Annotated in this window: 39 protein-coding genes and 3 tRNA genes; 32 read left to right on the forward strand and 10 right to left on the reverse strand. The window is 61.9% G+C overall.

From position 1 onward, the window contains the following. Positions 1 to 266 precede the first annotated feature (266 nt). Entirely contained in the window at positions 267 to 1,349 is a 1,083-nt protein-coding gene (prfA, locus tag EGJ86_RS16970; RefSeq protein ID WP_125835898.1) for a peptide chain release factor 1, read from the reverse strand. Next, positions 1,346 to 2,626, reverse strand: a complete 1,281-nt coding sequence (gene hemA / locus EGJ86_RS16975; protein WP_125835899.1) for a glutamyl-tRNA reductase — start codon at positions 2,624 to 2,626, stop codon at positions 1,346 to 1,348. The genes prfA and hemA overlap by 4 nt, the downstream gene beginning before the upstream one ends. Before the next feature lie 209 nt (positions 2,627 to 2,835). On the opposite strand from hemA, the gene EGJ86_RS16980 reads away from it, so the two are divergent. The 15 genes from EGJ86_RS16980 (at position 2,836) to EGJ86_RS17060 (ending at position 14,559) form a co-directional block, all read left to right on the forward strand. Continuing rightward, positions 2,836 to 4,563: a tetratricopeptide repeat protein gene (locus EGJ86_RS16980; RefSeq protein WP_125835900.1), complete on the forward strand. Its 1,728-nt coding sequence runs from the start codon at positions 2,836 to 2,838 to the stop codon at positions 4,561 to 4,563. Continuing rightward, positions 4,560 to 5,177 (forward strand): lipoprotein insertase outer membrane protein LolB, encoded by a 618-nt coding sequence (gene lolB, locus EGJ86_RS16985; RefSeq protein ID WP_099522356.1) that lies wholly within the window; start codon positions 4,560 to 4,562, stop codon positions 5,175 to 5,177. The genes EGJ86_RS16980 and lolB overlap by 4 nt, the downstream gene beginning before the upstream one ends. A 310-nt stretch (positions 5,178 to 5,487) precedes the next feature. After that, the gene (gene ispE, locus EGJ86_RS16990) at positions 5,488 to 6,357 is read left to right on the forward strand and encodes a 4-(cytidine 5'-diphospho)-2-C-methyl-D-erythritol kinase (RefSeq protein ID WP_125835901.1); all 870 of its coding nucleotides are present in this window, start codon (positions 5,488 to 5,490) and stop codon (positions 6,355 to 6,357) included. Positions 6,358 to 6,383: 26 nt separating this feature from the next. After that, positions 6,384 to 6,458: transfer RNA gene (locus EGJ86_RS16995), tRNA-Gln, on the forward strand. A gap of 56 nt (positions 6,459 to 6,514) precedes the next feature. After that, positions 6,515 to 6,589: transfer RNA gene (locus EGJ86_RS17000), tRNA-Gln, on the forward strand. A gap of 46 nt (positions 6,590 to 6,635) precedes the next feature. After that, complete coding sequence (locus EGJ86_RS17005; protein WP_106732851.1) at positions 6,636 to 7,577, forward strand: ribose-phosphate pyrophosphokinase; 942 nt, start codon at positions 6,636 to 6,638, stop codon at positions 7,575 to 7,577. A 105-nt stretch (positions 7,578 to 7,682) separates the two neighbouring features. Next, positions 7,683 to 8,297 (forward strand): 50S ribosomal protein L25/general stress protein Ctc, encoded by a 615-nt coding sequence (locus EGJ86_RS17010; protein WP_099522359.1) that lies wholly within the window; start codon positions 7,683 to 7,685, stop codon positions 8,295 to 8,297. A gap of 60 nt (positions 8,298 to 8,357) precedes the next feature. Then, positions 8,358 to 8,948 (forward strand): aminoacyl-tRNA hydrolase, encoded by a 591-nt coding sequence (pth, locus tag EGJ86_RS17015; RefSeq protein ID WP_099522360.1) that lies wholly within the window; start codon positions 8,358 to 8,360, stop codon positions 8,946 to 8,948. 25 nt (positions 8,949 to 8,973) lie between these two features. Further along, positions 8,974 to 10,074, forward strand: coding sequence for a redox-regulated ATPase YchF (gene ychF / locus EGJ86_RS17020; RefSeq protein ID WP_125835902.1), 1,101 nt, complete (start codon positions 8,974 to 8,976; stop codon positions 10,072 to 10,074). Positions 10,075 to 10,356: 282 nt separating this feature from the next. Continuing rightward, positions 10,357 to 10,785 (forward strand): glutaredoxin family protein, encoded by a 429-nt coding sequence (locus EGJ86_RS17025; RefSeq protein ID WP_125835903.1) that lies wholly within the window; start codon positions 10,357 to 10,359, stop codon positions 10,783 to 10,785. A gap of 49 nt (positions 10,786 to 10,834) precedes the next feature. Continuing rightward, a complete protein-coding gene (locus EGJ86_RS17030) occupies positions 10,835 to 12,064 on the forward strand; it encodes a DUF6161 domain-containing protein (RefSeq protein ID WP_125835904.1) in 1,230 nt (409 codons plus the stop codon). 727 nt (positions 12,065 to 12,791) lie between these two features. Beyond that, on the forward strand, positions 12,792 to 12,965 hold the full coding sequence (locus EGJ86_RS25005) for a hypothetical protein (protein WP_158620905.1): 174 nt from the start codon (positions 12,792 to 12,794) through the stop codon (positions 12,963 to 12,965). Positions 12,966 to 13,172: 207 nt separating this feature from the next. Further along, a complete protein-coding gene (locus tag EGJ86_RS17040) occupies positions 13,173 to 13,475 on the forward strand; it encodes a type II toxin-antitoxin system HigB family toxin (RefSeq protein WP_125835936.1) in 303 nt (100 codons plus the stop codon). Continuing rightward, a complete protein-coding gene (locus EGJ86_RS17045) occupies positions 13,475 to 13,834 on the forward strand; it encodes a type II toxin-antitoxin system HigA family antitoxin (RefSeq protein WP_125835906.1) in 360 nt (119 codons plus the stop codon). Before EGJ86_RS17040 ends, EGJ86_RS17045 begins: the two co-directional genes overlap by 1 nt. A gap of 356 nt (positions 13,835 to 14,190) precedes the next feature. Continuing rightward, complete coding sequence (locus EGJ86_RS17060; RefSeq protein ID WP_125835907.1) at positions 14,191 to 14,559, forward strand: hypothetical protein; 369 nt, start codon at positions 14,191 to 14,193, stop codon at positions 14,557 to 14,559. Between the two features lie 78 nt (positions 14,560 to 14,637). Here the strand turns inward: EGJ86_RS17060 and EGJ86_RS17065 are convergent. Then, positions 14,638 to 14,714 (reverse strand) — tRNA-Met (locus tag EGJ86_RS17065). Positions 14,715 to 14,937: 223 nt separating this feature from the next. Between EGJ86_RS17065 and EGJ86_RS17070 the strand changes: the two genes are divergently transcribed. Beyond that, a complete protein-coding gene (locus EGJ86_RS17070; RefSeq protein ID WP_125835908.1) occupies positions 14,938 to 15,165 on the forward strand; it encodes a hypothetical protein in 228 nt (75 codons plus the stop codon). Positions 15,166 to 15,305: 140 nt separating this feature from the next. Here EGJ86_RS17070 and EGJ86_RS17075 read toward each other — a convergent pair whose 3' ends face one another. Beyond that, a complete protein-coding gene (locus tag EGJ86_RS17075; protein WP_125835909.1) occupies positions 15,306 to 15,662 on the reverse strand; it encodes an excalibur calcium-binding domain-containing protein in 357 nt (118 codons plus the stop codon). Between EGJ86_RS17075 and EGJ86_RS25660 the strand changes: the two genes are divergently transcribed. Together EGJ86_RS25660 and EGJ86_RS17085 are read left to right on the forward strand one after the other, a co-directional pair. Next, entirely contained in the window at positions 15,646 to 15,963 is a 318-nt protein-coding gene (locus tag EGJ86_RS25660) for a hypothetical protein (protein ID WP_125835910.1), read from the forward strand. The genes EGJ86_RS17075 and EGJ86_RS25660 overlap by 17 nt on opposite strands. Positions 15,964 to 15,988: 25 nt before the next feature. Beyond that, on the forward strand, positions 15,989 to 16,435 hold the full coding sequence (locus tag EGJ86_RS17085) for a hypothetical protein (protein ID WP_125835911.1): 447 nt from the start codon (positions 15,989 to 15,991) through the stop codon (positions 16,433 to 16,435). 200 nt (positions 16,436 to 16,635) lie between these two features. Here the strand turns inward: EGJ86_RS17085 and EGJ86_RS17090 are convergent, their stop codons facing one another. Further along, positions 16,636 to 17,550: a DMT family transporter gene (locus EGJ86_RS17090; protein ID WP_125835912.1), complete on the reverse strand. Its 915-nt coding sequence runs from the start codon at positions 17,548 to 17,550 to the stop codon at positions 16,636 to 16,638. 298 nt (positions 17,551 to 17,848) lie between these two features. After that, entirely contained in the window at positions 17,849 to 19,771 is a 1,923-nt protein-coding gene (locus EGJ86_RS17095) for a bifunctional UDP-sugar hydrolase/5'-nucleotidase (protein ID WP_125835913.1), read from the reverse strand. Positions 19,772 to 19,945: 174 nt separating this feature from the next. Between EGJ86_RS17095 and EGJ86_RS25115 the strand changes: the two genes are divergently transcribed. Next, the gene (locus EGJ86_RS25115; protein WP_177432864.1) at positions 19,946 to 20,116 is read left to right on the forward strand and encodes a hypothetical protein; all 171 of its coding nucleotides are present in this window, start codon (positions 19,946 to 19,948) and stop codon (positions 20,114 to 20,116) included. 115 nt (positions 20,117 to 20,231) lie between these two features. Here the strand turns inward: EGJ86_RS25115 and moaE are convergent, their stop codons facing one another. The 4 genes from moaE to EGJ86_RS17115 form a co-directional block, all read right to left on the reverse strand. Continuing rightward, positions 20,232 to 20,687, reverse strand: coding sequence for a molybdopterin synthase catalytic subunit MoaE (gene moaE, locus EGJ86_RS17100; RefSeq protein WP_099522376.1), 456 nt, complete (start codon positions 20,685 to 20,687; stop codon positions 20,232 to 20,234). A gap of 81 nt (positions 20,688 to 20,768) precedes the next feature. Then, positions 20,769 to 21,011, reverse strand: coding sequence for a MoaD/ThiS family protein (locus EGJ86_RS17105; RefSeq protein WP_099522377.1), 243 nt, complete (start codon positions 21,009 to 21,011; stop codon positions 20,769 to 20,771). Continuing rightward, entirely contained in the window at positions 21,008 to 21,484 is a 477-nt protein-coding gene (moaC, locus tag EGJ86_RS17110; RefSeq protein WP_125835914.1) for a cyclic pyranopterin monophosphate synthase MoaC, read from the reverse strand. Before moaC ends, EGJ86_RS17105 begins: the two co-directional genes overlap by 4 nt. Positions 21,485 to 21,749: 265 nt before the next feature. Next, positions 21,750 to 23,141: a PhoH family protein gene (locus tag EGJ86_RS17115; protein WP_125835915.1), complete on the reverse strand. Its 1,392-nt coding sequence runs from the start codon at positions 23,139 to 23,141 to the stop codon at positions 21,750 to 21,752. Positions 23,142 to 23,639: 498 nt separating this feature from the next. Here EGJ86_RS17115 and yaaA point away from each other — a divergent pair, with 498 nt between their 5' ends. The 13 genes from yaaA (at position 23,640) to EGJ86_RS17180 (ending at position 41,148) form a co-directional block, all read left to right on the forward strand. Then, positions 23,640 to 24,419, forward strand: coding sequence for a peroxide stress protein YaaA (gene yaaA / locus EGJ86_RS17120; protein ID WP_125835916.1), 780 nt, complete (start codon positions 23,640 to 23,642; stop codon positions 24,417 to 24,419). A gap of 707 nt (positions 24,420 to 25,126) precedes the next feature. Next, positions 25,127 to 26,437, forward strand: coding sequence for a GDP-mannose 6-dehydrogenase (gene algD / locus EGJ86_RS17125; RefSeq protein WP_125835917.1), 1,311 nt, complete (start codon positions 25,127 to 25,129; stop codon positions 26,435 to 26,437). A gap of 51 nt (positions 26,438 to 26,488) precedes the next feature. Next, entirely contained in the window at positions 26,489 to 27,970 is a 1,482-nt protein-coding gene (gene alg8, locus EGJ86_RS17130; protein WP_125835918.1) for a mannuronan synthase, read from the forward strand. A 26-nt stretch (positions 27,971 to 27,996) separates the two neighbouring features. Next, positions 27,997 to 29,160 carry an alginate biosynthesis protein Alg44 gene (locus EGJ86_RS17135; protein WP_125835919.1) on the forward strand — a complete coding sequence of 388 codons (1,164 nt, stop codon included), beginning with the start codon at positions 27,997 to 27,999 and terminating at the stop codon, positions 29,158 to 29,160. A gap of 10 nt (positions 29,161 to 29,170) precedes the next feature. Then, positions 29,171 to 30,547, forward strand: a complete 1,377-nt coding sequence (gene algK / locus EGJ86_RS17140) for an alginate biosynthesis TPR repeat lipoprotein AlgK (protein ID WP_125835920.1) — start codon at positions 29,171 to 29,173, stop codon at positions 30,545 to 30,547. 185 nt (positions 30,548 to 30,732) lie between these two features. After that, entirely contained in the window at positions 30,733 to 32,145 is a 1,413-nt protein-coding gene (locus EGJ86_RS17145) for an alginate export family protein (protein ID WP_256672467.1), read from the forward strand. A gap of 11 nt (positions 32,146 to 32,156) precedes the next feature. Further along, entirely contained in the window at positions 32,157 to 33,692 is a 1,536-nt protein-coding gene (gene algG / locus EGJ86_RS17150) for a mannuronan 5-epimerase AlgG (RefSeq protein ID WP_125835921.1), read from the forward strand. Between the two features lie 11 nt (positions 33,693 to 33,703). After that, the gene (locus EGJ86_RS17155) at positions 33,704 to 35,125 is read left to right on the forward strand and encodes an alginate O-acetyltransferase (RefSeq protein WP_125835922.1); all 1,422 of its coding nucleotides are present in this window, start codon (positions 33,704 to 33,706) and stop codon (positions 35,123 to 35,125) included. 10 nt (positions 35,126 to 35,135) lie between these two features. Then, positions 35,136 to 36,209 carry a mannuronate-specific alginate lyase gene (locus EGJ86_RS17160; protein ID WP_125835923.1) on the forward strand — a complete coding sequence of 358 codons (1,074 nt, stop codon included), beginning with the start codon at positions 35,136 to 35,138 and terminating at the stop codon, positions 36,207 to 36,209. Between the two features lie 132 nt (positions 36,210 to 36,341). Beyond that, on the forward strand, positions 36,342 to 37,793 hold the full coding sequence (locus tag EGJ86_RS17165) for an MBOAT family protein (RefSeq protein WP_125835924.1): 1,452 nt from the start codon (positions 36,342 to 36,344) through the stop codon (positions 37,791 to 37,793). Between the two features lie 13 nt (positions 37,794 to 37,806). Beyond that, positions 37,807 to 38,940, forward strand: a complete 1,134-nt coding sequence (locus EGJ86_RS17170; protein WP_125835925.1) for an alginate O-acetyltransferase — start codon at positions 37,807 to 37,809, stop codon at positions 38,938 to 38,940. 26 nt (positions 38,941 to 38,966) lie between these two features. After that, positions 38,967 to 39,614, forward strand: a complete 648-nt coding sequence (locus EGJ86_RS17175; protein ID WP_125835926.1) for an alginate O-acetyltransferase AlgF — start codon at positions 38,967 to 38,969, stop codon at positions 39,612 to 39,614. A gap of 97 nt (positions 39,615 to 39,711) precedes the next feature. Next, a complete protein-coding gene (locus EGJ86_RS17180; protein WP_125835927.1) occupies positions 39,712 to 41,148 on the forward strand; it encodes a mannose-1-phosphate guanylyltransferase/mannose-6-phosphate isomerase in 1,437 nt (478 codons plus the stop codon). The last annotated feature ends 126 nt before the right edge of the window (positions 41,149 to 41,274 follow it).

The raw sequence follows: 41,274 nt of genomic DNA on the forward strand, positions 1-41,274 counted from the left end.
CCCCCCCCTCGCCGTCGCCCTCCCCAACCCACCATAATCTTCTGGCGGGCGGCTCTTTTGGGGCCCCCCCCCCCCCCCCCCCCCCCCCCCCCCGCGGCCCCCCCCCCCCCCCCCCCCCCCCCCCCACCATTGCGCCCCCTCTCCCTAACCCTCTCCCCGTGGGGAGAGGGGACTGTTCGGCGCTAAGTTAGCGCTTGCTGTCAGCTCCTCCCGGATTGCTCCGGGCTACGGTGCGCACGGCGCACCGCAACGAGATCAAGCGAAACTCAATCGCCCAGTGCCGCCAACTGATCAGCCTGGTATTCGGCAAGCAAAGGTTCGATCACCGCTTCCACGCCACCGGCAATCACTTCATTGAGCGAATACAGGGTCAGGTTGATGCGGTGGTCGGTCACCCGGCCCTGCGGAAAGTTGTAGGTGCGGATGCGCTCGGAGCGGTCGCCCGAGCCCACCAGCAGCTTGCGCGTTTCGGAGATTTCCTTGTGCGCCGCCGCTTCCTGTTGGTCCTGCAGCTTGGCCGCCAGCCAGGCCATGGCCTTGGCGCGGTTCTTGTGCTGCGAGCGCTCTTCCTGACATTCCACCACGGTGCCGGTGGGAATGTGGGTAATGCGGATCGCCGAGTCGGTGGTGTTGACGTGCTGACCGCCGGCGCCGGAGCTGCGATAGGTATCGACGCGCAGATCGGCCGGGTTGATCTCGATGGCGGCCTGTTCGTCCGGCTCCGGCAACACCGCTACGGTGCAGGCAGAGGTATGGATACGGCCTTGGGATTCGGTCTCCGGCACGCGCTGCACGCGATGTGCGCCGGACTCGAACTTGAGCTTGGCGTAGACGTTGTCGCCCTCGACGCGGGCGATCACTTCCTTGAAGCCGCCGTGCTCGCCCTCGTTGGCCGACAGCACCTCGACCCGCCAGCCCTGCCTCTCGGCATAGCGCGAGTACATGCGGAACAGGTCGCCGGAGAAGATCGCCGCCTCGTCGCCGCCGGTGCCGGCGCGCACTTCCAGATAGACGTTGCGGCCGTCATTGGGGTCTTTCGGCAGCAGCATGCGCTGCAGTTTGTCTTCCAGACCGACCAGCACCTCCTTGGCCTGATCCACTTCCAGCTCGGCCATCTCACGCAGATCTGGGTCGCTGTCCTTGAGCAGTGCCTGGGCACCCTCGAGGTCACTCTGTACCTTGCGCAGCTCGCGGAAGGTGGCGATCACCGGCTCGATTTCGGCGTATTCCTTGGAATAGGCGCGGAACTGCGTCTGCTTGGAAATCACCTCGGCATCGCCGAGCAGCGCCGTGAGTTCCTCGAAGCGGTCGCTGAGGTTGTCCAGCTTGTTCAACAGTGAAGCTTTCATTGCAGACCTTTGTCCTGCGGCGCGCTCTCGTCGAGGGCGAACAATTCCTGGGCCAGGCTGAGCGCGTCGACGCGCCCCTCGGCGGTGAGTTTCTTCATGCGTACGCTGGGCGCGTGCAGCAGCTTGTTGGTCAGGCCTCGCGCCAGTTGCGCCAGCACGTCCTCGGGATTGCTGCCATTGACCAGCATGCGCTGGGCCTTGGCCAGTTCCTCGTCGCGCAGGCGTTCGGCCTGCTGGCGGTAGGCCTTGAGCACATCGACCGCAGCCAGCTCGCGCAGGCGCTGCATGAAGTCGTCGGTGCCGGCAGCCACCAGTTCCTCGGCAGCCTGCGCTGCGCCCTGGCGGCTCTTGAGGTTTTCCTCGATGACTTCGTGCAGGTCATCGACGGTATAGAGGTAGACGTCATCCAGCTCGCCCACCTGCGGCTCGATATCGCGTGGCACGGCGATGTCGACCATGAAGATCGGCTTGTGCTTGCGCTTTTTCAGCGCGCTTTCCACCGCACCCTTGCCGAGAATCGGCAACTGGCTGGCGGTGGAGCTGATGACGATGTCGCTGTGCGCCAACTCGTCGGGAATGTCCGAGAGCAGCACGGCATGGGCACCGAATTGCTCAGCCAGCTGGCTGGCACGCTCCAGGGTGCGGTTGGCGACAACGATGCGCTTGATGCCCTGATCGTGCAGATGGCGCGCTACCAGGCTGATGGTCTCGCCAGCACCGATCAGCAACGCCTGGCTGCGGTGCAGGTCGGCGAAGATCTGCTTGGCCAGGCTCACCGCAGCAAAGGCCACGGATACCGGGTTCTCACCAATGGCGGTATCGGTGCGTACGGTCTTGGCGGTACTGAAGGTGGCCTGGAACAGACGCCCGAGCAGCGGGCCGACGGTGCCGGCCTCACGCGCCACGGCATAGGCGGACTTGAGCTGGCCGAGAATCTGCGGCTCGCCCAGCACCATCGAATCCAGCCCGCACGCCACACGCATCATGTGCCGAACCGCATCGTCCTCGCTGTGCACGTAGGCGCAGGCACGCAGTTCGTCGACGCTCAGTCGGTGATAATCGGCCAGCCACTGCAGCACTTCGTCGCTGCTCAGCTGATCCTGCTCCAGGTACAGCTCGCTGCGGTTGCAGGTGGAGAGGATCGCTGCCTCACGGCTGGGCGTCAGCCGACACAGCTGCTGCAACGCCTCGACCAGTTGCTCAGGAGTAAAGGCAACGCGCTCGCGCACCTCTACCGAGGCGGTCTTGTGGTTGATACCGAGGGCGATAAAGGCCATGCAGGGTCGCTGAGGGGCAATACGGGAGCCGGCAATTGTCCTACTTCGCCCCCGAGAGAACAACTCCCGCGACCTATTGTCCCAATAGACAGTTCGCCGCATCGTCCTGGCCAGTGGGCTTGCTCCAAGGCTTGTGTCATGATGCCGCGAACGTCGCAGGGCACGCGCCAGCACGGCCCCCGCCCCGGAATAACGCACGACAAGGCACTATGAACAGACCCCTCGCGTTGCTCACTGCATTCGCCTTCCTCAGCGGCTGCCAAACCTTCGCCCCCAGCGAGCCGGACGGTACGCCGCCGGTACAGGAAGCCGACCAGACCACCCAGCTGGAGCCGAGCGAATACGGCTCGTTCAGCCAGGAAACCCTGTTCGCCCTGCTCACTGCGGAGCTGGCCGGGCAGCGCAATCGCTTCGATATTGCCCTCGGCAACTATGTGCAGCAAGCCAACGCCACTGGCGATGCCGGCGTTGCCGAACGCGCCTTCCGCATTGCCGAGTACCTCGGCGCTGAACAGCCTGCGCTCGATAGCGCACTGATCTGGGCCCGTAACGCGCCGAGCAACATCGATGCGCAACGCGCCGCCGCCGTGCAGTTGGCCCGCGCCGGCCGTTACGACGAATCCATGACCTTTATGGAGCAGGTGCTGCAGCGCCAGGGCGACACCCACTTCGATTTCCTCGCCCTGTCCGCCGCAGAAACCGACCCGGACACCCGCGCAGGGCTGCTGCAAGGCTTCGACCGCCTGCTAAGCAAGAACCCGGACAACAGCCAGTTGCTGTTCGGCAAGGCCATCCTGCTGCAACAGGACGGCCGCGCCGAAGAGGCCCTGGAACTGCTCGAAGACAGCGCTGCGAGCACCAACGAGGTGTCGCCGATCCTGCTGCGCGCTCGCCTGCTGCAGAGCCTCGACCGCGGCAAAGAGGCCATGCCACTGCTGCAGAAAGGCATCCGCAACAACCCCGAAGACAAGCGCCTGCGCCTGACCTACGCGCGCCTGCTGGTCGAGCAGGATCGCCTCGACGACGCCAAAGGCGAATTCTCCAAGCTGGTGCAGGAAAACCCCAACGACGACGACCTGCGTTTCTCCCTGGCCCTGGTGTGCCTGGAAGCCGAAGCCTGGGAAGAAGCCATCGTTTATCTGGAAGAGCTGGTCGAACGCCGCAGCCATGTCGATGCCGCGCACTACAACCTTGGCCGCGCTTATGAGGCGCTGAACGACAACGACAGCGCCCTGCAGGAATACGCCCAGGTCGGTCCGAGCAACGACTATCTGCCGGCCCAGCAACGCCAGGCCGAACTGCTGTTCGCCCAACAGCGCATCGACGAAGCCAGCGCGCGCCTGGCCCAGGCACGCGCCGCGCAGCCCGATTACGCCATCCAGCTGTACCTGATCGAAGCCGAAGGCCTGAGCAATCGCCGCCAGGTCGAGCCGGCCTGGAAAGTGATCAACGAGGGCCTGGAGCAGTATCCCAACGACCTCAATCTGCTCTACACCCGCGCCATGCTCGCGGAAAAGCGCGACGACCTGGCCCAGCTAGAAACCGACCTGCGCTACATCATCCAGCGCGAGCCGGAACACGCCATGGCACTCAATGCCCTCGGCTACACCTTGGCCGACCGCACCACGCGCTATGAAGAAGCGCGCGAGCTGATCGAGAAAGCGCACCAGCTCAACCCGGACGATCCGGCGATTCTCGACAGCCTTGGCTGGGTCAACTACCGCCTGGGCAACCTCGACGAGGCCGAGCGCCTGCTGCGCCAGGCCCTGGAGAAATTCCCCGACCACGAAGTCGCCGCGCACCTCGGCGAAGTGCTCTGGACCCAGGGCAAACAGCGCGAAGCCAAACGCGTTTGGCGCGACGCGTTCGCCGATGCGCCAGACAGCCCCATTCTGCGTGACACGCTGTTGCGCCTAACCGGTTCCGAGACTCTTTGATGCTTCGTCACCTACTCGTATTCAGCCTTATCGCCCTGCTTGCCGGTTGCGCCGGCCTTACCTCGCACGAAGCGCTGGAAGGCCAGGGCGACCCGGCCAAATGGAAGGCTCACAAGCAGCAGATCACCCAGCTCGATGGCTGGCAGATCAACGGCAAGATCGGCATTCGCGCCCCGCAAGACTCCGGCAGCGCCACGCTGTTCTGGCTGCAGCGCCAGGATTACTACGACATTCGCCTGTCCGGCCCGCTCGGTGGCGGCGCCGCCCGCCTGACCGGCCGCCCGGGTGACATCCTGCTGGAAGTGTCCAACCGTGGCCGCTACCGCGCCGAATCACCGGAAGACCTGCTGCGCGAGCAACTGCGCCTGGACCTGCCGGTGTCCAACCTGCTCTGGTGGATTCGCGGCCTGCCCGCCCCGGAAAGCCGCAGCCGCATCACCCTCGATGGCGAAAGCCACCTGGCGCAGCTGGAACAGGACGGCTGGAAGGTCGAGTACCAACGCTACACCGAGCAAAACGGCTACGCCCTGCCCGAACGCCTGAAGCTTTACGGCCAGGACCTGGAAGTGACCCTGGTGATCAAGGACTGGCAGCCGCGACAGTTGGGGCAGTAACGCCCCATCGCCCTCTCCCCCGGCCCCTCTCCCATAAATGGGAGAGGGGAGCTCAACGCATCACGCTAGTTCTCTTGCAGCACCGTAGCCCGGATGAAATCCGGGAAACCCGGCGCCCCTCTCCCCGGATTGCATCCATGCTACGAACTGAGCATTTCGCGGCTAAAGCCGCTCCTACAGGGGGAGGCTGCGCTTTTGTAGGAGCGGCTGGGCGGCATTCCGTTTTAGCCGCGATGCTCCTCTGACGCACCTGCCGATGCATTTCCCGAATACAATCGCCCCCATCTCGCGACGACGCCCAGCCCTGACCATGACCGCCATCCCCACCCACGCCGAACTGATCCTCCCCGCCCCTGCCAAGCTCAACCTGATGCTGCATATCCTCGGCCGTCGCGCCGATGGCTATCACGAGCTGCAGACCCTGTTTCAGTTTCTCGACCACGGCGATGAGCTTGGCTTCAGCGTCCGCCAGGATGGCGAAATCCACCTGCATACGCCCATCGACGGCGTGCCACATGACAGCAACCTGATCGTGCGCGCCGCCAGGCGTTTGCAGGAAGTTTCAGGCACCGCGCTGGGCGCCGATATCTGGCTGGACAAACGCCTGCCCATGGGCGGCGGCATCGGCGGTGGCAGTTCGGACGCTGCCACCACTCTGCTCGGCCTCGACCACCTGTGGCATACCCAATTGGGCGAAGATCGCCTGGCCGAACTGGGTCTGGCCCTGGGCGCCGATGTGCCGGTATTCGTGCGCGGTCGCGCGGCCTTTGCCGAGGGCGTTGGCGAGCGTCTGACGCCCGTCGAACTGGAGGAACCCTGGTTCCTCGTCGCCGCGCCGCAAGTCTTTGTAAGCACAGCAGAAGTTTTCGGCTCGCCCGAGTTGACACGGGATACGCCGCCCATTAAAGTTCGCAGCCTTCTTGCGGGGGGTGGTCGAAACGACTGCCAGCCGGTCGTAGAGAAGCGTTACCCTGAAGTTCGTAACGCTTTGATCTTGTTGAACAAATTTGTTCAGGCTAGATTGACCGGCACTGGAGCTTGCATATTTGGGAGCTTCCCAAATAGGGACGATGCTGATAAAGTCGCCCGCCAACTTCCAGGCACTCTGCCGAGTTTTGTCGCTCAAGGTCGCAACATTTCGATGCTGCACCGCAGGCTCCAAGCATTGGCCAAGAAGTGAATGCTCAGCATTCGGTTATACGATACAGGGGCGTCGCCAAGCGGTAAGGCACCAGGTTTTGATCCTGGCATGCGTTGGTTCGAATCCAGCCGCCCCTGCCATAACCTCCTCCGGGAGGCATCGCAAACCGAGTCAAGCAGCATTCGATACTGAATATAGGGGCGTCGCCAAGCGGTAAGGCACCAGGTTTTGATCCTGGCATGCGTTGGTTCGAATCCAGCCGCCCCTGCCATTTTCCATACCCATCCAGGTATACCCCCAGCCGGCAGGTACTGCGCGTGTCCAAGATGATGGTCTTCACGGGGAACGCAAACCCCGATCTGGCGCGACGGATCGTTCGTCAGCTGCACATTCCCCTCGGCGATGCGTCGGTCGGTAAGTTCTCCGACGGCGAAATCATGATCGAAATCAACGAAAACGTCCGCGGTAAGGACGTCTTCCTGATTCAGCCGACCTGTGCACCCACCAACGACAACCTGATGGAACTGGTCGTGATGGCTGATGCCTTCCGCCGTTCCTCGGCGACTCGCATCACCGCAGTCATTCCCTACTTCGGCTACGCCCGTCAGGATCGCCGCCCGCGTTCTGCACGTGTGGCGATCAGCGCCAAGGTAGTGGCCGACATGCTCACCGTGGTCGGTATCGACCGCGTGCTGACCGTCGACCTGCACGCTGACCAGATCCAGGGCTTCTTCGACATTCCGGTGGACAACATCTACGGCTCCCCGGTCCTGGTCGATGACATCGAAGACCAGCGCTTCGACAACCTGATGATCGTCTCCCCCGATATCGGCGGCGTCGTTCGTGCCCGCGCCGTGGCCAAGAGCCTGGGCGTCGACCTGGCGATCATCGACAAGCGTCGTGAGAAAGCCAACCAGTCCGAAGTGATGCACATCATCGGTGACGTCGAAGGCCGTACCTGCATCCTGGTCGACGACATGGTCGACACCGCCGGTACCCTGTGCCACGCCGCCAAAGCGCTGAAAGAGCGCGGTGCCGCCAAGGTCTACGCCTACTGCACCCACCCGGTGCTGTCCGGCCGCGCCATCGAGAACATTGAAAATTCGTCGCTGGACGAGCTGGTGGTCACCAACACCATCCCGCTGTCCGCAGCAGCGCAGTCTTGCTCGCGTATTCGCCAGCTCGACATCGCCCCGGTCGTCGCCGAAGCGGTTCGCCGCATCAGCAATGAAGAATCGATCAGCGCGATGTTCCGTTAAGGAACCCGCTGACGTTAAGCGCCCCGCCTCGTGCGGGGCTTTTTGCCCTACCGCCCGAGGCTGGTCGCAAGCCAGAAGGCGGTTTGGTTATTTTGGAGAAGTGAAATGACTGTTGAATTTGCCCTGAATGCCGAAGTGCGTTCCGACCTGGGGAAAGGTGCGAGCCGCCGCCTGCGTCGTAACGTGTCCATGGTCCCTGCCGTGATCTACGGTGGCGACAAAGCCCCGCAATCCATCAGCCTGCTGGCCAAAGACCTGGCCAAGCTGCTGGAAAACGAAGCTGCCTTCAGCCACGTCCTGAGCCTGGACGTTGCCGGCACCAAAGAAAACGTACTGATCAAAGCCCTGCAGCGCCACCCGGCCAAAGGCTTCGTTCTGCACGCTGACTTCGTTCGCGTCGTTGCCGGCCAGAAACTGACCGCCCACGTACCGCTGCACTTCATCAACGAAGCCAGCTCCGTTGGCGTCAAGCAAGGCGGCGGCGAAGTTCTGCACGCCCTGAACGAAGTCGAAGTTTCCTGCCTGCCGAAAGACCTGCCGGAATTCATCGAAGTCGACATGGCTGCGGTCGCTGTTGACCAGACCGTTCACCTGTCCGACATCAAGCTGCCGAAAGGCGTTGAGCTGGTTGCTCTGGCCCACGGCAGTGACCTGCCGGTAGCCAGCATCCACCTGCCGCGCGTTCGTGAAGAAGCTGCCGGCGAAGGCGCTGCCGAGTAATCGTCAGTAGCTGGCCCGGCATGCGATCACGCCGGGCCATGTTCACGAAAGGGCTCCTGTATGACTGCCGTACAACTGATCGTTGGCCTGGGTAACCCCGGCCCCGAATACGACCAGACCCGGCACAATGCAGGGGCCCTTTTCGTTGAGCGCGTGGCCGCCAGCCAGCGCGCCAACCTCTCCGTAGATCGCAAATATTTCGGCCTGGTGGGCAAGTTCGTCCATCAGGGGCGCGAAGTTCGTCTACTCATCCCCACCACCTACATGAACCGCAGCGGCCAGTCCGTGGCGGCCTTGGCCAATTTCTTCAAGCTCAAGCCTGAAGAGATCCTGGTGGCCCACGACGAACTCGACATGCCACCCGGCGTCGCCAAGCTCAAACAGGGCGGCGGCCACGGTGGGCACAACGGCCTGCGCGACATCATCGCCCAGCTCGGTAACCAGAATAACTTCCATCGCCTGCGGCTCGGCATCGGCCACCCGGGGCACGCCAGCCTGGTCTCCGGCTACGTACTCGGACGCGCCCCACGCAGCGAACAGGAACTGCTCGAGCAGAGCATCGACTTCGCCTTGGACGTCCTGCCGGAAATACTCGCCGGCGACTGGACCGTGGCCATGCGCAAACTGCATAGCCAGAAGGCCACCAAGTAACCACCTTTCCCCCGAGGGACACATCATGGGATTCAACTGCGGCATCGTCGGCCTGCCCAACGTCGGCAAGTCCACCCTGTTCAACGCCCTCACCAAGTCCGGCATCGCCGCAGAAAACTTCCCCTTCTGCACCATCGAGCCGAACAGCGGCATCGTGCCCATGCCCGACCCGCGCCTGGATGCCCTGGCCGAGATCGTCAAACCCGAGAAGGTCATCCCCACCACCATGGAATTCGTCGACATCGCCGGCCTGGTAGCAGGCGCGTCGAAAGGTGAAGGCCTGGGCAACAAGTTCCTCGCCAACATCCGCGAGACCGACGCCATCGCCCATGTGGTGCGCTGCTTCGAAGACGAGAACGTCATCCACGTGGCCAACAGCGTCGACCCCAAGCGCGACATCGAGATCATCGACCTCGAACTGATCATGGCCGACCTCGACAGCTGCGAGAAGCAGCTGCAGCGCGTGGCTCGTACCGCCAAAGGTGGCGACAAGGAATCCGTGGCGCAAAAGGCCCTGCTGGAAAAGCTCATCCCCCACCTCACCGAAGGCAAGCCGGCACGCAGCCTGCTCAAAGACCTGGGTGACGACGAGAAGCGCCTGGCCAAGACCTTCCACCTGCTCACCACCAAGCCGGTGATGTACATCGCCAACGTCGCCGAAGACGGCTTCGAGAACAACCCGCTGCTCGACGTGGTGCAAGCCATCGCCGACGCAGAAGGCGCCATCGTCGTACCGGTGTGCAACAAGATCGAAGCCGAGATCGCCGAACTGGACGATCTCGAAGAGATGCAGATGTTCCTCGAAACCATGGGCATGGAAGAGCCTGGCCTGAACCGCGTGATCCGTGCCGGTTACTCCCTGCTCAACCTGCAGACCTACTTCACCGCAGGCGTGAAGGAAGTACGCGCCTGGACCGTCAAAGTCGGCGCCACCGCCCCGCAGTCGGCTGCCGCCATCCACACCGACTTCGAAAAAGGCTTCATCCGCGCCGAAGTCATCGCCTACGACGACTTCATCCAGTACAAGGGCGAAGCCGGCGCCAAGGAAGCCGGAAAATGGCGCCTGGAAGGCAAGGACTACATCGTCAAAGACGGCGACGTGATGCACTTCCGCTTTAACGTTTGATCGTTGTAAGCAGTGCGTGAACAGAACCCCGCCTTGGCGGGGTTTTGTTGTTTTTGGGGTGGGGAATTGATGGATTAGGGCTGGCGGGAGCTGGGCATTATGAAAAAGCGCCACCTCCCTCGGTAGAAGCTGGAAGCCTGTAAAAACGGGGCTTTCGCCAGTGCCGGCTATTGGCTAGTATCCATTGCATGGTGTTTTGAGGCAGAAAGGGGACACCCCTTTGCCTGATCCGTGGCGCTCCTGGGTCAGCCAGCACGCCCTCCCCTGCATGGAAGCTGCCGCATGACTCGACTCCTCCTTGCCCTGTTCGCCATCCTACCGCTGATCTGCTCTGCGGAAATCTACAAGTGGACGGATGAGAGCGGGCGCGTTCACTTCGGTGACAAGCCAAAGGACAAGGATCAAGCCGAGCAGCTCTCGCCCAAGATCAACTCCTACGAAAGCGTCAGCTACGAATCCTTCACGCCAGCCCAAGGCGCGACATCGCAGCGCGTCATCATGTATTCAGCTGCTTGGTGTGGCTACTGCAAGCAGGCCCGCCAGTATTTCCGGCGTAACGGCATCAGCTTCGTCGAATACGACATCGAGAAAAACCAGAATGCTCGCAGAGCCTATAACGCTATTGGCGGTAATGGTGTGCCCGTCATATTAGTCGGGAGCAAGCGACTGAATGGATTTACTACTGTAGATTTTCAGAGTATTTACCCGTGACACTCTACAAGAGAAACATATTTCTCCCGACTTTCACCTAGGACTTCTTGTGACTATAAAAATAGCAATAACCCTTATTGACGCAACGAAAAGAGAGTGGGAATTCACAAACATAAAAGAACTAAGGGCCTTCATCCAGAAAGAGTTAGGTTTCTGGACAAATAGCAGTTCATCCTCGTCATTAAACCAGGGCAACACTAGAAAACACCCTTACTTTGACTGTATAAACTTTTTTCAAACTGCATTAGATACAACATCAACATGGGAAGAAAAGCTTGACTCATGGGATGACCAAGCTTATAGAGCTGCATACCAAGAACTGTATAGAAATTCCTTGCAGCATCTATCTCCAAGATGGATATGGAGCGGGCATCCATTCACAGCTCAATTTATTGACTGCCAAGCAACCTATGGATTACAGGCCGCATCAGCATTCTCTAGCTTTGTAATCGAGAAGAAGATAGTAGACACAACTACTCAAGCAGGTTTCATAGGAACAGTTATAGCATATGAATTTCTTCTTCAAGGCTCAGAAATAGCAAAGCGTCGAACTGGCGAGAAGAAATCTATATCTCAGCTCAGGAACAATCTAGATTCAGCAACTTCCAGCGTAATACGTGAGACAGACGAACTAAAGACAGGATTCAAAGACTGGCTTGAAAACAAAAAAACGGAACTAGAAGCCGTATTAGAAGAAGAAAAAACAGCTCACACAACGCAACTCGGTGATCAGAGAGATAAATTCTCCGACTACATGGACACATGCAGCTCTAGAATTCAAGAACTAGAGAACTTATACCAAGAAAAACTCAGACTAGAAAAGCCAGCCCAATACTGGCGAGATTCAGCAAAAAAATATGGCCTACATGGAGCACTATGGGCTCTAGCACTAATTGCAGCGATTTTACTGGGCCTAGTTTACTTTCATGACTTCTTCACCACTTGGCTACAGGGAAAAGAGGTCAATTTAAAACTAAACACCCTTCAAGGCGTTGTAATTTTCGGCTCAATAGTAGCGGTATATGCATTTCTTGCTAGAACTTTAGCAAAGCTCACGTTTAGCTCATTCCACCTAATGCGAGACGCCGAGGAACGCGAGCAATTGACTTACTTATATTTATCTCTAAGTGAGAGCGGAAAAATCGATGAATCTTCTAGAGACATTATTCTTCAGGCTCTATTTAGCAGGTCTGACACTGGGCTATTGTCATCGGATTCAGGCCCAACGATGCCAGGAATCGTCGAGGCAATCCGTTCAGGCGAGCGACCCAATCGGTAGACTGTTTTTTATTTAATCAGCAGGACTGACCGCTTAAAGGGAAAAAGGGGCGGGTTTATTCTCTGCCCCCATTAGTTAGCGCTTTGATGAACAATAGGGGACAAACAATAGGGGACAGACCACGATTAACTGTATGCGCCACCAAGCAACCACCACTCAAGTTACTAATCCCTCACCCGCTTTCTACGGGCCGACACCACTGGGGCGGTCATACATACCGCCGTCCACACAGCTACTAATAGCTTGTTACCAAGCACCACCACGCTATTGGTCATAAACCCAGCTATAAGCGCTACAACCACCCAATCGTACAGATAGGGCTGCCTTAGTCCTAGAAGCGGATTCCAGCGTTTTGACAAGAGGCTTAGCCAGATAATGGATGCGAAACACGTGAGGCAGTAGAAACCTGTGTAGAGGCTTCCGTAAAAGCTGAACCCGATATAAAGCAAGCCGCTTACAGCGCTGCCTGCCACGATTGAAAAGCCTAGGTTGTTACGCCTTTCGAGAGCTTCGAGTGTGATCATTGCTTGCCGTCCTTGACCTGCTTGTGGGCGTCGCACCGCTTAGCGAAATCCTGCGTAATCATTGCCCGGCGTTTGGATTGGTGAGATACCGGCTTGTCTGTTGAGAAGAAAAGGGGACAGATTTATTTATCCCACTGTCAACCATGCTCAGATATCACGTCACCATAAGGCGACGTGATCATGCTCTGACCCAGATTCATCGGATGATAGCGCTCGGCCAGCCCCAAAACCAACACGCACTCACCGCTCAACGCATCAGCCTGCTGGAATGGCAAGGCGATCTGTGGATCGCCCTGCGTGACATGCCGCGCTTCGCCCCGCCCTCCCCACCCGGCGAGCGCTCGTTGTGCGCCCTGCTCAATCGCTGGTGGCGCTGATGGCGAACCTGACCATCCGCATCGACGAAGAGCTCAAACAACGCTTGCGTCCCGCAATGGGCGCTCGATGGCGGAGGAGGTGCGGCAGATGCTGCGTGAAGCACTCATGCACCAGCAACCAAGCCCACCGGCCGTCGCGCCTGAGTTTTACGGGACTTGCCCTTGCAGCGCGAACAACCTAATATCTCCCAAAATGGGAGAAAGCTAGTGCATGTCATTTCGAGAGGGACACTCAGAACATTCTGGGAGAGCAGCCCTGCTTATGCCGATGCTCAGTCACCCATGGTCGAGTGGTACAGGCATATGGAAAAGGCTACATACCGCACGCCACAGGAGCTGAAGGCCGAATTGCGCACAGCCAGCATTCTCAAGGGGAGTCGAGTGGTGTTCAACATTGCGGGAAACAAGTACCGGATAATTCTTGCCATCGACTATCAACGACAATTGGCCAAGGTGCGCTTCGTTGGCACTCATGCCCAATACGACCAAATTGACGCGGAGACTGTCTGATGAACATCAAGCCCATTCGCACCGAGCAAGACTACACAGCGTCGATGGCGCGCATTGACGAGCTGTGGGGCGCAGAGATCGGTACGCCTGAAGGTGATGAACTCGAAGTGCTGGCTCTACTTGTGAGCAAATACGAAGACGAGCACGCCCCGATGCCGCCGTCCGACCCTATCGAAGCCATCAAATTTCGTATGGATCAGCAAGGCTTGACGCCGCGCGACCTCGAGCCGTTCATTGGCTCCAGCGGTCGAGTTTCCGAAGTATTGAACCGCAAGCGAAAATTGAGCCTGGCTATGATCAGGCGCCTGCATGACGGCCTGCGTATCCCCTATGAAAGTTTGCTGGCGGACGTGGCCTGACGGCTCGGGGTGAAGGATTTTCATCAGTTCTTTCACAGTGAACGGCCACTGGCGGCTGACGTTCGAGCTTCGCGACGGAAACGCTTATGTCCCGGACTATGAGGATTACCACTGATGAACATGCCCCCCATCCCGGTGAGTTCATCACCAATTTCTACCTGGAGCCCAACGGCATTAGCGGCCGTGAGTTGGCCGAAAAGCTAGGCGTAGCACCCTCGACACTGAGTCGCACAAACGAAAAGGGGACAGATTTATTTAGCGCTCATGCCGATGGACTCACCACGCCTCTAAACACCATCGACAATCTGAATGCGAGCAACTAATCTGCCGGCCTTTCGCCATCAAGGATGAACCACGTGAAAACACTGCTACTACTGATCGCCATCGCCGCCGGTGGCTATTACGTCTATAACGAGCACTTCTCCGTTGCCGCCATCACGGTCGATAGCTACCAAGCTTTGCTGAAGAAGGCAGAGGCCACAAGCGTAAGCCTTGATGAAGTGAAGCTCGGCGCCAACAACCTTGCGGCATTTATATGCAGCGACCCCAGCTATCAGGTTACAGGCGGCTCGACGCCTGCAAACTGCATGGCGCGTTACGAGAACTATCGGGAAATGTGCGAGAACCGCATCTTTGGCCAGTCCCCTCAGAGCTTTGCCAGCAAGGCCGAGGTGATCACTATCGCCAAGCGCTACACCTCATGCGTGGGAGCGATCGGCAGCTAAGCGAAAAAGGCGCCATTCTGGCGCCTTTTCATTGGGCAAATAAAAAGGGGCTAGCTTGCGCTAACCCCTTGAAATTTATGGTGGCTACACCGGGACTTGAACCTGGGACATCAGCATTATGAATGCTGCGCTCTAACCAACTGAGCTATGTAGCCAACGGCGCGCATTGTCCGCGTCTCGCCTATCGCTGTCAACCCCAGATCATCGATAAATTTACGTTTTATCAAGCGGTTAGGCTTCGCGGGTAGCGACTCGCTGAATCACTCGTTTCTGAGCCTGCGGCTCGCCCCTCAACCGCTCGGACGGTGCTTGCGGCGCTGTCGGACGATGCCGGAAAATCCGCCTCCAGCAGGCTGCAGCGCCGTCGCGCGCTGGCCCATGAACCAGGAGAGCACCTTGAGAGCGAGAGACGACTTCGACGATCTGCGGGCGGAGCGTGATATGCCGACGCATTACCGCAACGAACCCAACCGCCATGCCGGGCTGTGGAAGCAGATCGCGGTTGGCATCGTCGTCGGCTACAGCGTGTTGGGCATCCTCAGCGCGGTTGCCTGGATGCTTGTCGCCCAGGTTGCGATGAGTGGTATGTCGATCACCCTGCCCTGACAGGCTGTTGAAAAACTACCTACGTTGGCAATACTGCGTTAAAAACGCCCTCAAAATGCTCATTTACAGCACGTAAACTCCGCTTTTTCGGTCGTTTTTGCCTTGTCTTGCCTACCTCGCCTACGTTTTTCAACGGCCTGCTAGCGCCCGCACCATTGCCCTTCACAGGGCACGCCATCGTTGTCGCCGTCCATCTTGGTGCCGGGGCAGTTGCGCAGGAAGAAGGTGGCTTCGTCGCAGGAGGTCATCTGCGAGCAGTGGGTGCGGCCATCGCAGCGATATTGCTTGCTGGCGACCTGGGTTGCGGGTTGGCTGATCGAGGGTGAAGGGCGCAGGCTGTCCAGCGAGAAGCTGGACGAGCCGGGCTGAGTGACCACCGGGTTGTCCATCACCGAGCCATCGCTGGCGATGTTGCTGATGATCGGGCTGCCAGGCTTGCTCAGGTAGAACTGCCAGAAGGCGGCGCCCAGCAGCAGAATGATGATCAGCTTCTTCATTGCACAGTCCCTTGCCGGTTTCGGTGTTTGCCAGTATTGGCTCGCCGCGCAGACAAATCCAGAGCGGGGCATTGGCACTTGCCATCCCCTGCCCGCCTCTTCATCCTGCCCCATTGTTTACCCTGCGAGCCCTGTCATGACGCCCATCCAGAATCTCGGCCTGGCGCTATTCGTTGTGCTTTCCATCGGTTTCGCCATCGGCCACAAGACCGAATGCAGCGATGGCCGCGTGGTTGAAACCTATCTTGCCAAAGGGTTGGCTTCGCAGTTGCTGGGGCATGATCTTTGCCAGCAACCCTGAACAACCGTCATTAAGGAATGATGTGATGAAACAGTTCGCCTTGCTTGTCAGCCTTGGCCTTCTCGGCGCTTGCGCCAACCTGGGTTCGCAGCCACCGGTGCCGGTCACTTCGCCCGTGGTGCAGGCCTTTCGCGATATCTGCCTGCAGACGGCGCCGAGCTTTGCCGAGGCGCATCGCGTGGCGCGGCAGCATGGCGTTACCGAGATGACCGATATGGGCTTCGCCACCATCGGCTTCAATGCGGACAAGAGCCTGAGCATTCAGGTGAAGGTCAGCCATGAATGCGTGGTGACCAGTGAGGCGCAGGAGGATGACAGCCTGACTCGCCAATTGCTCAGCGCAGCGGCGATCAACGCCGGCACCACGTTGCCGCGCAAGGTACCGGTGAAGCTGATGATCGCCGGGCAGCCGTTCATCCTGATGCACGATCGCGAAGGCGGAGAAGCCTTCGTGATGCTGAAGCCGGAATAATGAAGGGATCGCCGTAGGGCGGATGACGCCTTTTTCATCCGCCGCCGCTGCCATCCTCTCCCCAGAGCCGCGTTCGGCGGGGTGCCGGCAGACTTACGGCGTTTTCAGCCCTCTCCCCCAACCCCTCTCCCATAAATGGGAGAGGGGAGCAAAGCGCGCAGGACCTTATGTGAACAGCGTTTCGCTAATCGGGGGTATTTTCAGGCGCTTTTGCCTGGCCGCGTGGCGAGCAGCAGGCCGCCGAAGATCATCGCGGCGCCCAGCCAGTGGTAGACCTGCAGGCTCTCATTCAACAGCACCCAGCCCAGCAATGCGGTGAATACCGGCATGACGTAGTTGGTCAGCGCCGCCTTGGCCGCACCGATCACGCGGATACCGTGGTTCCAGGCCAGGTAGGCCAGCAACGAAGCGAATACAGCGGTGTAGGCGACGGCCGAGAGGTTGGCGACGTTGAACGCCAGGTGCGCGCCCTGGCTCAGCTCGTAGAGATAGAACGGCAGGATCAGCGGCACGCCGAGCAGGATGAATGCCCCCAGCAGCGCCAGCGGTGGAATCGGCTGCAGATATGCCGCCCAGCGCCGCAGCAGCAGCGAATACAACGCCCAGTCGACCACAGCCAGCAGCATGATCAGGTCGCCCTGATTGAACGACAGGCTGGCCAGGCGGCTCCATTGCCCCTGGCTGATCAACACCGCCAGCCCCGCCACGGCCACCAGCATGCCCCACCAGGCACGGCGCGCCGGCCATTCGTTGAGCAATAGCCCGGCGCCGATGAAGGTCACCAGCGGCAGGCAGGTGTTGACCAGCGAGATGTTGATCGCCGCAGTGGTCTGCGCAGCGCAGTAGAGCAGTGAGTTGTAGCCGGCGATGCCCAGCGCCCCGAGCACTAGCAGGCGCCAGGCTGCATGACGGAGGGCTGCGCGGTGACGCCACAGCGGCACGGCAACGAAGGGCAGCAGTAATGCCAACGCCAGGCACCAGCGCCAGAACGACAGGGTGAACGGCGCGATTTCACCGGCAAAGGCGCGCGCCACCAGGGCGTTGCCGGACCAGCAAAGGTTGGCCAGCAGCAGGCCGAACAGCGCCAGCGGGCGCGAATGATTGAGTGTATTCATAAGGCGAGCACCGCGCCGTTGGCGCGGCCTTTATCCGGGCGAGGGTTGGACGGTTGAGCACGGTCACCGAGCAGGCAGTGCTGAGCGATCATTGCGTAGCTTCCGAATCAGGCGGCTTTGCACGATACGGAGGCACGCAAGGCTTGGCAAGGTGGCGGACCCTCGGGTGCGCCATGCGCACCAAGCCAACGGAGTCATGACGTTCAGCCGGGCGCGCCCGGAAACTATGGGCGCGTTGTGCGAGCTTGAAGGCCGAGTAGCGCGTCATTCCCGCTGCGCGCGGCGCTCCCTGCGGCCGTCAACGCCGACTGCGGCAGCGCAGCGGGCGGCTTAGCAACCAGAGAATCAGCAGCACGCAGGCCAGAATCACGGCACTGGCGCCCCATTGCATCGGCCCGGCCAGGCGGAACATATCGGCCGGATGCAGGCTCGGCGCGCGGATCATGCGCGCTTCGGCTGCCGCGCCGGTGGTGGGAATGTCGGCCAGGCCGTCACCGTCGAGATCCGGCAGGCTGCGGATATGGTCGAGCAACACCTGCCATTCCTTGAGTTCCTGCACGCCTTCTTTATTCGGGTCCTGGTCGACGATGGCGTCTTCGATACGCGGCAATGGGCGGCCCTCGGCGTCCTTGGGGATGACGTCGAGCAAACCCTTGGTCAACTCCGGCACCAGCCAGGTGAAACTGCCAACGTAGCTGGTGGCACCGATGCTGTAGAGACGCGTGTCGTCAAGATCCAGGTCGCGGTAACCCTTGACCGCATCACCGATCTCGATGCGGCTGACGCGGTCGAACGGCACGCGCCAGGGGTTGTAGGTAAAGCGCACGCCGGAAACGCGCGGGTAATAGCTCTGGCTGTCACGCAGTTGATAGGCGAGTAGCAGCACTTCCAGCAGCGACTTGATTTCGCGCGCGCTGACGTAGGCCTTGATCATCGGGTAGCCGGGCTCGTCGTCGAACTCGCCGATGCCCAGCGGAGCGATACGGAACAGGTCGGAGACGTCCTGCACGCCGTTGCGGCCCTTGAGCAGGTCATCGCGAATGGTGCCGTTGCCGGTGAACGCCAGGTCGGCATCGACTGCATGACGCAGCGCATCGGTCACCAGATTTGCCAGGGTCTGATCGGTGAAATCGCGACCCAGGCTCTGGTCGACCTTGGCCAGCGGCTGGTCGAATCGGTAGCCCTTGGGAGTGAGCATCCGCTCGCTGACCACCTGCTTGAAGTCTTCCACCTTGGCGGTGATGGCGGCGTCGCCGGCGATGCTGTCGTTGACCGGATGCAGGCGGTAGTCGCGCACACGCGGTACGCCGTCGTCGCCAAGGGTCATGCGCAGTTCGCCGAGGTACTGGATTTCCGAACCGGCCTGCACCACCGGGGTGTGTCCGTTGACCAGCACCGGCTGCGGCAGGGCCACGTGCGAGTGGCCGCCGACGACGATATCGATGCCCGGCACCTGCTCGACCAGCTCCACTTCCTCACCGCGCCAGTTGCCATCGGCCTGCTGGGTAACGCCCATGTGCGACAGCAGAATGACCACCTCGGCGCCGTCCTCGCGCAGCTTGGCCACGGTATCCCTGGCAGTGGCGACCGGGTCGGCGAAGGTCAGCGGCTTGATCATCGGACTGACGGCCACGGCATCGTTGCCGAGCAGGCCAAACAGGCCGAAGCGGATGCCACCGCGCTCGATCAGCTTGTACGGCAGGATGCGCCCGGCGTCGGCTTGTGCCTGGAGGCTGTCGTCGGCCTTGCTGGTCGGATCGAAACGCATGTTGCTCGACAGCAGCGGCACCAGCGCGTCGCCCTTGGCCTTGTGCGCGGCGCTGATCATCGCGGCGAGCCCGGCCGGGCGGAAGTCGAATTCGTGGGTGCCGATCACTGCCGCGTCGTAGCCCAGCTCACTCATCAGACGCAGTTCGCTGCCCATTTCGCGGGCGATGGTGTGAAACAACGTACCCATGGTGAAGTCGCCGCCGTCGAGCAGCAGCAGAGGCTCTTCGCCGGCTGCCGCGCGGCGCTCGTTCAACAAGGTGGCCAGGCGCGCGACGCCGCCAACGGTGTCGTCATCGTTCACCGTCGCCGGGGTGTATTCGTTATTGGGGCCGAAACCGAGCAGGCGCGACTGCCAGTCGTTGCTGTGCAGGATGGTGAAGCTGCGCTCGGCAGCGGTCAGCGGCGTGGCGGCCAGCAGGCCGGCGAGCAGGAGTGAGGGGAACAGGCGCATGGACGATCCTTGACGATGACTGCGCACAGTATGGAGCAGGCCCTGGCGCCAGACAGCGACCAATCGAGACGCCCTTTGTCGCCAATCGAGTCAGGCAATTGATTGCCCCAGATCAGCGCCCAAGCCAGGCGGCGAGACTAAGCTGTAATCAGGACGGCAACGTGGAGAAGCGCCATGGACCACTATCACCTGATGCTGATGCTGATGCTGCTGATCGGTGGCTTTCTGCTGTTGGGCGTCGGCTTCAACTTCCGCGAGCACGAATGGGGCGTACGCGTGCTGGGTTTGGGCGTATTGCTGATGCTGGTACCGATTGCGTTGCGGGTGCATCTGGCGCTGGCGTAGAACCGCTCTTGTAGGAGCCAGCACCGTAGGGTGCGCCATGCGCACCGAGCGATGTTGATGATGTCGCTGTCTATTCGAGCGCGGTGTAGCGAAGGGTCGGTGCGCGCGGCGCACCCTACGGGCGCTGCCAACGCTCGGCGGCGCTCTGGTCGCTGCAGCGGCCTTCGACCCAGCGCGGGCCTTGGCTGGTGTCTTCCTTCTTCCAGAACGGCGCGCGGGTCTTCAGGTAATCCATGATGAAGTTGCAGGCATCGAACGATGCCTGGCGGTGAGCACTGCTGGTGCCGACGAAGACGATGGGTTCGCCAGGTTCCAGACGACCGATGCGGTGGATGATCTCGATGCCCAGCAGCGGCCAGCGCTCGCGCGCCTCATCGGCGATCTTGCCCAGAGCCTTTTCGGTCATGCCGGGGAAGTGCTCGAGGAACATGCCACCGACTTCGCGGCCATCATTGAAATCGCGCACGTAGCCGACGAAGGTGACCACCGCGCCGATGCCGAGGTTGGCGGCATGCAGGGCGTTGAGCTCGCTGCCGGGATCGAAGGGTTGGGCTTGGACGCGGATGGTCATGAGGATCTCGTTTGCTCGAAATGGTGGGCTAAAGCCCACCCTACAGAATCGAAGCGCATCGCTGGTAGAGTCGCCCGGCGATCAACCGCCGGTAACGGTGGGGAAGAAGGCGACTTCATCGCCCTCGGTCAGCGGCTCGTCGAGGCTGCACAGTTCCTGGTTGCGCGCGCACATCAGGTTCTGCTCACCCAGCACTTCCCATTCGCCACCACGGGCCACCAAGTGCAGGCGTACGTCGTCGAGGGTGGCGAAGTCGCCGCTCAGTTGTTCATCGTCACGGCCCAGGGCTTCACGGTAGCGGGCGAAGTATTGCACGCGGATCATGCTTGTTCCTCCAGCTTGTAGTGACCGCTCTTGCCGCCGAGCTTTTCCAGCAGGCGCACCTGCTCGATGACCATGCCACGATCCACGGCCTTGCACATGTCATAGATGGTCAGCGCGGCGACGCTGGCGGCAGTCAGTGCTTCCATCTCGACACCGGTTTGCCCGGACAGTTTGCAACGGGCAGTGATATGCACGCTGGCGTCGCCTTCGGCGCGCAGCTCGACCTTGACGCCGGTGAGCATAAGCGGATGGCAAAGGGGGATCAGGTCGCTGGTTTTCTTCGCGGCCTGGATGCCGGCGATACGCGCCACGGCGAATACGTCGCCCTTGGGGTGCTCACCGGCAACGATCATCTGCAGGGTGGCGGGCAGCATGCGCACGCGCGCTTCTGCGGTGGCTTCGCGGAAGGTGGTCGCCTTGTCGGTGACGTCGACCATGTGCGCGCGGCCTTGGGAATCGAGGTGGGTCAGCACGGGAAAGCTCCTGGCGGGAATCGGCCGATTGTAAACCTGCAGGTCAGGATTTCGTAGCCCGGATGAAATCCAGGGCCAGAGTGGCAAAACTCCCCGGATTTCATCCGGGCTACTGGCTAGATTCGGCTACACAACTGCAGCGGCGGATTTATCCGCGATCATCGCGGCTGAAGCCGCTCCCACGGGCCCTGCAGAAATTCGTTGATGCAGACTAAAACGCCCCTGCTCTTGCGAGCAGGGGCGCCAGTGTTTCACAGCTGAAGGGTTACATATGGGTTTCCGCGTACTCCGCGAGGATCGAGCGCGGTACGCCTTGCAGGGTGATGTGCACGCCGTGCGGGAAGTCCTTGAAGCGTTCGGTGAGGTAGGTCAGGCCCGAGCTCGGCGCTGACAGGTAAGGGGTGTCGATCTGTGCCAGGTTGCCCAGACAGACCACCTTCGAGCCGCTGCCGGCACGGGTGATGATGGTTTTCATCTGGTGCGGGGTGAGGTTCTGGCATTCGTCGATGAGGATCAGGCTCTGCTGGAAGCTGCGCCCGCGGATGTAGTTGAGGGATTTGAACTGCAGCGGCACCTTCTGCAGGATGTAGTCGACGCTGCCGTGGGTGCTCTCGTCCTCCATGTGCAGCGCTTCGAGGTTGTCGGTGATTGCGCCGAGCCAGGGTTCCATCTTCTCCGCCTCGGTGCCGGGCAGAAAGCCGATCTCCTGATCCAGCCCCTGCACGCTGCGGGTGGCGATGATGCGCCGGTAGCGCTTGCTGACCATGGTCTGCTCAATGGCGGCGGCCAACGCCAGGATGGTCTTGCCGGAACCGGCGGCGCCGGACAGGTTGACCAGGTGGATGTCCGGGTCGAGCAGCGCGAACAGCGCCAGCGCCTGGTGGATGTCGCGCGGTTTCAGGCCCCAGGCCTCCTGATGCAGCAGGGGCTCCTGGTGCATGTCGAGAATCACCAGCTCATCACCCTTGATCGCCTTGATCCAGCCGACGAAGCCCTGTTCATCGAGGATGAACTCATTGACATGCACGGCCGGCAGGTTGTCGGTCAGTTGCACGCGGTGCCAGGTACGGCCGTGGTCCTGACGGGTGTCGACCTTGCTCACGCGATCCCAGAACGAGCCGGGCATATCGTGATAACCCTTCGACAGCAGCGAGACGTCATCGACCAGTTGGTCGGTGTGGTAGTCCTCGGCGTCGATACCGCAGGCGCGCGCCTTCAGGCGCATGTTGATGTCCTTGGTCACCAGCACCACGGACAGGCCGGGGTTGCGCGACTTCAGCTCCACCAACTGGTTGATGATCTTGTTGTCGTTGAGGTTTTCCGGCAGCCAGGTCACCGGCGCCGCACTTTTACTCATAAGGATGGAAAGACGACCGCAGGGGCCGCTCTTGCCGCGCTGGATGGGTACCCCGTACTCGACGTCCTCGGGCTCCGCCCCGGCGAGAATCTGATCGATCAGGCGGATGGCCTGGCGACATTCAGCGGCGACGCCGTGCTTGCCGGATTTCAGTTTGTCGAGTTCCTCCAACACCGTCATCGGGATGGCGACGTGGTGTTCTTCGAAGTTGAGCAAGGCGTTGGGATCGTGAATCAGGACGTTGGTGTCGAGAGCGTAGAGGGTTGGAGCGGTGGGCTTGGAGCGTCCGTGGTCATCCATACGTCGGTCACCTTCTTGTAGTAGCCAGGCGACGCAATACCAGAGGCGGTGCTGCGCCGGACAGAGACCGCCGACTTTTTCAGGTCGGGGCCGAAAGGTGGCAAGCAAGGTGAGGGCCAATGGCCGCCACCCGTATGCAGGTTTCGGCGGTCTTGCTTTTTTATTACTCCAATTCACATGACAGAAAAACGTTTTTTTATCGTCATGCAGGTTTTATTTGCAGACGCGACAGATAGTGCTTGGCGAGCCGCCAGCACCCCGTTACAGTCCGAAGTCCTACCTGCTGTCACTCTCTTCGCTACCCCGCCCCCTCTTGCAGCATGCCGCGCCAATCAGGTGCAGGTAACGCGTCGCGCCTGCTCATTGCTGGCAACTGCTTCGCGAGCAGAGCTCGCTCCTGCAACGGCAGCGCCTCGGTTCCTCTCAATCACTCCGATAGGTGGTCTTGCCGATCCCTGACCTCTAGAATCGCCGTCACGCTTTCTGGAGATTCCGCACATGCTGATGGTGATTTCACCGGCCAAGACCCTCGACTACGAGACGCCACCCGCCACCCCGCGCTTCACCCAACCCGAACACCTCGACCACGCCCAGGAACTGATCGCCCAACTGCGCGACTTCAGCCCGACGCAGATCGCCGAGCTGATGCATCTGTCGGACAAGCTTGCCGGCCTCAATGCCGCGCGCTTTGGTAGCTGGGAGCGGCCGTTCAACCCGTCCAACGCCAAGCAGGCGCTGCTGGCGTTCAAGGGCGACGTCTATACCGGGCTGAACGCCGAGGATTTCTCCGAAGAGGATTTCGACTTCGCTCAGACTCACCTGCGCATGCTTTCCGGCCTGTACGGCGTGCTACGCCCGCTGGACCTGATGCAGGCCTACCGCCTGGAAATGGGCACCAAGCTGGCCAACGGCCGCGGCAAGGATCTGTACGCCTTCTGGGGCGAGCGCATCAGCGGCTGGCTCAACGAAGCGCTGGCAGCCCAAGGCGATGACGTGCTGCTCAACCTCGCCTCCAACGAGTACTTCGGCGCGGTCAAACGCAAGGCACTGAACGCGCGCCTCATCGACACCGAGTTCAAGGACCTGAAGAACGGCCAGTACAAGATCATCAGCTTCTACGCCAAGAAGGCCCGCGGCCTGATGGCGCGCTACGTGATCAAGGAGCGCCTGACCAACCCTGAAGGCCTGAAGGACTTCAACTATCAGGGCTACCGTTATTCGGCCGAGCATTCCAAGACCGACAGTCTGGTTTTCCTGCGCGACCAGCCACAAGACTGACCCCTCCTCCAGCCAAGCCCATGCACCGCTCATCGGTTGTCGCATGGGCTTGGCCGCTGCGCTTGCTCTCTTCCGCCTCTCTCTCGTCCGCCGCTTCGCTATAGCGCGAGCGTTGCGCTTGCCCGTGGTTCCTGCGACCACATTCCTGCATCTGAAAACCTGCTTGGCGTCACACTTTCAGCGCAACTGCACTTCTTCGCGAACTTATTGCACGACTTAGTTATCCGATAGTTTCAAGCATATTAATGAACATATTGCCATCATGCATTTTGCAACTTGCCATTATATTGCAATCAAATTAGTCGTTCAGCTCCGGTTCAGCTTCAGGACGAACGGTAGGAACTATCCGAAAGGGCCGCCACTCATACAGCCCGTAACACATTTCAATACATAACTTTCTGAACACTTGAACCTGCCAGATAGCGAATTAAGTTTTGCCGAACAGTTTCACCCAAAAGAAAGTTTGTGCGCGTCAAAGGGAGAGATGGCAACCCGCCACAGTACCGATATAGAGGCCTCAAGCGAGGCGACAGCGACAACATCAAAGGGCCAGCCTTCAATATAAAGGCCCGCACTTGGTGCCACTTCCGGCGCCCACTCTACTTATGCCTGAATGAACTCAAACCTATTAAAACGGTGAGTTCACGGACGAGTTTTGGCCATAAGGCCAGTATTTAAAACTGCATCAAACGGACGAGGTTAATACCATGCGAATCAGTATCTTTGGTTTGGGTTATGTAGGTGCCGTTTGTGCCGGCTGTTTGTCGGCACGAGGTCACGACGTGATTGGCGTGGATATCTCCGCGAACAAGATCGACCTGATCAATAACGGCAAATCGCCCATCGTTGAACCGGGCCTGGAAGAACTGCTGCAACAAGGTCTGCGTCAGGGCCGCCTGCGTGGCACCACCGACGTTGCCGCTGCCGTTCTGGAAAGCGATGTGTCGTTCATCTGCGTCGGTACGCCGAGCAAGAAGAACGGCGACCTGGAACTGAACTACATCGAAGGCGTGTGCCGCGAGATCGGTTTCGCCATGCGCGACAAGCAAGAGCGCCACACCGTAGTGGTTCGCAGCACCGTACTGCCGGGCACCGCGAAGAACGTGGTACTGCCGATTCTCGAAGACTGCTCGGGCAAGAAGGCTGGCGTCGACTTCGGCCTGGCGGTGAACCCCGAGTTCCTGCGCGAGAGCACCGCGATCAAGGACTACGATTTCCCCCCGATGACCGTCATCGGTGAGCTGGACAAAGCCTCCGGCGACCTGCTGGAAAGCATCTACAGCGAGCTCGACGCGCCGATCATCCGCAAGGACATCGAAGTCGCCGAGATGATCAAGTACACCTGCAACGTCTGGCACGCCGCCAAGGTCACCTTCGCCAACGAGATCGGCAACATCGCCAAGGCCGTCGGCGTCGATGGCCGCGAGGTGATGGACGTGGTCTGCCAGGATCACAAGCTCAATCTCTCCAAGTACTACATGAAACCCGGCTTCGCCTTCGGCGGTTCCTGCCTGCCCAAGGACGTACGCGCGCTGAACTACCGCGCCGGCAGCCTGGACGTGGAAGCCCCGCTGATCGGCTCGCTGATGCGCAGCAACGCCGCCCAGGTGCAGAAGGCCTTCGACATCATCGCCAGCCAGGATTCGCGCAAGGTCGCCCTGCTCGGCCTGAGCTTCAAGGCCGGCACCGATGACCTGCGTGAAAGCCCGCAGGTGGAACTGGCGGAAATGCTCATCGGCAAGGGTTTCGACCTGAGCATCTACGACCGCAACGTCGAGTACGCCCGCGTACACGGCGCCAACAAGGACTATATCGAGTCGAAGATCCCGCACGTTTCCTCGCTGCTCAACAGTGACCTGGACGACGTGGTGGCGAAGGCCGACATCATCGTCCTGGGCAACAGCGACGAGCGTTTCGCCAAGCTGGCCAAGCAGGCGCCGAGCGGCAAGCGGGTGATCGACCTGGTCGGTTTCATGCCCCACGCCAGCAACGGCGTGGCCGAAGGCATCTGCTGGTAAGGACCCGAACGTACCTGCGCGCCCAGCGCGCGCAGGTACTCGGAGACGCATATGGACAAGCTCAAGAACGGCCTCAACCAAGCCAGCGGCTGGATGCTCTATCTCAGCCTGCTGATGCTGCTGGCACTGGCCCTGCCACGCACGGTGTTCGACCCCGAAGCGCGGGATTTCATCCTGCTCATCGGCATCGTCGGCATCTGGCGCTATTCCATGGGCGCCATGCACTTCGTGCGCGGCTGCCTGTTCCTTTACCTGGTGTACCCCTGGTATCGCCGCAAGGTTACAAAACTCGGCAAGGACGCCGCCCCCTCTCATGTGTTCCTGCTGGTCACCAGCTTTCGCATCGAGGCGCTGACTACCTCCATGGTCTACCGCTCGGTGATTCGCGAAGCCATCGACTGCGGGTATCCCTGCACCGTGGTGTGCTCGATCGTCGAGCTCTCCGACGAGTTGTTGATCAAGAACCTCTGGGCTCAGGCCGAGCCGCCAGCGCATGTCACCCTGGACATCGTACGCATCCCCGGCACCGGCAAGCGTGATGGTCTAGCCTATGGTTTCCGCGCCATCTCGCGGCAGATGCCGGACCGCGATGCGGTGGTGGCGGTGATCGACGGCGATACCGTGCTCGAGCCGGGCGTGGTGATCAAGACCGTGCCCTGGTTCAAGCTATTCCCCAACGTCGGCGGGCTGACCACCAACGAGTTCTGCGAGGTACGCGGCAGCTACCTGATGAGCGAGTGGCACAAGCTGCGCTTCGCTCAGCGCCACCTCAACATGTGCTCGATGGCGCTCTCCAAACGCGTGCTGACCATGACCGGGCGCATGTCGGTGTTCCGCGCCAGCGTGGTGACCGACCCCGAGTTCATCCGCGACGTGGAAAGCGATCACCTGGAACACTGGCGCCTGGGGCGCTTCCAGTTCCTCACCGGTGACGACAAGTCCAGCTGGTACAGCCTGATGCGCCTGGGCTACGACACCTTCTACGTGCCGGATGCGGCGATCAACACGGTCGAGCACCCGCCGGAGAAGAGTTTCATCAAGGCCAGCCGCAAGCTGATGTTCCGCTGGTACGGCAACAACCTGCGGCAGAACTCGCGCGCCCTTCGCCTGGGCATGGGCCGCCTCGGCGCCTTCACCAGCCTGGTGCTGTTCGACCAGCGTGTGTCGATGTGGACCTGCCTGCTGGGCCTATCCGTAGCAATCATCGCCAGCATCAAGTACAGCCTGATGTACCTGCTGATCTACCTGCTGTGGATCGGCAGCACGCGGCTGATCCTGACGCTGCTGCTGATGTGCTCTGGCCACCGCATCGGCCCGGCCTACCCGGTGCTGCTCTATTACAACCAGATCGTCGGCGCGCTGGTGAAGATCTACGTGTTCTTCCGCCTCGACCAGCAATCCTGGACGCGCCAGAACACCAAGCTCAACCGCGGCCTGTCCAGCTTCGCCAACTGGTTCAACAGCTGGTCGTCGCGTGCCATGACCTTCTCTGCCGCCTCTGTCTTCATCGCCGCGCTGCTGGCGCTGGTGTGACCGTACTCGAATAGGAATTAGCCACCATGAACTCCGTCGCCAATCACAACGTCGTCCATGAGTCCGAGGCCCAGCGCCAGCATGCCCGCGTCAAGCTGCCAGGACGCTTGCGCTTTACCAATGCCAAGGGCGAACGCATCGACGCACGCCTGCAGGATGTCTCTGCCGGCGGTTTCAGCTTCACCAACGAGAAGACCACGCACAAGGTCGGTGATTTTCATCGCGGCCAGTTGCAGTTCCAGCTCGACAGCCTGGTGCTGGGGCTGGACGTGGAATTCCAGGTCAATGCCGTGCAGTCCGAGCAAAACCGCGTCGGCTGCCAGTTCCACAACATCGGTGCGCGTGAAGCTGCAGCCCTGCGCCACCTGATCAGCGCGCACCTGGCCGGTGAGCTGGTCAATGTCGGTGAGGTGCTGCACATCCTGCAGCGCGACAACTTCACCAAGGCGCGCAAGAGTGGCGCAGCCGGTGGCATGGGCATGTTCGGCCGCCTGCGCGCCGTGACTTTCAGCGGTGCGATCTTCCTCGTCGGCCTGGCCGCCTTCGGTTACATCGGCAAGTCGATCTACGGCCTGTACTTCGTTACCCACGCGCAGTCGGCGCAGATCAGCCTGCCGGCGCTGCAGGTGACCATGCCACGCGAGGGCAGCGTGCAGAGCCTGGCGCAGCCCGATGGCATCGTCGAGAAAGGCGCACCGATCGCAACCTTCACCACCAGCATGCTGGAAATGCTCAAGGGCCATCTGGGCGACGATCAGCTCGAGCCGAGCCAGATCGAAGCGCTGTTCGCCCGCGAGATGCAGGGCACCCTGACCAGCCCGTGCAACTGCAAGATCTCCCGCCAACTGGTGGCCGACGGTCAGTTCGCCAGCAAGGGCGACGTGATCTTCGAGCTGGTGCCGCAGGATGGCGTGGCAACCGTCGCCGCCAGCTTCCCTTATCGCCACCTGGAGCAGGCTCGTCCCGGCACCCCGGTGACCTTCAAGGTAGCCGGCGAAGACCAGTCGCGTCGCGGCGAGATCATCAGCAGCGCACTGCATGACGGCGGCCTGAGCTCAGACATCCGCGTGGTGATCCAGCCGGAAGAAACCCTGCCGGCCAGCCTCGCCGGGCAACCGGTGGACGTGGTCATCGACCGTGGTCCGTCCTTCGGCGGCCTGGTCGATCGCGCCGTCGCGGCAGGTCGCTAAGGAGATCGCCGTGAGCATGCCCCTTCTTCGCCCTGCCCTGCTCGGCCTCGCCGTCAGCGCCACGCTGGCCGGTTGCGCCGGCCTGCCGGATGAGCGCCTGGCGCGCGAAGCCCTGCAGAGCGGTGACCAACAGACGGCCGAATGGCATTTCCGCCAGCTCGCCGAAATGGGCTACAGCGACGCGCAGATCGGCCTGGCCGACATCTACGCCGCCAATGGCCAGACCCAGGATCTGGATGAGGCTGAGCGTATCTACCGTCAGGCCCTCGACGGCTCACCGCGCGCCAAGGCGCGCCTCGGCAAGCTGCTGGCGCGCAAGCCCGGCAGCAGCCTGGCCGAGCGCCAGGAGGCCGCCGAGCTGCTGGAGAGCGCAGCGCAGGCTCACGAGCCCAGTGCGCTGCCGCCGCTGACCGAACTCTACCTGTTCTACCCACAGGACTTCCCCGCCATGAACCTTGCGCAACGTATCCAAGACTGGCGCCAGCAGGGTCTGCCCCAGGCAGAACTGGCGCAGATTCTTCTGTACCGCACCGATGGCACCTACGACCAGCACCTGGGCGAGATCGAGCGTATCTGCCAGGCACGCCTGGCCAGCAACGACGCCTGCTACGCCGAGCTGGCCACCGTGTACCAGAAGCAGAACCGCGAAGACGACCGTCAGGCGCTGATCGAGCAACTGCTGGCGGGCTACCGCGCTGGCATCGTTTCGCCCAACCAGGTCGACTCCGTAGCCCAGGTACTCAGTGACCCTGAGGTCGGCCAGCCGCAACCGCAGCAGGCACAGGACCTGCTCGAAGCCATCGCGCCGGACTATCCCGCCGCCTGGGTGAGCCTCGCCCGCTTGCTCTACGACTATCCGGGGCAAGGCGATATCGACACCCTGCTCGGCTATCTGGAGACGGGCCGCGCGGCGGCCCTGCCGCGCGCCGAACTGCTGCTCGGGCGCCTGTACTACGAAGGCAAGCTGCTGCCGCAGCAGCCGAAGAAGGCCGAGGAGCACCTGCGCAAGGCCGCACCCAGCGAGCCCAGCGCCAATTACTACCTGGGGCAGATCTACCTGCGCGGCTACCTCGGCGAGGTCTATGCCCAGCAGGCACTTGATCACCTGCTCAGCGCCGCGCGCGCCGGCCAGCTCAGCGCCGACTTCGCTCTGGCGCAGATGTTCAGCCAGGGCCGCGGGGTCAAGCCCAACCCGGTCAACGCCTATGTCTTCAGCCAACTGGCCCTGCCGCGCAACACGCCGCCGACCTTCGAGCTAGCTCACGCGGTGGCCGAGAGCCTGACCCCGGCACAACTGGCCGAAGGCCAACGCCTGCTGCGTGAAGAGCGCGATGCCCGCGGCATCGTCCTGCAACAGCAGGCCGCCCTGCAGGTCAGCCAGCCATGAACAAGGATGCACGCATGCAGCAGAACAGGTCTTTGAAAAACGTGGCCGAGGCAGGCCAGACAAGGCAAAAGCGGGCGAAAAAGCGGAGTTTACGAGCCGTAAATGAGCATTTTGAGACCGCTTTTAACGCGGTATGGCCAACGCAGGTAGTTTTTCAACGACCTGTTAACCGAATCGTCAGTCAGTTGTGTCTGAGCGCCAGCCTACTGGCAGCCAGCGCTGCCTGGGCGGCGGATGCGCCGAAGAATTTCGGCCTGGATGTGAAGATCACCGCGCAATCGGAAGACGACCGTGACCTCGGCACCCGCTCGGGTGGTGACGTCAACGGTATCGGTCTCGACCTGCGCCCCTGGGTCTACGGCGAGCGTGGCGACTGGAGCGCCTTCGCCATGGGCCAGGCAGTTACCGCCACCGACACCATCGAAACCGACCCGCTGCAGGATGACGGCGAAGGCAGCGAACAACGCAGCGACGCGCGCCAGCCGGACAAGAGCTACCTGGCCATGCGCGAATTCTGGGTCGATTATGCCGGCCTCACCGCCTACCCGGGTGAACACCTGCGCGTCGGCCGTCAGCGTCTGCGCAGCAACGAAGGCACCTGGTGGGACACCAATATCGAAGCCGTCAATTGGCGCTTCGATACCACCCTGCTGCAAGCCACGGTCGGCGTTGCCGAGCGCTTCTCCGATTACCGCACCGACCTCGATGACCTGGCACCCGAAGACGAAGATCGCCAGCACTTCTTCGCCGGCCTCGACTACCAGTGGACGCCCGGCCACCGCATCGGCGCCAAGCTGCACCACAGCCGCGACGACGGCCGCCTGGCCAATCCTGGCGAGCGTGTCGACGAACTGAGCAAACGCTACACCGGTGACCTGACCTGGTTCGGCCTGCACGCCGATGGCGGCTTCTTCGAGCGCAATTCGCGCAACCGCCTCAACTATTGGGCGCATCTGACCTGGCTGCAGGGCGATACCGATCAGTTGCAGCAGGAAGTGGTCGGCAACGACCGCATCGCCACCGGCTCGCGCAGCCAGGATGTCGACGCCTGGGCGATGGACCTGGGCCTGCGCTACAGCCTCGATGACAACTGGAAGATCGGCGCCGCCTATGCCCGTGGTAGCGGCGGTGGCGATGAAGGCAAGTCGCGCCAGTTCATGCAGACAGGCCTGCACAGCAACCGCGCCAACTTCACCGGCGTCGAATCGCGCCTGCACCGTTACGGCGCGGCCTTCCGCGGCGAACTGTCGAACCTGCAGGTAGCCAGTGCGTTCAGCTCCTGGCAACTGGGCGAGGACTACGACGCCAGCGTCGTCTATCACCGTTTCTGGCGCGTCGATGGCGACCAGGACGTCGGCGACAGCGGCATCACCGCACCGCTGGTAGCGGGCGAGAAAGACATCGGCCAGGAAGTCGACCTGGTGCTGACCCGCTACTTCAAGCAGGGCCTGCTGCCGGCCACCGTCGCCGAACAACTGGATGATCGCTCGGCCCTGGTACGCCTGCGCGCCGGCGTGTTCCTGCCGGGCGACGCCTACGGCAGCGGCACCGATTCGGTGATGCACCGCGCCTTCGTCGACTTCATCTGGCGCTTCTGAGGGATCGGACCATGCAACCCAACGGCTTAGCCCTATCCCTGCTGCTCGGCGCGCTGTGCCTCACCGCGCCCCTGGCCCAGGCCAACCCGACACAGCACCAGTTCGACTACCGCGTGCGCAGCGCCCCGGCGGACGAACTGCATATGGAAGCGCCCAAACTGCCGGACCTCTCCGGCTACACCAAGGAGGCCGTGCTGGCCAAGATTCCGCGTGAACAACGCGGTCAGGTGGTGGTGCGGCGCATGCTGCGCCAGGACGCGCTGAAGGATTTCACCGGTGGCAACGAGCGCCTGCGCGAGTGGATCAAGCGCCAGCAGGGCATGCCTCAGGCGATCTTCATCGAAGGTGGTCTGGTCACCGCTCAGGACCTGGCCAAGGCGCTGCCTGACAGCCAGTTCGCCGAGCAGGAGCCGGGCGTGTACCTCGCCCGCCTGCCCATCGTCGTGGCAGAAGGCGCGGCGCTGCACGTCGGCAAGGAAACCCGCGAACTGCGCCTGTCGCAAGAACGCGGCTCGTTCCTGGTCAACGATGGCCTGATGTTTCTCACCGATACCCGCGTCACCGCCTGGCGCGAGGCCGACAACGGCCCGGCGATCATGCGCGACAACAGCAAGGAATTCCGCCCGTTCCTGGTGTCCTGGGGCGGCAGCGAGCTGTACATCGCAGGTAGCGTGCTGACCAGCCTGGGCTACAACAACTCCAAGTCCTACGGTGTGTCGATCACCCAGTACACGCCGAACATGCACGAGCGCCTGCAACGTGAAGAACCGACCGGCTGGCTGATCGACTCCGAGTTCGTCGACCACTGGTACGGCTTCTACTGCTACGAAGCGCAGAACGTGGTGATCAAGGGCAATACCTACCGCGACAACATCGTCTACGGCATCGACCCGCACGACCGCTCGCACGGTCTGATCATCGCCGAGAACACCGTGTTCGGGACCAAGAAGAAGCACGGCATCATCATCTCGCGCGAGGTCAACGACAGCTGGATCATCAACAACGAGAGCTACGACAACAAGCTCTCCGGCGTGGTCATCGACCGTAACAGCGAACGCAATCTCATCGCCTACAACCGCGTGCACAGCAACCATGCCGACGGCATCACCCTGTACGAGAGCGGCGACAACCTGCTGTGGGGCAACCAGGTGCTGCGCAACCAGCGCCACGGCATCCGCATCCGCAACAGCGAGAACATTCGCCTGTACGACAACCTCTCGGCGATGAACCAGCTGACCGGCGTGTACGGCCATATCAAGGACCTGTCCGACACCGACCGCGACCTGGACCTCGACCCGTTCGATACCAAGATCTCGATGATCATCGTCGGCGGCACTTTGGCCGGTAACGGCTCCAGCCCGATCAACATCGACTCGCCGCTGTCGGTCGAGCTGTACCGCGTGAAGATGCTTGCCCCGCGCAAGAGCAGCGGCATCCAGCTCGCCGGCATCCTCGGCGAAAAACAGGACGAAATCCTCGACCTCATGGTGCGCCAGCGCCTACCCGTGCTGATCGATCCGATCGAGCCCGAGAAACTGACCAATTGATGAGGCCAACGATGATCCCATCACCCTTCAAGTCCCTTTCCCTGGCCGTGGCCTGTGCCCTGGCCAGCACTGCACTGCAGGCGCAAGAGCGCCAGGCGCCGCAGTATCAGGTCGAAGACTGCTGCTCGCTGTGCCCGGCTGCGCACGACGCCAGCCGCTACACCACCAACTACATGAAGAACTTCGTCACCCTGCTCGATGCCGAGGAAGGCTGGCTGTTTCGCAGCGTCGAAGACCTGCGCACCGAATTCGGCACCAGCGAAGTCGGCTACCAGCGCCTCAAGGAACTACGCGACGGCCTCAAGCAGCGCGGCGTGGAACTGGTGGTGGTCTATCAACCGACCCGCGGCCTGGTCAATCGCAGCAAGCTGCGCCCGGCCGACTACCAGCGCTTCGACTACGACAAGGCGCTGCGCAACTACCGCCAGGCGCTGACCCGCTTCGAACAGCTGGGCATCTGGGTACCGGACCTGACGCCGCTGACCGACGAGGACAGCGACAAGGAGTTCTACTTCCGCCGTGACCAGCACTGGACGCCCTACGGTGCCGAGCGCACCGCACGCCTGGTGGCCGAGACGGTCAAGCGCATCCCCGGTTTCGAAGATATTCCGCAGAAGGAATTCGTCACCGAACGCATCGGCCTGATGGGCAAGACCGGCACCATGCAGAACGTCGCCAGCCAGTTGTGCGGCACCGGCTACGCGGTGCAATACGTCGATCAGTTCATCACTGAACCGAAGGACGCCAGCGATGGCGACGCGCTGTTCGGCGACGAGAGCAGCCCGAAGATCACTCTGGTCGGTACCAGCCACAGCGGCAAGAACTACAACTTCGGCGGTTTTCTCGAAGAGTACCTGGGCACCGACGTGCTCAACGCAGCCTTCCCAGGCGGCGGCCTGGAAGGCGCGATGCTCGAGTACCTGGCCAGCGATGCCTTCCAGAACGACCCACCGCAAGTCCTCATCTGGGAGTTCTCGCCGCTCTACGACCTGGCTTCCGACCGCATCCACCGCCAGCTGATGGCCAGCCTGAGCAATGGCTGCAGCGGCCAGACCGAGGTGCTCGCCAGCGAGAAGCGCCTGCATCCGGGCAGCAACGAAATCCTCGTCAATGGCGAGAACAAGCTGCTGACCCTGGCCGGCAATCGCCACCAGCTCGACCTGCGCTTCAGCGACCCTGCGGTCAAGCGCGTCGACGCCACCATCTGGTACCTCAACGGCCGCCGCGAACAGCTCAAGCTGGAGAAACCCAACACCGTCGATACCGACGGCCGTTTCACCGTCGAGCTGCGCGACGAGCCGGGCTGGGGTGAGCAGAACTTCTTCGCCCTGGAAATCCAGAAGCCCGAAGACAGCGCCGACGACCTGAAAGTCCAGGCCAGCCTGTGCCAACGCCCGAGCGGCGCTAGCCAGCAAGTCGCGCGGCACGATTGAGGAGGCCACCATGCCCATACGACTCGCTCCCTTGACCCTGATGGCCGTGCTGCTCAGCGGCCCGGCCTTTGCCGAACTGCAACCGCCAGCGGGCTACTACGCCGCAGTCGGCCAGCGCGACGGCAAGGCACCCGCCTGCCCGGCGGTGCCGCAGCCGTATACCGGTGAGCTGCAGTTCACCAGCAAGTACGAGGGCTCCGACAAGGCGCGCGCCACGCTCAACCGCCAGGCGGAGAAGAACTTCCGCAAGCAGACCGAGGGCATCGTCCGTCTGGAGAAGGAAGGCGGACGGATGATCACCAGCTACATGCGCACCGGTCAGCCGGAGCGCCTGGAATGCGCCATCGAATGGCTCGACCAGTGGGCCAGTGCCGATGCGCTGGAGTCCGAGCAGTTCAACCACACAGGCAAGTCGATGCGCAAATGGGCGCTCGGCAGCCTGGCCGGCGCTTGGCTGCGCCTGAAGTTTTCCAAGTCGCAGCCACTGGCCGCCTACCCGCAGCAGAGCGCACGCATCGAGGCCTGGTTCACCCGCCTGGCCGAACACACGGTACGCGAGTGGAGCGACCTGCCGCTGCGCAAGATCAACAACCACAGTTACTGGGCTGCCTGGTCGGTGATGGCCGTGGCGGTCATCGATGATCGCCGCGACCTGTTCGACTGGTCCGTCAGTCAATTCCGCATCGCTGCCAATCAGGTCGATGACGAAGGCTACCTGGCCAACGAGATGCGCCGTAGCCAGCGCGCCCTGGCCTACCACAACTACGCCCTGCCGCCGCTGGCGATGATCGCCGCGTTCGCCGAGGCCAATGAAATCGACCTGCGCGGCGAGAACCATGGCGCCCTGCAGCGCCTGGCCGAACGCGTACTGCAAGGTGCCCGCGACCCGGCTGCGTTCGCCCAGCGCACCGGCTCCAAGCAGGACATGAGCGAGCTGCGCAAGGACTTCAAGTACGCCTGGCTGGCGCCCTACTGCAGCCTCTACGCCTGCAGTGATGAGACCCGCGAACTGAACCAGGAGATGGGGCCGTTCAACAGTTTCCGCCTCGGTGGCGAGGTGACCCAGGTATTCGAAAAACCGTAGGAGCCGGCTTGCCGGCGATGCCTTTAAAAGCTGATCGCTGGCAAGCCAGCTCCTACCGGACGTAACAAAACAAACCCTCCGCTCGCGGGGGGAAAGGGGGGCGTTGCCCCGGCTGTTCACGGAGAAGCACGGATGGTCTTTTCATCCAACGTCTTTTTGTTCCTGTTTCTGCCGATCTTTCTCGGCCTGTACTACCTGTGCCCGAATCGCGGGCGCAACCTGCTGATCCTGATTGGCAGCTACGCCTTCTATGCCTGGTGGCGGGTGGATTTCCTTCTGCTGTTCGCTGCCGTGACGCTGTGGAACTACGTCTTCGGCCTGCGCATCCAGGCGCATGCCGGCACACAGGCGGCACGCCGCTGGGTGGTCGCGGGTGTGGTCGGCAACCTGGCCACGCTGGGCTACTTCAAGTACGCCAACTTCGGTGTGGCCAACATCAACGCCGTGCTCGAATCGATGGGGATGGAGCCCTTCGTCCTCACTGCGGTGATCCTGCCGATCGGTATTTCCTTCTACATCTTCCAGTCGATCAGCTACCTGATCGACGTGTACCGCCGCGATACCGAGCCAACGCGCAACCTGATCAACTTCGCGGCCTTCATTGCCCTGTTCCCGCAACTGATCGCCGGCCCCGTGCTGCGCTACAAGGACCTGGCCGACCAGTTCACCGACCGCACCCACAGCCTCGACAAGTTCAGTGAAGGCGCCACGCGCTTCATGCAGGGCTTCGTCAAGAAGGTATTCATCGCCGACAGCCTGGCGCCGCTGGTGGACCACTGCTTCGCCCTGGAAAACCCCAGCACCGGCGATGCCTGGCTGGGCATGATCGCCTACACCGCGCAGCTCTACTTCGACTTCTCCGGCTATAGCGACATGGCCATCGGCCTGGGCCTGATGATGGGTTTTCGCTTCATGGAGAACTTCAACCAGCCCTATATCAGCCAGTCGATCACCGAGTTCTGGCGGCGCTGGCACATCAGCCTGTCCACCTGGCTGCGTGACTACCTGTACGTACCGCTTGGCGGCAACCGTCATGGCACGTTCAACACCTACCGCAACCTGTTCCTGACCATGCTGCTGGGCGGTTTCTGGCACGGCGCCAACTGGACCTTCCTGATCTGGGGCGCCTGGCACGGCATGTGGCTGGCCATCGAACGCGCCCTCGGCGTGAAAGCCGCACCGATTGTGTTCAACCCGCTGAAATGGGCCTTCACCCTGCTGCTGGTGATGCTCGGCTGGGTGATCTTCCGCGCCGAGAATCTGGAAGTGGCCGGGCGCATGTATGCCGCGCTGTTCAGCTTTGCTGACTGGCAGTTGAGCGAGCTGACCCTGGCGCGCATCACCGGGCTGCAGATGGTCACGCTGGTGCTGGCCTGGGTAGTGATCGCCGTCAACGGTGCCCGCCAGTTCCTCGCCAGCCGCAACCATGAGCCGGGCCTGACCCTGGCCAGCGCCGGCGTCGCCCTGCAGGCCGTCGACCTGCGCCTGGTGGCCATGCGCGGCGCCCTGCTGCTGTTGTTCTGCGTCTCGCTGCTCAAGCTCTCGGCGCAGAGCTACTCCCCCTTCCTCTACTTCCAGTTCTGAGCGGAGGCCGACCATGAATCGCCCCATCAAGACCCTGTATGTCGCGCTGTTCGCCCTGCTGCTGTTGCCGGCCAGCCTGCTCGCCCTGACCAAGCTCACCGACTACCACATGCCAGCGCAGCCGAGCGTGCTCGACGGCGGCCTGGCCAAGAGCATCGAGCGTCACTACGACGAGAACTTCCCGCTCAAGCAGGCCGGCATCAACCTCTGGGCCGCCGTGGAATACCTGGCATTCGGCGAGGGCCGCAGTGGCCTGGTGATCGGCGAAGACGGCTGGCTGTATTCGGACGAAGAGTTCGATCCGGTGGTCGACGGTCAGCGTCAGCTGCGCGACAACCTGGCGCTGATCCGTGGTGTACAGCGTCAGCTCGAGGAGCGCGATATCCAACTGATTCTGGCCATCGTCCCGGCCAAGACCCGTCTGTACCCGGAGCACACCGGTAGCCATCGCCCCAGCGCTCTGCAGCGCAGTCTATACCCGCGTTTTCACCGCGCGGTGCGCAACGCCGGGATCGCCGCGCCGGATCTGCTCGCACCGCTGCAGGCAGCCAAAGCCGACGCCCCGGTGTTCCTGCGTACCGACACCCACTGGACCCCGGAAGGCGCCGACGTCACTGCCAAGGCGCTGAGCGATGTGGTGCACAGCGCCATGCAACTGCGTGGAGAGCCACAGCAGTTCGTCACCGAAACCGTGGAAACCCGCACACACGAAGGCGACCTGACTCGCTTTCTGCCGCTGGCACCGCTGTTCGAGAACCTGATGCCGCAGGCCGACCGTCTGCAGCAGCGCGAGACTCAAGCCGCCGAAAGCAGTAGCGACGACCTGTTCGACGATAGCGACCTGCCGGTGACGCTGGTCGGCACCAGCTACAGCGCCAACCCGGCCTGGAACTTCGCCGGCGCCCTGCGTGAACACCTGCAGCGCGACCTGGCCAACCACGCCGAGGAAGGCGGCGGCCCGCTGGTACCGATGCTCAAGTACCTGCAAAGCGACGAACTCGAGGACCACCCGCCACAGCTGGTGATCTGGGAATTCCCCGAGCGTTATTTGCCGATGGCCAGCGACTTCACCGATTTCGACCCGCAATGGCTCGCCGCACTCAAAGACGGCGGCGAGCGCCAGGGGCTGGCTGCTGCCAGTCACTGATTCATCCCCCCAAGGAGGACTATCCGATGACAACTCATACCACCCTACGCCGCTTCACCCTGGGCGCCTGCGCCCTGGCCCTGGGTCTCGGCATGTTCCAGGCACAGGCCGATGACGGCGCCCTTTACGGCCCCAAAGCACCGAAAGGCTCGGCCTTCGTCCGCGCCTACAACGCCAGCAGCGCCGAACTCGATGTCAGCGTCGGCCAGACCCAGCTCAAGCAGATCTCGCCGCTGGGCTCCAGCGACTTCAAGTTCCTTCCGGCCGGCAGCTATCAGGCCCAGGTCGGTAACGCGCAGATGGCGGTGGATCTAGAGGCCGCGCGTTACTACACCCTGGTCAGCCAGACCGGCGCCGAGCCGCGCCTGGTCGAGGAGCCGCCCTTCACCAGCCGCCAGAAAGCGCTGCTGCGTGTCCAGAACCTGACTGACAGCACCCTCAGCCTGAAGACCGCAGACGGCAAGACCGCCGTGGTCGCCGACGTCAAACCCGACGGCCGTGGCGACCGCGAGATCAACCCGGTGAAGGTCGGCCTGGCGCTGTTTGACGGCGAGCGCAAGGTCGCCGACCTGAAACCGGTCACCCTCGGGCGCGGCGAAGTCGTCAGCCTGTTCGTCACTGGCGGTCAGGGCAAGTTGTCGCCGGTATGGGTCAAGCGCCCCATCGACGGTTAAGGCAGTGCGTTTCTAGAACAAGGAAAACGGCGGGTACACGTCGCACCGACACGACACGGGCAAACCACTTGATCAATCGCTCAGGAGAGACACAACCATGACCCCCATCATCCTTTCCGGTGGCAGCGGCTCGCGACTCTGGCCTCTTTCGCGCAAGCTCTATCCCAAGCAGTTCCTCGCCCTGACCGGTGAGCAGACGCTGTTCCAGCAGACCCTGCAGCGCCTTTCCATCGAGGGCATGCAGCCACCCGTGCTGGTGGCCAACCAGGAGCACCGTTTCATCGTGCTCGAGCAGTTGGAGCAGATCGACCTGCAGGCACAAATGCTCCTGCTCGAACCCTTCGGCCGCAACACGGCACCGGCTGTGGCCATGGCGGCCCTGCAACTGATCGCCGAAGGCCGTGACGAGCTGATGCTGGTGCTGCCGGCCGACCATGTGCTGGACGATCAGCAAGCCTTCCGCCAGGCCTTGGCGCTGGCCACCGTGGCCGCCGAGAAAGGCGAGATGGTGCTGTTCGGCGTGCCGGCCGACCGTCCGGAAACCGGTTACGGCTACATCCGCGGCCAGGCCGACGGCACACTGCCCGACGGCGTTGCACGTGTCGCCAGCTTCGTCGAGAAACCCGACGCCCAGCGCGCCACCGAGTACGTGAAGAGCGGCGATTACTACTGGAACAGCGGCATGTTCCTGTTCCGCGCCAGCCGCTTCCTCGAAGAGCTCAAGCACCACGACGTGGACACCTACGACACCTGCCTGCTGGCGCTGGAACGCAGCCAGCGCGAAGACACGCAGATCGCCATCGACCCGGCTACCTTCGCCTGCTGCCCGGACAACTCCATCGACTACGCGGTGATGGAGAAGACCAGCCGCGCCTGCGTGGTGCCGCTGGCCGCTGGCTGGAACGATGTCGGCAGTTGGTCGTCTATCTGGGAAGTACACGACAAGGACGACGCCGGTAACGTGACCAAGGGCGACGTGGTGATCGAGGACAGCCGCAACTGCCTGATCCACGGCAATGGCAAGCTGGTCTCGGTGCTCGGCCTGGACGACATCGTCGTGGTGGAAACCAAGGACGCCATGATGGTGGCGCACAAGGACCGCGTGCAGGACGTCAAGAAGCTGGTTGGCAAGCTCGACGAGCAGGGTCGCTGCGAGACCCAGAACCACTGCGAGGTCTACCGCCCTTGGGGCTCGTACGACTCGGTGGACATGGGCGGCCGCTTCCAGGTCAAGCACATCACCGTCAACCCGGGCGCGCAGCTGTCGCTGCAGATGCACCACCACCGTGCCGAGCACTGGATCGTGGTGTCCGGTACCGCCAAGGTAACCTGCGACGATAAAGAGTTCCTGCTCACCGAGAACCAGTCCACCTACATCCCGATGACCTCGGTACACCGCCTCTCCAACCCGGGCAAGATCCCGCTGGAGATCATCGAGGTGCAGTCCGGCACCTACCTCGGTGAGGACGATATCGAGCGCCTGGAAGATGTATACGGTCGCAGCGATACAGTAGCCGCCGGCGCCGCACACTGAATGAACCGTGGGGGGGGGGGGGGGGGGGGGGCGCCCCCCCCCCCCCCCCCCCCCCCCCCCCCCCAAAAAAAAAAAAAGAAACACCACCCCCCGACGGGCGCGGGGGGGGGGGGGGGGGGGGGGTGG

The organism is Pseudomonas sp. o96-267 (assembly GCF_003935465.1).
Taxonomy (GTDB): domain Bacteria; phylum Pseudomonadota; class Gammaproteobacteria; order Pseudomonadales; family Pseudomonadaceae; genus Aquipseudomonas; species Aquipseudomonas sediminis.

Coding starts and splice junctions, on each gene's coding strand:
- algD (WP_125835917.1), top strand. CDS start 25,127: ATGCGAATCAGTATCTTTGGTTTGGGTTATGTAGGTGCCGTTTGTGCC.
- algG (WP_125835921.1), top strand. CDS start 32,157: ATGCAACCCAACGGCTTAGCCCTATCCCTGCTGCTCGGCGCGCTGTGC.
- EGJ86_RS17115 (WP_125835915.1), bottom strand. CDS start 23,141: ATGGATGACCACGGACGCTCCAAGCCCACCGCTCCAACCCTCTACGCT.
- alg8 (WP_125835918.1), top strand. CDS start 26,489: ATGGACAAGCTCAAGAACGGCCTCAACCAAGCCAGCGGCTGGATGCTC.
- ispE (WP_125835901.1), top strand. CDS start 5,488: ATGACCGCCATCCCCACCCACGCCGAACTGATCCTCCCCGCCCCTGCC.
- EGJ86_RS17045 (WP_125835906.1), top strand. CDS start 13,475: ATGAACATCAAGCCCATTCGCACCGAGCAAGACTACACAGCGTCGATG.
- EGJ86_RS17160 (WP_125835923.1), top strand. CDS start 35,136: ATGCCCATACGACTCGCTCCCTTGACCCTGATGGCCGTGCTGCTCAGC.
- EGJ86_RS17025 (WP_125835903.1), top strand. CDS start 10,357: ATGACTCGACTCCTCCTTGCCCTGTTCGCCATCCTACCGCTGATCTGC.
- EGJ86_RS17105 (WP_099522377.1), bottom strand. CDS start 21,011: ATGATCCGCGTGCAATACTTCGCCCGCTACCGTGAAGCCCTGGGCCGT.
- EGJ86_RS25660 (WP_125835910.1), top strand. CDS start 15,646: ATGATCAGCTTCTTCATTGCACAGTCCCTTGCCGGTTTCGGTGTTTGC.
- EGJ86_RS25005 (WP_158620905.1), top strand. CDS start 12,792: ATGATAGCGCTCGGCCAGCCCCAAAACCAACACGCACTCACCGCTCAA.
- EGJ86_RS17090 (WP_125835912.1), bottom strand. CDS start 17,550: ATGAATACACTCAATCATTCGCGCCCGCTGGCGCTGTTCGGCCTGCTG.
- moaE (WP_099522376.1), bottom strand. CDS start 20,687: ATGACCATCCGCGTCCAAGCCCAACCCTTCGATCCCGGCAGCGAGCTC.
- EGJ86_RS17095 (WP_125835913.1), bottom strand. CDS start 19,771: ATGCGCCTGTTCCCCTCACTCCTGCTCGCCGGCCTGCTGGCCGCCACG.
- EGJ86_RS17165 (WP_125835924.1), top strand. CDS start 36,342: ATGGTCTTTTCATCCAACGTCTTTTTGTTCCTGTTTCTGCCGATCTTT.
- EGJ86_RS17155 (WP_125835922.1), top strand. CDS start 33,704: ATGATCCCATCACCCTTCAAGTCCCTTTCCCTGGCCGTGGCCTGTGCC.
- EGJ86_RS17170 (WP_125835925.1), top strand. CDS start 37,807: ATGAATCGCCCCATCAAGACCCTGTATGTCGCGCTGTTCGCCCTGCTG.
- prfA (WP_125835898.1), bottom strand. CDS start 1,349: ATGAAAGCTTCACTGTTGAACAAGCTGGACAACCTCAGCGACCGCTTC.
- ychF (WP_125835902.1), top strand. CDS start 8,974: ATGGGATTCAACTGCGGCATCGTCGGCCTGCCCAACGTCGGCAAGTCC.
- EGJ86_RS16980 (WP_125835900.1), top strand. CDS start 2,836: ATGAACAGACCCCTCGCGTTGCTCACTGCATTCGCCTTCCTCAGCGGC.
- EGJ86_RS25115 (WP_177432864.1), top strand. CDS start 19,946: ATGGACCACTATCACCTGATGCTGATGCTGATGCTGCTGATCGGTGGC.
- pth (WP_099522360.1), top strand. CDS start 8,358: ATGACTGCCGTACAACTGATCGTTGGCCTGGGTAACCCCGGCCCCGAA.
- yaaA (WP_125835916.1), top strand. CDS start 23,640: ATGCTGATGGTGATTTCACCGGCCAAGACCCTCGACTACGAGACGCCA.
- EGJ86_RS17180 (WP_125835927.1), top strand. CDS start 39,712: ATGACCCCCATCATCCTTTCCGGTGGCAGCGGCTCGCGACTCTGGCCT.
- EGJ86_RS17010 (WP_099522359.1), top strand. CDS start 7,683: ATGACTGTTGAATTTGCCCTGAATGCCGAAGTGCGTTCCGACCTGGGG.
- EGJ86_RS17070 (WP_125835908.1), top strand. CDS start 14,938: ATGAACCAGGAGAGCACCTTGAGAGCGAGAGACGACTTCGACGATCTG.
- EGJ86_RS17075 (WP_125835909.1), bottom strand. CDS start 15,662: ATGAAGAAGCTGATCATCATTCTGCTGCTGGGCGCCGCCTTCTGGCAG.
- EGJ86_RS17175 (WP_125835926.1), top strand. CDS start 38,967: ATGACAACTCATACCACCCTACGCCGCTTCACCCTGGGCGCCTGCGCC.
- EGJ86_RS17135 (WP_125835919.1), top strand. CDS start 27,997: ATGAACTCCGTCGCCAATCACAACGTCGTCCATGAGTCCGAGGCCCAG.
- hemA (WP_125835899.1), bottom strand. CDS start 2,626: ATGGCCTTTATCGCCCTCGGTATCAACCACAAGACCGCCTCGGTAGAG.
- EGJ86_RS17085 (WP_125835911.1), top strand. CDS start 15,989: ATGAAACAGTTCGCCTTGCTTGTCAGCCTTGGCCTTCTCGGCGCTTGC.